Source organism: Nonomuraea sp. NPDC003804, assembly GCF_040610675.1.
Lineage (GTDB): Bacteria > Actinomycetota > Actinomycetes > Streptosporangiales > Streptosporangiaceae > Nonomuraea.
Map to the genome: position 1 here is coordinate 1 of NZ_JBEXMT010000010.1, position 50,645 is coordinate 50,645.

Genomic DNA, 50,645 nt, shown 5'->3' on the forward strand with positions numbered 1-50,645 from the left:
TGGATGGGCGCGGCGCTGGCCGTCGCGGCCGTGATCGGCGTCGCGGGGGCCGGGACCCTGATCGCCAGAGGCGTCTTCACCAGCGGGGGCGAAGGCGGCGTGGCGTCACCTGTCTCGGGAAGCCCCGGCGAGGCCGTGGCGAGCGTCGAAGCACCTCCGCGAGACGTCAGGACCGCGGCGCCGGCGCCGGGCGGCGGGATCGAGGACGTCTGGCCGAAGGCGTTCTTCACGATGCCCGCGAAGAACGCCGAAGGCTGGCGATACCGCCCCATCACCGGCATCAGCCCCACCGAGGTGCTGCTCAACGCGGAGTCGTCGTTCGAGAAGGCCGGCCGGATCGAGGCCTACGACAGCGAGACCGGAACGTTCCGCACGGTCGCGGACGTGCCGGCCACGCCGGGGCTGAAGCGGTACTTCCCGCAGAGCGCGGCCGTCGACGGGCAGAGCGTCGTCTGGTGGGCGGTGGCAGGGCAGGTGCGCGAGATCTGGACGGCCCCGCTGGCAGGCGGCGAGGCGCGCATGGTCGCCACCTTCACCGGCGAGCACCTGGACATCGAGGCGATCGCGGTCAAGGGCGAGCACATCTACTGGTCCGAGCAGAATGGCACGGTCTGGCGCCTGCTCCGGACCGGCGGCGACCCCGAGAAGATCGCGGACGGCCTGCACCTGATCAGCTGGCCCTGGGCGAGCGACGTGGGCGAGCGCGACCTCGGGAAGAACCAGACCAAGGTGGTCAACCTGGAGACGGGAGAGACCCGCCAGGTCACAGCCGCGCCGAACGCCAAGGAACTGCGCTGCGGCCCCGTCTGGTGCCTCGGCGCCGGCCTCGGCCAGCGGCTGGACGGCTCCGACGTCAGGACGTTCGACGGGTTCGTCGCCGGCCTGTCGCGGTACCCGATCCTCGACAGGTACGCGTTCCTCGACCACTCGGTCCTCGACCTGGAGGCCGGCACCATCCTCGACCTGCCGGACAACCCCGACAACTGGAGCGGCGTCGGCACCTCCTCGGCACCCAGCACGATCAAGTACTGGGGAGCCGCCAAGGGAGACAAGCCGGACGCGTTCCGAATGGTCAACCTCGCGGCCGCGCACTAGGGTTCGACCCATGCGGAGCTTTGCGAACGTGCAGGAGTTGAAGGCGGCTGCCGGCGAGACGATCGGCCCGACCGAGTGGCGCACCGTCACTCAGGAGCAGGTCAACCTGTTCGCCGACGCCACCGACGACCACCAGTGGATCCACGTCGACCCCGAGCGGGCCAAGGAGACCCCCTTCGGCGGGACCATCGCCCACGGATTCCTGACGCTGTCGCTGCTCCCCTCCTTCCTGACCGAGCTGATGACCGTCGGCCAGATCGAGATGGCCGTCAACTTCGGCCTCAACAAGGTCCGCTTCCCCAAGCCCGTGCCCGTCGGATCGCGGGTGCGGGCCAGCGGCGAACTGCTCGACATCAAGAACAGCCCGGCCGGCCAGCTCGCCACCATCAAGGTGTCGGTCGAGCTGGAAGGCGAGCGTCGCCCCGTCTGCGTCGCGGAAGCGCTCCTGCTCTACGTCCCCGCCGCCGCCCAGTAACCCCCGGGCCGCCGTCAGCTCCCCTCGGAGTAGTAGATGGCGGCCTGGACACGGCTCCTCAGCCCCAGCTTGCCGAGGACCCTGCTGACGTGCGTCTTGGTCGTCGCCTCCGCCATGCCGAGCTCCTTGGCGATCTCCGCGTTGGACAGGCCCCTCGCCACGCAGGCGAGCACCTGACGCTCCCGTGGCGTGAGCAGGTCGCCGGGCGGCTCCCGCCGTACCGGCTGCTCGGCGAAGGCGGCGATCAACCGGCGGGTCACCGCCGGAGAGATCAGCCCGTCACCCCTCGCCACCAGGCGCACCGCGTCGACCAGCGCCTCCGCGTCGGTGTTCTTCAGCAGGAACCCCGCCGCTCCGGCGCGCAGCGCGCCGAAGACGTACTCGTCGACGTCGAACGTCGTCAGGATCAGCACGTCGGCCACGCCCGCCAGCTCCCTGGTGGCCGTGATGCCGTCCTTCTTCGGCATCCTGACGTCCATCAGCACGACGTCCGGCCGCTTCTCGCGCGCCATGGCGACGGCCTCCTCGCCGTCGCCCGCCTCGCCCACCACCTCGACGTCGCCGGCGCCGCCGAGGATCAGCACGATCCCCGCCCTGACCGCCGCGTGGTCGTCGGCGACCAGCACCCTGATCGTCACGGCTCCTCCTCCGTCGGCAGCGCCGCCCGCATCCTGATCGCCAAGGCTCACGGCTCCTCCAGGGTCGGCAGCGTCACCGGCACCTTGATCGTCACGATTCCTCCTGGGTCAGCAATGTCGCGCGCACCTTGATCGTCACAGCACCCCAGGGTCGGCAGCGTCGCGCGCATCCTGATCGTCACGGCTCCCCCTGCGTCGGCAGCGTCGCGCGCACCCGCCAGTGCTTGTCGTCGTACGGCCCGGCCTCGAACCGGCCGCCCACCAGCCCCGCCCGCTCCCGCATCCCGACCAGCCCGGCGCCCGACCCCGGCAGCGCCGACCCGCCGCCGGCCAGCGGATTGTCGACCACCACGCTGACGTGATCGGGCGCGAAGGTGATCGTGACCGTCGCCCGGTCGTCGCCGTGTTTCATCGCGTTCGTCAGCGCCTCCTGCACGATCCGGTACCCGGCGAGATCCACCGACACCGGCAGCTCCCTCGGAGTGCCCTCCACCGTCATGCCGGCGTCGACCCCCGCCTGCCGCGCCCGCTCCACCAGGTCGGCGACGTCCTGGAGCCGCGGCCTGGTCGACGCGTCGGTGTCTTCGCCGTCCTGGCGCAGCAACCCGATCATGGTGCGCATCTCGGCCAGGCCCTGCACGCTGTTCTCCCTGATCGACGCCATGATCTGCTGGACGGCTCCCGCGTCGAGATCCTTGCGCGACAGCACGGCCGTGGACTGGATCGCGATCGCGCTGAAGTGATTGGCGATGATGTCGTGCAGCTCCCTGGCCATCCTGGTGCGCTCGGCGACGATCACGGCGTTGCGGTCGAGCTCGGCCAGATGCGCCACCTGCTCGGCCCTGGCCCGCTCCGCCGCCGCCTGGTCGCGGTGCTGCCGCAGCACCATCGCCGTCGTGACCGGCACCACGAGCACCAGCCCCGCCTGCACACCGAAAACCGAGACCTTCAACAGGTCCCGCTCGACGAAACCGAACACGCAACCGATGATCACCGCGCCGGCCCCCGTGACGCCGAGCAGCCACCTGCTCAACCTCGGTGGGCCGTACAGGGCGGCGGCGTAGAGGTTGTCGGTGAAGATGATGATGGTCGGCAGCGAAGGGCCGGCGAAGGCGATGTCGAGACCCACCCCCGACACGCCGAGCGCGAGAGCCGCCAGCGGAGCGCTCCGCCGTACGGCGACACCCGAGCAGGTGAGCGCCAACGGGACGACCGGCAGCCACACGGGCACGCCGGCCCGGGGGTAGAAGGAACCGGCCGCCAGCAGGACGAGACCCACGGCGAAGGTCGCTACAGCGCCCAGGAGGTCTCGTCTCATCCCCCCATCTCACCATCAGTCGCAGGGGTGTCGATGGCACCTGGGGCTGGGCTGTGGATACGCCGAAGGTTGTACACAGGGTCATCGGAGCGGACCAGGCGGCGAATTGGTTCGAGGCATGGCTCCGGGTCCGCTATGCTTGCTTACGCAGCGAGCGGCCGTAGCTCAATGGATAGAGCATCTGACTACGGATCAGAAGGTTAGGGGTTCGAGTCCTCTCGGCCGCGCATTATGGCCCCCGTCAGCGGAAACGCTGGCGGGGGTTCTTCTTTTCTGCCTACCATGGCGCTCCCTAAGCATCTGATTCTTCAGAAGCCCTCGCCCCCTCGGCCCGCCTGGGAGTTCCTGTGGCCACCTCGCCCATCCGGTTAGAGCCCCGCCTCACCAACCAGAACAACCTTCTTCTCTGGCGTGACTTCTACCGCGAGCTCCGCCTCCTCGACCGGAGTGACCGCACCATCCAGGGCTACCTCGAAGCTGTGGAGCAGCTCGAGGACTTCTGTGACGGCGCCGACCTCGAAGAGCTGACCAAGACCGAGATCGGCGACTACCTGCTCCACGTGAAGGACACCCACTCCGTCACGACGGCCGGCAACCGGTTCCGCTCCCTGCGTCGCTTCTACAACTGGATGGTCGACGAGGAGACCCTCGAGCAGTCCCCCATGCGGACGCTCAAGGAGCCCAAGCCCGAGAGCAAGCCGATCCCCATCCCGCCCATCGACGACGTGCGCAAGCTCCTGGCCACCTGCAACACCAAGGACCACGACGGCTACCGTGACGAGGCGATCATCCGGCTGTTCTGTGAGCCCGGCGCCCCTCGCGTCGCTGAGATGGCGGGCATCGAGCCCGACCGCATCGACTTCACACAGGACGTCGTCGCCATCCTCGGCAAGGGCCGCAAGTGGAGGGCCGTCCCCTTCGGCGCCAAGACCGGCAAGGCCTTGACCCGGTACATGCGCGCCCGAGGCAAGCACCCGCTTGCCGGGTCGAAAAACCCTCCCAGGGAGATGTGGCTCGGCGCGCGAGGTAAGGCGCTCACCCCGTCGGGGATATATCAGATGATCGAGCGGCGCTGCGACCTGGCCGGTATCGATCGCATCCACCCTCACCAGCTCCGGCACTTCGCTGCCGACGCCTGGTTCGCGGCCGGCGGATCCGACCAGGACGGCATGCGTCTGTTCGGCTGGTCGAGCCTGGAGATGCCTCGCCGCTATGGCGCGGCGAATGCCGAGCAGCGGGCAATCCAGGCTCACCAGCGGATGGCGCTAGGGGATCAGCTTTAGCTGAGGAGACAGACGTTCAGGAGCGGGTCGAGGTCGACCTCGATCACGCCGTCGCAGGAGTTCGCGGCGGCGATGATGGGCGGTGAGGGGACCGGGGGTGGGCTTGCGGTGGGCGTATCAGGCTCTTGCGTGGGCGGCTCGGATGCGGGGAGCGTGTCCGTTGGCGGGCTTGGCTGCGGGAGCGTCGGCAGCGCTTCTGCGGCGGGACTGTCGGCCGGCGGCTCCTGCATGCGAGGAGGGTTCGTTGGGGTGGTCGGCTCCCTCGGCGTCGGCCGCGGTGGTGGCGGCGTTGCGCGCCTGGTCACCTCAGGCCGCGGGGGAGTCGTCGGAAGGGCGATGGCAGGCGGTTGGGTCCAGGTCGAGGTCGAGCCTGCGGTAGGGCGTGCGGTCGTCGTGACGGTGATGGCCGGGCCCGGGGCAAGAGTCACCGTCGCCTGAGCCACCACCGGCGGCTTCACCGGTCCGCCCTCATCGCGGTGGATGTCGTTGACGATCGTGGTCGCCATGGTGGCGACGGCTGCTGTCCCCGCCATGGCGAGCAGTGTTCGATGGGCCTTGCTTGCCTGCCGGGCCCGTTCGACCAGGCCGCCCACGGCGATACCTACGAGGATGATCACCTTCTTGATCGCGCCCTTCGCAGTGGGATCGTCGATGTTGACGACCAACGTCGGGTTCTCATCCTCGGACGTCTCCACTGACATGGCGGCGATCTCGGGTTCCAGCCGCTGACGTCGGTACGGCTGGATATTGCTTAACGGCTCGTCGCTCACTGCCGCTCCTCCCGAATCTTGACGGCGGTGTCGCGGAGGCAGCGCCAGACTGCGGCTTCGCGCGCTGGGTCGCGTCTGCCGGTCGGGTGGAGTCGCGCTTTGATCAACATCCCGCCGTGGTAGATGGCTACAAGTTGGTCGGCGCCCTTGGGCGCGCGCAAGGCCTCGGTGATCTCGCGAGGGGTGTCCTCTCCTGGATCGTCGAGGCTTTTCTGCATCAGGACTTCGTCGCGGTACACACGGAAGTCGGCTACGCCTTGCGCGATGGCGCGCTCTCGCGCGCTTCGCCGTTTGGTGAGGCCTAGCGCTTTCTGGACGAGGTTGTCGAAGAGGGGGTCGTGGTCGTTCGTGGGGGACGTCAAAGCCGCCCGCACCTCCCCTGGTGTGCAGATGGTCTGGTGTCCCTCGCCGGTTTGAGCTGTCGGGACCCTTATGCGACGCCTGGGGTCGGTGGGATGTCTATGCCCTTTAGCCAGTTGTGGTCAATCCGTAACAATGGGCTACTGAATTGTCCATCTATGTACGATTCGGCCTGGGCCGTTAAGCGCCCTTCTGGTCGCGGGCATCCTGTTCGCGTTCAGCTGTCAGCGCGTCCACCTTCTCGTGCAGACGGCGCAACTCCTGGCGCAACTCTTCCTGCATCGAGGCGAGATAGTCCATCATCGCGGCCTCCAGAGGGGTGGGGTTCTTGAGGTCGGCCAGATTCGGCGGGATCACTGCGAGCTGGGGGCGTGGCGTCTCGGCCGGCGAGTCGCCAACTGATCCCGCTGCGGTCGCCTGCATGGGCGGCAGAGACGCGGCCATGTCACCTTGAACCGGATAGACGGAGGCGATCAGTTCGTCTGGCGCGACACTCAAGTTCGGGTACCGGAGGCGGAGAGCTTCCCCTAGGTCCTTGATGGTGTCGAAGCGGGGGCGGGCTGAGCCGTTGGTCCAGCGACTGATCTGGGATGGGTTGATCCCTACCAGTCCTGCGAGCTGTGCTTTGTTGAGGCCAGTCTCGTCAAGGATGCGGTCGATGAGCGCCTTGAATCGGTCGGCTGGCCAGTCGGGCGTCTTGACCATACGCATGACGATAGAGCCTTGCGCAAGCCCTGTCCAGCTTGCGTGACACACAACACCCCTGGTCAATGCACCTTAATTCACGTCTCAACTATCCCTTAAGTCCCTTACAGCCCCTTGACTGTACCCATCTTTCCTCTCGGGTATTGCGCAAGCTGCATGCGCGTGCTTAAGTAGCAACACGCAAACGAGAGGAGGGCAAGTGGAAGCCCCCGCCATCCGCATCCGCGAAGGCGTAGACGAGCTGCTCAAGCAGCGATTCGAGTGCTCGACGTCGCGCGGAGTGGCCGAGCGCATCGGCGTTCACGAGGCCACGTGGAGCCGAGCAGTCAGGGGAGTTTCGGCCCCGGGCAAGAAGTTGGCCGCGCTCCTGCTTCAGATCGACGGCCTGCGCTTCGACGACATCTTCGAGGTCCACACCGGCGAGGAGTCGGCATGAGCCTTACCCCCGCCGAGCGCGCCCTGCGCGGGCGCATGGGAGCCCATCTGTCATGGGCGAACACCCAGGACCCGGCCGAGCGCACCAAGCCCGGACGTGACGCCTTCCTGGCTCGTTTCGAGCGCCAGGTGGACCCGGACGGAACCCTGCCAGCCGAAGAGCGCCAGCGGCGGGCCGAGCACCTCCGCAAGGCCTACATGCAGGAGCTCGCCGCCAAGAGCGTGGCGACGCGTCGCCAGAACCGCGCGGCCAAGAAGTCGGGGCGTGCGGCATGAGCGAGATCAGCCTTCCGAGCGGCTCCCCGTTCGACGCGATCAAGCGCGTGGACGAGCAGGGCGAGTACTGGTCGGCACGTGAACTGATGCCTCTGCTGGGCTACCGGAAGTGGGACAAGTTCGAGGACTCCATCGAGCGCGCCCGCGTTTCCATCGAGACGATGGGCATGGACCCCGACGCGGAAGCTTCCCGGCACCGGGAAGCTTCCGGACGGACCAGGCAGGTTGGCGCGAACTACCGGCTGACCCGCCACGGCGCCTACATCACCGCGATGAACGGCGATGTCCGCAAGCCGGAGATCGCAGCGGCGCAGGCGTACTTCGCGGTCAAGGCCCGTGAGGCCGAGTCGGGCCGCCAGGTCGCGCCGAAGCTGTCGAACCGCGAGCTGGCCGCCATGGTCATCGAGGAAGCCGACCGGGCGGACCGTGCCGAGCTGAGGGCCGACGTCGCCGAGGGCAAGTTCCGTGCGATCGAGGCTGGTGACGGGCTGACCTTGACGGCGTTCCACAAGAAGTACCTGTCCGAGGTGACCGAGCGGACGTTCTTCGAGCACCTGTACTCGCGCGGCTACCTGATCGACCAGCGCGGCAAGGGCAGCCAGCGCGAGGACGGCACGTACCGGGATGGCGCCGAGCACCGGCACCCGACGTTCAAGGGCAAGCAGTACTTCTACCTGCACGGCAGCGGCGTGCACGGCAACAAGCGGCGCGAGAACACGCGCGTCCGCCCGGGAGATCCCGAGCTGCTGCTGAAGGCGGCGCTCATCAAGGACGGGCTGCGGGCCAACCAGCACACGGTCGGCCACCTGTTCGCGATCGAGGGCGGCGCATCGTGACCGCTGCCGAGCGGGACTACCGCATCAAGGTGATCGCCGAATGGCGCATCCAGTGCATCGAGCGCGCCGACCAGGACAAGGCCGCCGAGCAGGCGACCGCCTCCTAGACGCGAGCGGCCCCCATCCGAGCCACCGGACGAGGGCCGAGATCCCACTTCAGCAAGCCAACCAGACCGAAAGGAGTAGGACCGATGACCATCATCGCACCTGTGGCGCCTCACGAGGCCCTGGATGAGTCGCCTGTCGGGCGCCTCCTGGGCACGCTCGCCGCCTACGTCGCCGACAACGCAGTGGCCGAGGGAGGCGGAAGGCTCACGACTGGCCTGCTGGCCGGCCTGCTCGCCTACCGCCACAACGTCCCCAGCATGGTCGCTATCGACCTGGCCTGTAACGACGCGTTCGACGAGCGCGTGAAGGAAGCCAGCATCGAGTTGCAGGCGCTGCTGGAGCAGGCGCACGCCGCGCAGCTGGCCGAGGAGTACGGGCTGGTCGCGTCATGACCGCCGAGCTCGCCACGTCGCCGCTGATCGTTGACGCATTCCCCGAGGGCGCCGAGGTCGCGATCATCGCGGTGCCGGCCGGTGGTGTGGTCCGCGTCCACTACGAGTCCGGCGCTGTCGTCACCTTCGCGCCGCTGCTCAGTGACGAGCCCGCCATCGCGGTCGTCCCCGGCGACAAGGACAAGCTCCGCTGGGGCTGCGTCCCCGGCTGGTACACGGCGCCGAAGTGGGTCGGCAACGACCAGCACCAGCAGGACAAGCCCGTATGGAAGGCCGCCATGAGCGCCCTGTGTCGCGGCGCTGAGGTCGCCTACGTGAAGCACGAGCTGCAGACCTACTACTCGGGGGAGCGGTGGGCCGCGGTCTCCTTCCGTGCCGGTGACGAGCCCGCTGCCGGCGACGAGCAGACGGGAGCGGCGGCGTGACCGAGTTCAGTGGCGCCCACATGGGCGACAAGATCCGCCTCGCCGACAACGAGGACGGATGGCTCCCCCCGGTCCTGCTCATCTCAGAGCCGCAGGAGTGCGAGCACGGCTCCTGCCTGTCCTGCCGCGGGGTCACCCCGACCGGCGTGAAGATCCCGGTCCACGCGGCTGCTTCTCGCCAGATCGAGGTCCTGGAGCAGGGGCCTGTCAGCAAGTCCGTTTCGGAGTTCGCCGGCCAGCAGGCCGATCGCGTAGCCGAGGACGCGGACCGCAGGCCATCCCACCGCGGAGGACCGCCGATCGGCGACGACTTCGAGGACGAGTTCGACCGCAGCAAGCGGGACTACGACGACACCCCCAACGACGAGGGAGACGACAACTGATGGCGATCAGGACCCGCAAGCCCACGGGCGCGGTGCCGTGGCCTCTCATCCTGCTGGAGGGAGGTGAGAAGGCGGGCAAGAGCTGGGCGTGCGCCGAGCTGTCCGCGTCAGAGCGGGTCGGCCAGACGTACTGGATCGACCTGGGGGAGGGAGCCGCCGACGAGTACGGCGCCATCCCGGGAGCCCGCTATCTGGTGGTCGAGCACGACGGCACGTGGGCGTCGATCCTCGGCCAGGTCGTGGAGATCCGCGCCGAGGCTGCCCGCGCCAAGGAGGCGGGGGAGCCGCCCGTGGTGCTGGTCATCGACTCGATGACTGCGGAGTGGGACCTGCTCAAGGACTGGGCCACCAACCGGGCCAAGGGCTCGAACTCGAACAAGGCGCGGCTCCAGCGTGATCCGAACGCCGAGATCAACATCTCGATGAACTACTGGAACGACGCCAACACCCGCCACCGGCGCCTGATGACGATCCTGATGACGTTCCCCGGGATCGTCGTCATGACCGCCCGCGGCAAGGACGTGGCCGCTCTGGACGCGTCCGGTAAGCCGATCGAGGGCAGCAAGGACTACAAGGTCGAGGGCCACAAGAACCTCGCCTACGACGCGTCCGTCTGGGTGCGCCTGTCGCGCGAGCAGCCGCCCATCGTGGTCGGCGCCCGCTCCGTGCACGCCGGCATCAAGCCGGGCGTGGACAAGCCGCAGCCGATGCACGACTTCACCCTGGAACGGCTCATCTTCGACGCCCTCAAGTGCGACCCGGCCGCCGCGCACGTCCGCGACATGACCGAGGTCAAGGCCGGCAGCGAGTCTCCCGACCTGGACAACCTGTCCGACGCGGCCAAGCGCCTGCTGTCGGAGGCGGAGGACGCGGCCAACATCGAGGCCCTGCGCCTCGTCTGGGGCGCCATTAACCCGCTGCTCAAGTCGGGCGAGATCACCCCTGCTGAGGCCGAGTTCGTCAACCAGCGAATCCAGCAACTCAGCCAGCAGTTGGCCACCGAGCCGAACGGGGAGGCGGCGTGATCTCCAACGATGTGGCGCTGGCCGAGGTCGTGCTCAAGGTCATGACCGAGCGGCTGAAGCAGGCCAAGGCCAACGCTGACGCGGAAGTCCGCGCGACCGCACTACCCGGTGACCGCACCAGCGCGGCCCTGCCTGATGGCACCGTCGCCGGGACGCTGAGCCAGGCCAAAGGTCGCACCACCGCCAGGGTGACCGACCGGGAGAAGTTCACCGCCTGGGTGGCCATGACGTACCCGGGCGAGGTCGAGCAGGTGACCGCCGTCCGGCCGGCGTACGAGAAGGCTGTCCTCGACATGTGCAAGCGGCAGGGCCACCCGGTGGACGCCAACGGCGTCGAGGTGCCTGGTGTCGAGGTTGGCCAGGGCGACCCGTACACGATCACCAAGGTCGCGGACGGGGCGGAGGAGGCTATCGCAGCCGCCTACCAGTCTGGCCAGCTCGTCGAGGTGATGGAGCGGTTCACCCGCCCGGCCATCAAGGCGGGTGAGCAGGCGTGAACGAGGCCTTCCACCGCGCCGAGAGCGGCGGCATCGTCCTGACGAATCCCGACGTTCCGCTCACCCTGGCGCAGACGGAAGCTCTGCTTGAGCACCTCACCAACGAGCTGGAAGTAGCTAACGATGCTGCCAAGGAGGCTCGGATCAAGCTCGCTGAGGCCCAGGTAGCTCACAAGAAGGCCGAGAACCGGCTGCTCCTGTCCGAGGAGTGCCCGAAGGTCGGGCGGGGTCTCGGCATGGTCACCGCGGCTGAGCGTGACGCGTGGGTGTTCATGAAGGCCATCGCCGAGTGGGAGGCGGTGCACTTCGCCGAGGTGCACCTGGCCAACGCCACTAGCTACGCGTGGAAGCTCCGCGAGCAGAACAGCCTGGCGCAGTCGCTCAATAACAACGCCAAAGCCGTGTACGGCGGTGGTGGCCGGTGACTGTCACCCAAAAGGTTCGCGACCTGGTGAAGGACCGCGACGGTCACGCCTGTGTTGCGTGCGGCAAGTCCATCATCGGCCGCCCTCACAGCCTCCAGCACCGCCGCGCGAGGAAGGCGGGCGGAGCACGGCTGCCGTGGATCGACCAGCCGCAGAACCTCGTCACCGTGTGCGGGTCGGCCACCTCGCCGGACGGCTGCCACTACCAGGTGATGGAGTCGCGCGACCCGTCGAGGGACGCGGACACGCTCGGCTACGTCATCTCCGAGTGGCCGGAGCTCGACCCGAAGTTCATCCCGGTCCACGTGGTTACCGAGTTCGGCACGGCGAAGGTGTGGCTGACCCCTGAGGGAGGTTTGGCCGACCATCCGCCGGCGGATGAGGCGACCTGGCAGGACCTGCTGTTCTGCGGCTCGTGCCGCTCGGTACGGCTGCACCACTTCGACGGCGACACCGCGGCCTGCATCAGGTGCGGGGGAGTCACCGACACCAACCCTGACCTGATCGTCCCGGTGATCGACCTCAGGTACTGCCACTGGTGCCACAAGACCCTCCCGGTCGGACACGAGTGCAAGCCGGACGAGACGCCCTGCCAGCGGAAGACGGGCCTGTGGCCGTGCGGGATGTGCGAGGTCTGTACCGCCGCGCAGATGCGCACCGTCGCCCAGTGGGAGGCGTCGTGACCGAGCTCGAATGCCCCGGCATCTACGAGGACGGCGGCTTCTGCGGCGCGTGCGCGTACTGCGTCGCCGCCCGGTACGGCTCGCCCTCCGACATCGACACCCCCTAACCCCCGAAGGAGCCTGACATGGGCTACAACAGCTCTCTTGAGGGTGAGATCACCTTCACCCCGCCCATCCCGTGGAGCGAGCTCCAGGGCAGCGCGTTCGTCCGCACGCCGGAGCGGCGCGAGTATGAGCGGCTGGTCTGGCTGCGCATGGTCGAGGAGACCGTCGAGACCGACGAGGGCACCCTGACCCGCAAGCACGCGGTCGCCATCCGTCCCTCCGAAGGAGACGAACTGCGGGCAGGGAAGCTCGCGCATGAGGTCCAGGAGATCGTCTCCAAGCACGGCGCGGGCCGCACATTCGAGGGCTTCATCCTCGTGCGCGGCGAGGAGTCGCCAGACCTGTGGCGCGTGACCGTCGAGGCCGGCAAGGCCATCGAGGTCATCCCTCGCATCGTCTGGCCGGACGGCACCGAAGAGACGCCCTACCGCTAACCCCTGATCTTCCGCTGCTGGCCCCGTCTATCGGGGGTCGGGGCCGGCGGCGGCCATTCCAGACCACATCAGACCCAGGAGTTCCGATGAGCAACACCAGCGTGTTCGACCAGCCCAGCATCACAGCCTCCCTGCTGCCTTTGACGGACCGCTCCGCCAATTACATGCGCGACACCATCGCCCATGTCGAGACGGAGATCGCCCGCATGGCGGAGGCGGAGAAGCACTACCAGAAGGAGGCCGCCGCCGCCCGCGCCATCCGCGAGCTGCTGACGGCGACCCGCGACCGGTACATGCGCGAACTGGGCGATCACGCCGCCCCGGTCGTGGAGCAGCAGGTGTGGCCGGTCGACCCGAGCCAGGTCAGCGACAGGGTCGGGGTGTGCCCTACGTGCACCCAGGAGATGGCGTGGACGGAAAAGCATGGATTCGTCCACGAGATCGACGGCGGATGGGTCGCCGCTGGCGAGTTGTGCAGCCAGGCCGCCACGCAGCACGTGGGCGAGGGCTCGTGAGCCTGTTCCGTTCCCGCCGTCCTGGCCGCCACCGCAGGCCCGCACCGCCCAAGCCGAAGCCCAGCCGCGCCTCCTCCTACACCGGATGGTCCCGCATGCCGGCCCCGCTCACGCCTCCGATCCGCCGCAGGCCCGCCCTGATCCACCCGTACGAGAGGACTCCCCGATGAGCGAGATCACCCCCGAGAAGGTCGCCTCCGCCCTCACGGACGGCAGCGGCGAATGGTGGGACAGCCTGGAGAGTTCGGTGTCCCTGGCCGCCAAGGACAACGTCCTGAGCGTGGAGCTCACGAGGTGGGACGAGGATGGCGAAGAGGACACCGAGAACGTCATGCACTTCCGGGCGGTCGTCGTCGAGGCCGCGCCGCGCTCGCGGGTGCACGTGGAGATGGACGGCCTGTGTCCGGGCCTGTGCTGTGAGTCCTGCGGCGTGTTCACGTACATCGACGATGGCGAGGACTTCGACAGCGTGATCGCCAGTCGGGACGCGCACAGGTGCCCTCCCTCCGCTGAGGCCGCTCAGGCAGAGCAGTCGGGGGGTGCCGAGTGAGCAGCCTCCACGACATCGCCCCCTTCCCGAGTGTCCATGACGCCACCGCGAAGAGCATAGGCGCCCACTACGCCGCGCTCGCGCTGCTGCACCACACGCTGGCGATGGACCACCTCGACCCGCGCAAGGACCGGGACGCCTACCACCGGTCGGCGAACATGGCGATCCTCGCCTACGGCGTCGCGCACCTCCTGCACGCGTTCGCCGAGATCCCCGGTAGAGGCGATGAGGCAGCGCTGGAGCTGTGGCAGGACACGATGAACCCTCCGGCGTTCGGGCCGCAGCTGTGGGAGTGGCTGGCCGGTGCGGGCGTGAACCCGGCAGAGGTCGTCAAGGCCGCGGCTGAGGCCGCTCAGGCAGAGCAGTCGGGCGGCCAGTCGTGAGGCACCCGCTGTGGGCGTCCTCTGTCGCCCTGTCGACCGCGCTGTGCCTCGTGATCGGCACTGGCGGCCTGATCGGTTCCCGCTTCGGCCTTGCGGCCGGGGCGGGGGCCTCCCTCCTCGCCGCGACCGTGGCCGTTGCAACCGGACTCGCGGCGGTCCTGCTGACGCGCGCCGCTCTCAATCCCGTCGACGTCCACGACGTGTTCCCCGAGGAGGAGCGTTGAAGCCGCGCATCGGCAGCCTCTGCTCTGGTTACGGGGGCCTGGACATGGCGGCCATGGAGGTCCTTGGCGGCTCGATGGCGTGGCACTGCCAGTACGACCCCGACGACAGGCACCAGTACGCCGCTCGCATCCTCGGCCACCACTGGCCCGACGTCCCCAACCACGGCGACATCACCGCCATCGACTGGACCCAGGTCGAGCCCGTGGACGTGCTCACCGCCGGGTTCCCGTGCCAGGACCTCAGCTACGCCGGCCGCGGCGCCGGGATCAAGGAAGGGACCCGAAGTGGCCTCTGGTACGTCGTCGCCGACGCCATCCGTGCGCTACGACCCCGCCTCGTCGTCCTGGAAAACGTGCGGGCCATCGTTAGTCGGAGACCTGGACTTGACGTCGTCCTCGCTTCGCTTGCCGACCTGGGGTTCGATGCGGTCTGGTGCTGTGTCCGAGCTTCCGATATCGGAGGCCCCCATCAGCGCGAGCGATGGTTCTGCCTCGCCTGGCCTGCCGACTCCGCGGGCCCGGGACTCGAAGGGGCGCGGCTACGGGGACGCTCTTCCGAACGTAGTGGAGCTGCTTCCTACGCCAACCGTCTCGGAGACCAAGGGTGCGGGTCCGCCGGACGGCCCGCGAAACGACACACTCCGGGCGCGGGTTGCGATGCTGCCGACGCCGAGGGCTACGGATGGAACGAATGGAGGCCCGAATCAGCGGGGCTCGTCAGGAGATCTGATGCTTCCCTCGGCGGTCCAGCGGCTCTTGCCGACGCCAACGGTCATGGACTCGAGGGGCGCCAGGAACGCGACCTCAGGACGGAAGCCAGGCTCACAGCACCACTCTGGGACGACGTTGAGCGATGTGTTCTGGACTGGAGACAGTACGGGCCGGCCGTCTCCCGCTGGGAGCACCTCCTTGGACGTCCCGCTCCCAGGCCAGCTGACGATCGAGGACGCCTTAGCCCCGGATTCGTCGAGTGGATGATGGGCCTCCCTGAGGGCCACGTCTGCGACGTTCCTGCCCCTGACGGGATGACCTCCGCAGGACTGCGCAACGCCCGCCTGAAGGCTCTCGGCAACGGCGTGGTCCCCGGGCAGGCCGCCCACGCGCTGCGCCTGCTCCTGGACCGGATGGGAACGGAGGCCGCAGCGTGACCCTGCCCAACCTAGACGTGGACGTGTTCGAGGAGACGCCGCTGGGCGTGCGCCTGGTCCACCACATCGAGGCTCACCGGGACCACATCCGGGACCAGGCGCTGGCCGACCTGGCGACGAGGTTGGGGGAGCGCGCCGGCTGGTTGCGCTCCGCCCCTCTCGCCCTGGACGACTCCCTCTCCCAGGCGCTCGCCCAGGGCTGCCACACCACCGCGGGCCTGATCAGCGCACCCGTGTCTCATGTGGCCGCGGTCGCCTACGAGTGGTTGGCCAAGGCGCTGCTCGCCGGACAGCTGTCGGACGAGTCCGGACAGTCCCGGACGGAGGACACCCATGACTGAGTGGCGCTGGCGTGCCGCATGCCGCGAGATCGGGTTCGACATGTTCTTCCCCGACGAAAGCGACATCGTCGGAGCTGAGGCGGCCAAGCAGGTGTGCTCCGGGTGCCGTGTTCGCCGGCAGTGCCTCGACTGGGCGCTCGCCACCGGGGAGAAGCATGGCGTTTGGGGTGGCAAGACTGCTCACGAGCGCGGCAACTACCAGCGGGCTCTGCGGCGGGCGGCCAACAAGGAGCCTGTCGAGCTGACGGAGAAGCGCTGCCGTCTGTGCGCGGAGCTGCGGCCGATCAAGGAGTTCGGCCGCAACAACGAGAACAGCGATGGCTACAACTCGGCGTGCAAGCCCTGCTTGAGTCACGTCGCTCAGATGCGGCGGCAGGCGAAGAAGGCGGCGGCGTTGTGACTGTCGACTGGCGGCAGCGTGCCGCGTGCAAGGACGTCGACCCGGATCTGTTCTTCCAGGAGACCGGCCGCCCGTCCGACCGTCTGAAGGCCATCTGTGCGGGCTGCAAGGTGCTGATCCCGTGCTGGTTCGACGCGATCCGCCGCGGCGACTCCGGCTACCAGGCCGGCATGTCGAAGGCAGAGCGAGAGCAAATCCGGCGCTGGGACAGGCGTCAGCGGCGCCTACCGGTGCGGGGCCGTCTGCGGAAGGTGGCGTCGTGACGGAGATCGCAGCCCGCATGTGCGGCAACAAGCACCGCCACCCGTCCCGCCGTCAAGCCCGCGCTCACCTGCGGAGCCTGGTCGGTGCTGGTCAGCGCCGCGAGCTTCTGAACGTCTACAAGTGCTGGTTCTGTGACGCCTGGCATGTGGGTCACCGGCCAGCCGCGGCGCTGCAGCGGTCCGGGAAGACGTCGTGAACACGTTTAGGGCCGCCCGGTGGATGGGCGGCCCCTTCAACCACAAGACACAAGGGAGCACCTCATGTCAGCAACAACCGTAGCGTTCATCCAGCCGGACGAGGACCCGGCTGGCGCGCCGCTCGACCTGGTCCGCGCCGTGACGGGCAAGCACAACCCGCGCTCGTTCACATCCCCGGACGGGGTCACCTACGAGCTGGTGTACGTCACGCCTGACATGGCGCAGCGCTGGCTGTACCGCAACAACGGCAACCGGCCGCTGCGCAAGGACGTCGTCGCCAAGCTGGCCCGCGACCTACAGGCGGGACGGTTCATGGAGAACGGCGACGCGATCCGCGTCTCCGCCGACGGTGACCTCGCGGACGGGCAGCACCGGCTCAACGCAATCGTCGAGTCCGGCGTGGGCGCGTGGATGTTGGTGGTGTCCAACCTGCCGGCCGCGGCGCGCGACACCGTGGACGACGGCGTGAAACGCACCATGGCCGACCGGCTCAGCTTCCACGGCGAGGCATCCCCCAAGACGCTCGCTGCGGTTGTGAGGCGGGCGTTGATGTGGGAGCGCCGCACGTACGCCAACGCCACCTACCAGCCGTCGGCGCTGGAGGCGTTCGAGTTCCTCGACCAGAACCCCGACCTGCGCGACGCGGCTGCGGCGGCCGACCACCACCGCAAGGCCCGCCAACTGTCGGCCTCCACGATCGGGCTGTGCTGGTGGCTGTTCGCCCGCCTCAACGCCGACCAGTGCACCGAGTTCTTCGACCGGCTCTCTGACGGCGCGATGCTGGCCGGCGGCCACCCGATCTTGACGCTGCGCAACAGGCTCAGCGTCCTGAACGCTCAGCCTGGCCGCGTCCCTGCGTCGCACGTCACCGCGTTGACGATCAAAGCGTGGAACTACTTCCGGGACGGCGCTGACCTGCGGACGATCCGGCACGCCGATAACGAGAAGTTCCCGACACCGAAGTAGCTCATCTGAGGGGTGAGCTGCTCAGGCTCACCCCTCCTCAACGCAGAGAGGGGGAGGCGTCGTGAAGAGGTCAGGAGCCAGCGCCCTTGGCGTCCTCGTTGACGCGCTTCACGATGGCCCGGATGGTCTCGCGGGACCATCCGGTGACCTCGGCCACGTCCACGATCTGCCATTCGCCGGACGTCACGGCGCGCGCGATCTCCTGGTCCAGCTCGTATCGGGCCAGGTCAAGGCGCTCTTGAGCGGCCTTGTGGGCTCGAATCTTCGCAACCAGAGTTCCCGTCGCCATACGCACATCGTCGCACGTCAAAGTCATGCAAGTCAGTTTGCCATATCGAATGCAAAGTTACTTGGCATATACTGGTGACAAGTTGCTTTCCGAATCGGGGGAGTGAAGTGGACAACGGTCGAAGACAGGGCCCGCTCCGGTCCTGATCGAACTACTCATCAATGGAGCAAGGCACGTGGCACGAGACGAGGCGCGTATCTTTGCGGCGATCTGGCAGGACGACCACTTCCTGTCCCTGTCGCCCACTCAGCAGCGCCTCTACCTGTTCCTCCTCTCGCAGCCGGACCTGTCCTACTGCGGAGTGATCGCCCTGCGTGAGCGGCGATGGTCGAAGAAGGCTCGCGGCCTGACTGTGGAGCAGATCTGCGAGGACCTGGAAGCGCTCGCTCTTGACCCTTCCGGGAACCCTTCGGCTAACCCTTCCGGGAACCCTCTTTCGGGTCCTCTGCTGGTGGTCGACGAAGACGCCGAGGAAGTGTTCGTCCGCTCCCTGATCCGGCTCGACGGGATCTGGAAGCAGCCCAACCTGCTGAAGGCGGCTCGTGAGGCCGCGCGGCTTGTCCAGTCCCGCCGCATCCGTGCTGCCCTCGTCACCGAGCTTCGCCGAATCCCGGTCCAGAAATCGGAGTCGCAGCACGTCAAGAAGGTGATGGGGGAGTTCATCGAAGAGTTCGATGAAGCTGACGGCAACCCTTTCGAGGAGTCCCCGAGACTCCCCGAGAACCCTTCGCCTAACCCTTCCCGGAACCCTTCGCCCGACCCTTCACAGGGGAAAGGGGGTAGTAACGGTGGTAAGCCACAGGATTCCCCTATCCCCGGAATCCCTCACCCCGTTCCGCCTTCGGCGGCCGAGCCTGCGGCCCGGAGCGACGAAACGCAGGGCCAGCGCGTCAACAGGCTGGCAAGGGTCTACACCGACCGGGTCAAGCCATCGAACTTCAATGCCGTCGCCGGGATCGTCCGCAAGGCGGTGAACGCTGATTGCTCCGATGAGCTCATCACCAAGGGTCTGAACGAGCTCGCCGACGAGGGCAGGTCCTGCACCGCAGACTCGCTGCGCATCGCCATGTACGGCAGGCCGCGAGCGGCTCCCACCGAATCCCGCAACTCCCAGATCCTGAGCGCTGCCATGCAGCGGGCCCAAGAGGCCGAGATGCGCATGAACGCGACACATCCGAGAGGAGAGATCCCCGCATGACCCCCGTCGAAGCCGTCAAGTTCGTGCAGTACGTCAGCGCGCTCTGGCCTCAGCAGCGGCTCGAAGACGCCACCCCCGACGCCTGGTACGCCGCCGGCCTCAAAGACGTCGATGCTGCTGACGCCAGAGACGCCGCTAACAAGCTGGTCGTCGACAAGGTGTTCATCTCGCTCGCCGAGCTCCTGACCGAGGTGAAGGCGATACGGGCGGGGCGCATCGCTTTGGCGCCTGTGCCTGCCCCGCCCGCGGAGTTGGCTGACGAGCCGGTCGCCTACAGGGAAGCTTTCCATGCCTCGCTGAGGCAGATGGCTCGTGGCTTTGCGTTGCCCAAGCAGATCACCTCGGGGGCGGAGCCGAACGAGGCGTACACCGCGGCGCGTGGCGGTGACCGTGACCCGCTGCGGGTCGAGGCGATTCGGGTTCCGTGCCCGTGGCCGCCGTGCCGCGCTGTGGTCGGCGCCGGGTGCGTAGACGGTCAGGGGCATCGGCTGCCCGCCCCGGCTCATGAGGCGCGGCTGCGCGCGGCCGGCCTGCTCGAAGAGGGCGCGTCGTCGTGACCGCCCGCCTGGACGATCTGGCCGAGCAGATGCTGGGCCCCGCTAGCCGCCTGATCCGTGCGGTCCGCGAACGTGACGTGGCCGAGGCTCACGACGTGCTGGGCGCACTCGATGTCCTCGAGCTTCGGGCGCTCGCGGTGAGGCTCGCCGACATCGCGCCTGTTGCGGGTGTCGACAGGTTCCAGCGGGTGACCGAGGTTCGGCACCTGTGCAGGACGGGTGAGGCGGCGAAGCTCCGCCACCGGGCGCAGGCATCCCGCGGTGAACTCGCTGCGCTCGTGGGTGTCACGGAGACCGCGATCTCCGACTGGGAGACCGGCAAGTTCCTGCCCCGCGGCGATAACGCGATCCGCTACGGCGCCGCCCTCGACTCGCTGCGTGCCGGGCTGGGCGAGTCCGGATGACCGCCCGTCCCCACCCTGTGCGCCCGCCTGTGGACCGCGGCGCACCCCCCGTTCATCTCGACGACCTTGAGGAGACCCCGTGAACGGCCGCGCGATGGTGTTACGCGGTGACGCCCGCAACCTGCCACTGCCGGACGAGAGCGTCGACCTGATCGTGACCTCGCCGCCGTACTGGGCGCTGCGGGACTACCGCGACGGCGACGCAAGCCTCGACGGACAGATCGGCAACGAGTCCTCGCCGGGCGAGTACCTGGAGTCGCTGTGGGAGTGCACCCGCGAGTGGATGCGGGTCCTCAAGCCGGAGGGCTCGATCTTCGTCGTGTTGGGCGACAAGTACTCCGACCGGGCCGACGGAGGCCTCGCGTCGGCGCAGTCGTGGCGCGAGGATCGGGCGCACTGCCTGCCGCCCGGCCGTTCGTCCACCGCGATGGCGCCACGCAAGTCCCGGCTGATGCTGCCAGAGAGGTACAGGATCGGTTGCCTGGATCTCGGGCTGCTGGTGCGGGCGGTCATCATCTGGTCCAAGCCGTCAGCGATGCCAGAGAGCGTGACCGACCGGGTGCGGGTCGCGCACGAGGACATCGTTCACCTGACCAAGAGGCCTCAGTACTACGCTGCGGTGGACGAGATTCGGGAACCGGCGAGCGACTACTCACGTGCTCCCGGTGCGCGCAGGGCGACACCTCCGGGACAGCGCCGCCGGGCTATGGCCGACACGGTGAACCCGCTCGGCGCCTTGCCGGGCAGCGTGTGGGAGATCGCATTCCAGCCGCTCCTCGTACCCGAGCACTTGCAGACGGACCACTTCGCGGCATTCCCGTTGGAAATCCCGCGGCGGATCATCCGCGGCTGGTCGCCGTCCGGTATCTGCACCGAGTGTGGCGAAGGGCGTCGTCCAGTCGCCGTCCGAGACCGCATCGCTGACCGGCCAGGCCGTGTCCAGGGTCGTGCTGTGGATGCGCTGCTCGGTGGTCACGGCGCCGATGGTCGCGCAGGATCGCGGTTCGCCACGGTTGCAGAGGTCGTCGGCTACGCCTGTGCCTGCCCCGACCTGACCGCGCCCACCCGCCCGGCGGTCGTGCTCGACCCGTTCGGCGGGACAGGCACCACGGCTCTCGTCGCCTCCGTCCTCGGCCGCCGCGGCGTGAGCATCGACCGGTCCGCGGGCTACTGCCGGCTGGCCCAGTGGCGCACCACGGACCCAGGGGAGCGGGCCCGAGCGCTCGGACTCCCCAAGCCTCCCCCTGTCGATCCTGGCCAGGAGCGCCTGTTCGAGGAGATCGCATGACGCCCGCATCCTCCGTTCACCCCCGAGACAAGGAGACCCGGTGACCGCCGAGACCACAGCGCACCCCACGCTGATCGCGCGCCTCGCCGAGATCCGCCATGAGGTCGCCACACTGCTCGGTGACATTGACACCCGGGTCCGGCCCAAGCCCGACCGCATGTCACCCCACGACGAGCGCGGGATGCCGGGCCCGGTGTGGGAGCCAGCCGAGAAGTGGCGGCTCCTGGTCGTCGACCCGGACGAGACGCCCGCCGCGGTGTTCGTCAGCCACGAGCAGCTGTGGGACGACGACCTGATCCCGTTCGACCCGACGACGGCCCGCCGTATCGGCATGGCGTTCCTGGCGGCTGCTGACTGGGCGGACAAGGTCCGTGCCCGCGAGATCGCCGCTTCCCCGACACCCGAGGAGACCCCCACCAATGGCTGACACGAAGATCACGAACCCGGCCTTACTCGCTCAGGCGCTGCTCGACGACCTCGAAGACGGCAACCTGCCCGGCTCCCCGATCCGCCACCGCGGCGAGGAGGTGTGGCTGCACACGACCGGCCAGGTCGAGGGCTGGCTGCGTACCCACCTGGAGGCGGCCGGCCTGATCGAGCCGGTCGAGGACGTGTGGGAGCCACTGCCCGCGTCCGAGCACGCTGCGAAGGAGACCCCCAATGGCTGACAAGGCGCAGACGTTCTGCGGCAACGACGATCACGGCCGACCCGTCAACGCGATCGCCCGTCTCTCCTGGCCGGACCTCCGCTACAAGCCGACCACAGCCTGCATCGGCGACATGCAGTGGTCAGTCCGCAACTCCCTCGACGAGGGCCACCCCGTCCTGGTGGAGCCCGCCAGCGAGCCCGAGACGCATGTCGCTAAGGCCATGAAGGAAGTCGCCGTCCTCCACTACCGCGCCTACAGCAGCCCCGTCAGGGCGATCCTCCTCGAGGCGCCCGACATGCCCTGCTACGACGAGCTCCCAGAGACGCTGGAGGAGCGGCGCAAGCTGCCCGCCCGATTCCACATCCCGAGGTGGGACGGCGACGGCCAGCCGAACATGTGGCTGTGCGCCGTCTGCTGGGAGGAAGGCGTCGTCTACTCGTGGCCGTGCGAGGTCGCGGCGGCGAACGGCGGCGAGGTGTTCGCGCGATGAGCCTGCCGACCTTCGAGGAAGCCAACACGAGAGCCCGTGAAGGGTCGCCGTTCTCGAACGGCACCGAGGGCGAGTGCTGGATGGCGAACAACTGCCACAGGTGCGTGCACGACGCTCCGACCAGGCGGGACGAGTGGGACAAGGGCTGCCAGCTGATCCTGGTGGCGTTGCTCGGCAAGACGCCGGCCGAGTGGCTGGAGCGCAAGCCGTACGGACTGTCGGACCGGTACACGTGCATCTACTTCCGCGACGAGAACGACCCGGGCCCGGGGGGAGCCGACGCCGATCCCGGACCCTCCCGGACAGCTCACCCTGTGCCCGCGAGACGAGTTCGAGCGTCCGGCCCGCTTGTTTGCTGACACGAAGCCTGTGGAGGTGGACGCATGATCCACGCCTTCGTCTACCAGGCTGCCCGTGACCGCCTGTCCCGCTGGTGGGCTGGCGTCCCAGCAGTGCAGGAGCCGCCCGAGGCCGACTGCTTCGCCGAACTCGCCGACCTGGACCAGCTGGAGGAGCCTGAGCCGCCGCACGTGACGGCTTGGGAGCCGACCGCGGACGAGATCGGCAACTCGCCGGAGTGGGGCGTGCTCGACGACCTGGCGGCCCTGTCTGAGGAGTGCAGTCCGTGGGAGGCGGCCCGCCTCATGTTCGCACCGGGCGAGTCCGGCAGCGGGGCGTTGGGGGCGGGGGACGGCGCGGGCGGGGATGCCGCCACACGGGCCTCAGAGGCCCCACAGAGCGTTTCGGGGCGCTCTTCGGTCCGCCGGTAAGGCTCGGGCTTCCGCTGAGAGTTCCTGCGGGCTCTCAGCGGCCTCCGATCGGAACGGTAGTACGCAAAGCGATCAAGAAAACGAACACCAGCGCGCAACAGAAGGGACGAAACGCCCATGGATCTGCCCGAGTGGGAAGCCGTCTACGAGCCGGGCAACGTGTCCGACTACCTGATCGGCTACCTCAACGACGAAGCGCCCGCCAAAGCCGCAGCGGAAGCGTGGCTGCGGACCCAGAAGGAAGGCATCGGCAGGCTGGAATGGGGCTACCTCGCCACCTCGGGCGAGTACGACGAATGGTGGGACCTGGCCGAGATCGACGACGAGGACGGCGCCATCACCGACACGGGGATCATCGTCCGCCGTCGCACAGCCCAGCAGGCGGGGGAGTCCGGGTGACCCGCCGCCTGAAGATCGCTGCGGCTGTCTGCATCGTGGCCAGCTACTCGGGCGCCTACATCGCGCTGGCGATGGGCCAGTGGCGGGCGCTGCTGGCCGCGCTCGGCTACGTGCTGCTGCTGCTCGCGGTCCTGCTGGTCGTCCTGCGCAGGCGGTCGAGGTGAACGGCTACTCGCCGGCGGGCTTGGCCTCTCGCCCCACAGTGGGGGGCCGTAGCCGCTCTACGCCCTCAGCGCGGGCGATGCGGCGGAACAGTTCGTCGGTCAGCCCGGTCAGCTTGGCGAGCTGGCTGACGGTGGCGCCCTCCCTGAGGGCTTGGGCCGCAGCTTCCTTGACCTCGGGCAGGAGCGTCTTCTCCGTCTCTCGGGCGCGCTTGTAGCGGGCGAAGAGTGAGGCGGTGTCCGCGGCGGGCGTGTAGTCGCTCTTGCTCATGGCCCCATGTTCGCACAGGTCGTAGGCCACTGGAAAGGCCACCATGTTGGCCAGCCAAAAGAATCTTGAAGCACAACAGGTTGGCCTATTGACTGGCCAACATGTTGGCCTATAGGTTTGAGTCATCGCAAGGGAGACCAGGGAGGCAGAAATGATCGACATCAGCTACGGCGACACGGCAGCCGACATCGAGCGCAAGCTGTTCGCCTCCTGGGCCGCCAAGGGCACCCAGCCCGCCGCCCCGGTCCCCGCCGCGCCGGCCAACCTGGAGGGCCGCATCCGCGCCGCCTACGCCAAGCTCCGCAACCACTGCGAGTGGGTCTCCCTCGCCGCCATCCGCGCCGAGATCGCCGACGTGGCCCGCGCCGACCAGGACGCCGCCCTCCGCCGCCTCGCCGGCGCGGTCGACGCCGACCTGATCCCCGAGAACAACCAGAAGGCGCTCACCGCTGAGGACCGCGCGGCGGCCCTGCGCGTGGGCGACCAGCCCAAGCACTACCTCGCGATCGGCCTCCGCTAGCAGCCCCGGCCCGGGGGAGACTTCCGGCCCCGCCCCCAGACACCGACCAGACCCAGCGCCAGATCAAAACCCTTCGACCGAGGAGGCTCAATGACCATCACCCTCGCCCCGACCACCTCCCACCGCTCCAACCGAATCAACCTGCTCGACCGCCTGTACGCCTCGCCCGGCTGGCAGCACACCCTCACCCTCGGCCTGTACACCGACCACCCCGTGACGACCTTCCGCCGCGTTGAGGGTCCGTTCGCCGGCTACAGCCTGGCCGTCTTCGGCGACGACCCCGACGCGGCCCGGATCGTCGACGGCATCAACGCTGGCCACATGCCAGCCTGCGGCCTCGACATCGACGTCATCGTCAAGGCGATCGACGCCATCGGCGCGATCCTCGCCGAGGGCCGCTCCGGGACGGCGACGCTGGCCGAGGTGGTCGCCCTGCGCGCGGCGGCCGAGCCCTGGTACGTCGCCGACCCCGACACCCGGCAGACGCTCCGAGCCGTGTGCAACGGCCGTCCGCTGCAGGTGCTGTCGGACGAGTCGGTGACCCGGCTGCAGCAGCTCACCGTGACCCTGGCCAGGCTCGCCATGGCTGTCGCCGTGGACGGCTTCGCCTGACACCTCCCGGGCCCCGCGAGGGGCCCAACCCCCTCTCCCTGAAGATCCCCGCCCCCGAATCCCAGGCCAGCCGAACGGAGAACCGAGATGAGCACCTTCCTGGCACAGAAGCCGATCTACAGAGTCAAGTGCGACAACAAGATCGGACAGCCCTGCGAAGCCACCTTCGAGGCGGACAACGACTTCGACCGGGGCAGCGACAGGATGACCCGCCAGGCAGCCCGTGGCGCTGGCTGGGATGTGCCGCCGCCGCGCGGTGAGGGCTCTCGCTCGCCTTTCGACTTCTGCCCAGAACACAAGCGCCGCTGACCTCTCGGCCCTCTTCCCCGGTCCTGCCGGGCCACCCCAACCCCCTAAACGGAGAACCGACATGACCCTGCCGACCTTCGACGAGATGCGCCGTAACGCTCACCGGCTCCTCGGCGACGCCCAGGACGAGCTCCGCTCCGACTGGACCGGACCCGGCCCGAGCGATGAGCAGGCCGAGGCGATGGCGGAGGCCGTGCGCTTCATCGCTCAGGCCAAAGCGGCGCTCGACCGGGCAGCCCGCTGACTCCAGCCCTCCTCCCCGGTCCTGCCGGGACTCCGCACTCGGGATGCGGGGAGGGCACTCAACCAACCCGACGATCTTGAAAGAGGTGGAGATGCCGAAGAACACCCGACTGTCCGGCCACACGCTGCGCTCCGAGGGCAAGCCGTTCCAATGGAGCACTGAGAGCCGCCGGTACGTCCGCACCAACACCCTGTACGGCGCCAATACCGGGGACGGCGTCGCCCTCTGCTCGTGCGGCACCAGGTCACCGATGCTGCACTCCAACGCCGAGCGCAAGCGCTGGCACGCCCTCCACAAGGATGATGTCCGCGCCCAGCTCGCGGACTCCTCCCTCAACGACGAGAGCTATGACCCCGAAGCGGACTTCGCGGCGACCGGGACCGTGCTGTGCGCTGACTGCGGTACCCGTGTTCGTCCGAGGACGCTGGAGTCTCTGCCTGAACACCGCTGCGCTGAACGGCAGCAGGCCCGCGCGGACTCCTCCCAGGGAGAGGAGAGCTGACCCGATGAGCCGAGAAGTGAAGCGCGTCGCCCTCGACTTCGACTGGCCTCTCAGCACCGTCTGGGAGGGCTACCTGATGCCCGACCGCCTGCGGGAAACGAAGTGCTCCGACTGCGACGGGAGCGGCTGGTCACCGCGCGGACAGTACCTGCACAGCCTGTGGTACGGGTACGTGCCGTTCGACCCCGCCTCCAACGGGTCAACGCCTCTCACGCCGGACTCCGCCGCGGTGCGCGCGTTCGCCGAGCGCAACATCAGCCGCGCACCGGACTACTACGGGAAAGGCGGGGTGGCAATCGTCTTAGAGGCGACCCGGCTGGCCGACTTGTGGAACGGGCAGTGGAGCCACCACCTCAACGACGATGACGTGACCGCGCTCGTGGAGGCAGGCCGGCTCAAGGACTTCACCCACCGCTGGACCAAGGAGGAGGGCTGGCAGAAGATCGACCCGCCAGTCATCCCATCCGCTGAGCAGGTCAACGAGTGGTCCCTGCGCGGATTCGGCCACGACAGCATCAACGCGCACATCGCGATCGAGGCCCGGTGCAAACGAGAGAGCGTGGACCCGATCTGCCCGACATGCGGCGGGTACGGCAGCGTCGAGGCCTACCCTGGGCAGCGAGCTGAGGCCGAAGCCTGGGAACGAACCGAGCCGCCGGCAGGGCAGGGCTGGCAGTTCTGGGAAACCGTCAGCGAGGGCTCTCCGCTGTCGCCGGTGTTCGCCACCTCCGACGAGTTGGTGACGTGGCTGATGAACGAGCAGGGCTATCGGCTGTCGGCCGCACAGCAGGTCGTAGCCGACGGCGGCACCGTCGGCACCTTCCTGGGCACATCGATGGATGGGCATCCCGTCCTGCTTGACACCGCCCGAGACGCCGACATCATCGACTCCCTGGCCAGCTCGCCCGCCTCCCAGACCGAGGAGGGCTGACCTGTGGCCAAGCCGTACCGCGTCCTCATCACGGGTAGTCGATCTTGGAACGACGAGCAAGCCATCCGTGACGCTCTCGCCCCCATCTCCTTCATTTACGGTTCCGAGAACGTCGTCGTGGTCCACGGCCACTGCCCGCGCGGCGCTGACGCCCTCGCCGACCAGATCGCCTCCGACTGGGGCATGACCATAGAACGCCACCCCGCAGACTGGGCAGCTCCATGCGGACCGGTCTGCCGAACCCCTCACCGCAAACGCCGGCCGGACGGCACCACCTACTGCCCTTGGGCTGGCTGGACCCGCAACCAGGCGATGGTGGACCTCGGAGCCGATGTGTGTCTGGCGTTCATCCGCAACAACTCCCGTGGGACCGCCGACTGCATCCGCCGCGCCGAGAAGGCTGGCATCCCTGTCCGCCGCTACGAGAGGACCACGCGTGTCTGAGATCAACTACCACGAGGCGCACGAGCCCTACCTCAAGGCCGTCGTCATCGCCCTGGACGCGGCCGGCCTCACCGTTGGGGACTGGTTCGCTGACGCCAACGACCCGCGAGACGGCTGCATCACCCTCGCCGAGCCGGATGAGGACGGCGACGAACGCAACGTCGCCTGGGACGAAGAGAAGGGCTGGTTCTACGGCACCAGCCCAGAGGACGGGCACGGCGAGATCCACGGCATCTGGTGGATCTGCGACGACGTGCTGCCCGAGCCCTCCGACGTCGTGACGGCCATACAGCAGTGCGTCGCCGGCGACCACTCGCAGGCGACCCTCGATCACGGCTACTACCGGGACTTCGAGGACGACGAGGACGGGTTCGAGGAGCGGCTGCGCGCCTACGCAGGAGGCGACGATGCCTGACATCTCTCAGGAAGCCGTACAAGCCGCCGCGCTGGCGATAGGCAGGGAGTACGCGAGCCTGCGCGAGTGGGACCGCGAGGCGTTCGCCCGAGCCGCCCTGGAGGCTGCTACTCCTGTCCTCGCCGCCCAAGCCCGGGCACAGGCGCGACAAGAGGTAGCCGAGGAGATCGCTGCCGAGATCGACGCGGCTGGCGAGAAGGACGAAGAGTTCCACTACAGGGCTGGCATGAGCCGCGCCGCCTACATCGCCCGCCAGATCGGAGAAGCCCGTGACGACTCCTGAGGTCCTCGAACCGGCCGTGGCGGGAGCGCGGCAGGCACAGGCCGGCGCGGTCGAGCAGTGGAACAAGACCGTTCCCGTAGGCACTCCGGTCCGCTACTGGACCGGCTACCGCGAAGGCGACGGCAAGCAGAGCCGTACACGCACCGACGCCCAGATGCTCGGCGGCCACACCGCAGTCGTGTGGATGGATGGCGAGCCGTCCTGCGTCGCGCTCACTCACGTCGAGCCGCTGCTGTCCGATGAGATCGGAGAAGCCCGTGACTGACCTCCGCCAGCGGTACGCCGAAGCGACCATGACCCAACCAACAAGGGGAGACTTTCAGTGACCACCATCGGGGACCGGCATGAGATCGCGACGTTGCGACCCGAACTCCACGCTCGGCTGGTGACGCGGTTCAATCAGACCCAGAGGGAGATGTCGGCTACTGAGTGGGCCGATCTGGTACTGGACACCGTCGCAGGCTGGCAGGTCGAAGAGTTCTTTAAGCGAGTCGAGAAGACGGAAGGCTGCTGGATCTGGACAGCGGGCGTAAGCGGGACCAACCACGGCAGATTCTGGACCGGCGAACGTCACGTCCCTGCGCATCGGTTCTCCTACGAGTACGCGCGGGGCCCTGTGCCTGCGGAGCTGTACATGGATCATCTCTGCAGGAATCCGAGGTGCGTAAATCCCGATCACCTCGAGCCAGTAACGCCAAGAACGAACGTCTTACGTGGAACTTCCATGGTGGCGGGTAACGCTGGCAAGACCCACTGCAAGCGGGGGCACGAGTACACGCCAGAGAACACCCATCGGGACAAGCGAGGTAGGCGTAGCTGCAAAGAGTGCCATCGACTCTTGGCCGCAAGTCGACGCGCCGCCAAGCGACAGGAGGATGGCGATGGAGCGCCGTGACGAGGAACTGGAGCAGCTGCGCCGTGAGTTGATCGTCCAGCGGGCGTCTGCTCGTGGTTTGCGTGACGCGCGTGACAGGTCAGCTCGGTATGCCGCCGAGCAAAGGGCCCGTGCCGAGAAGGCCGAAGCCGCCGTCGCCCGAGCTCGCGCCGTCTGCCACAAGGCGATGGCCGAGAAGGACGCTCCCGGCATGTGGCTGGTGGCTCAGCAGGTCCTCGCCGCTATCGACAACACCCAGACAGCCGTACCCGAGGAGGAGCGTTGAGAGTCGGCGCCATGCTGTTGATCGTCGGGCTCGGTGTCATGGCCGCCGAAGTGTGGCTGGCGACAACCGCGCCTCCAGAGCTGCTCGGCGTCCCGATCAGCCTCTTCGTGATGACGGCCGTCACGGAATACGTCGTGTTCACCGAATGGTGGGAGGAGGTGCGGTGTGCTTCTCGACTTCGGCGAGCCCGCCGTCCGTGACCACGTAGTCCGTTGCGGGTCCTGCAGACGTCTCCTGCGGGACCCCGCGTCCCAGGCTCTTGGGCTGGGCCAGGACTGCGCCGAGAAACTGGGCGTAGCACCTCGAAAGCCCATCCGGATCACCGGCGTCCCGCAAGGATGGGACTGCGACGGACAGATGGATCTCCTGGAGGGCGCGACGTGAATGCAGCCACGATCACAACGGTTCTCACGTCTGCCGTGGTCTCAGCATTCGTAGCACTAGCAATCGAGTGGGCTGCGAAGCCTCGACTCGAGGCGCGCAAGGAACGGATCCTGGCTGTCCAGCGTGCCCGGTTCGCAGCCATCGATGCCTGTCGTGAGATCCTTATGCGCCTAGGCGGCATCACTACGCGCAATCCGTTCGCTCGCTCTCCTGAGCGGGAGAAATTCATCGCGGAGATGACCCGCATGCGGTCTGAGATCGTCGACCTGTCCCGCACCCTGCAAGACCACCTGGTCGTCTCGGGCATACACCAATCCGCCCTCGGCCGCGAGCTCTACGGGCGGCTGGTCGGCCGCGTGCGCGGCGCCGCCATATCGGAGAAGACCAATGACCAGGTCGTCGAAGAGCTCACTGGTCCCGTGCTACTGCTCGCCCATCTCCTCGAGACACAACGGGGAAAGCCCATCGGGCGCTGGGTGGCCAAGCGCAACGCCCGTGCCTGGCTCGCCGAGCAAGCATCAGCAGACACCCGTCCTGCGCTAGAGGAAGACGCGGTTACAACCTAAGGGTTGCCCTGCTTTCGACGATCGAATAGCGGCATCCGGGAACACACGGGACGGCGGGAGCGCTTACACGCGAAAGCGGCTCCCCGCGCCCACGGGAAGCCGCCTCGACCCCACAACAACCTCGCCAGCCCACCAGCCTCACCAGTGGTCTCCCGTACAGCGTAGCGACACCTACGGGGGACACGTTGGCCATCGCCTGCCCGGTCGCCATCTGCGACCGCATCATGCCCGGCTCGCTCAAGATCTGCGGCGCCTGCTCGTCAGAACTCCGCCGCGAACTCGCCGCCGTCCCAGGACTCTTCGAGGACCTGGACCTCGCCATCAGCCGGCAGACCCGCCTCACCGGCGGCAGCGTCGGCGGGCGCAGCACTGAGAAGCCGCTCCCGTGGAACGAGCGCGCATCCGATGCCGCCGAGCATCTGTCAGTGCTCCTGCTCGGCTGGGCGCGCGTCCTGGTCGCCTCCGTCCAGGTCCTGCAAGGCCCCACCTGCGGCACATGCACCCACCCGTCCTGCCTGTACGCCGAGCTCGGCCGCGAACCCCACCACCACCCCGCCCACGTCGCACCCTGGCTCCACCGGCACGCCGGCGCTCTCATCGCCCACCCCGCCGGCCCGGACGCCGTCGAGGAGATCCTCACCGCTGTGCGTAACGCCCGCCGCGCCACTGACACGCCGCCGCGGGACCTCGTCTACGCCGGCCCCTGCGACGGCTGCGACGGCGGACTGTACGCCAAGCCTGGCGCCGCAACCACGACCTGCCGCTGGTGCGTTGACGACGAGGACAAGCCTCTGCGCTACGAGGTGGCAGCCCGCCGCAAGTGGATGCTCAACTCCATGAACGACCTCGAACTTCCCGCACCGGTGATCGCCCGCGCTCTTACCAGCCTGGTGCGGCCTATCAAGCCCGCGCTCATCCACACGTGGGTGTCAAGGAAGCGGCTCACCCCGGCCGGTCTCGACCGCCACGATCGGATGCTGTTCCGCGTCGGCGACGTCGTCGACCTGATGACCGTTCCGACACGGCAAGCAGGGTAGTTGCGCACGCAACGATGATCTGACATGATCAGCCTTGCTAGCTTCGGCGAGAGCCGTCGAGAAGCCCTCCACCACCGGGGGGCTTCTCGCATTTTCGGGGCCCTATACGCCCCTAGACATCCCCAGACACGCAGCCGTCTCGCGGCAGGCTGCGTAGCTCCACAGCCCTTCCCCGTGCTGTGTAGAGCCCCCGATGCCGGCCTGGCTCTCTTGGATTGAGCAGTCCACGAGAGAGGGCCAGGCCGACATCACCCCTTGAACGTGCGGCCCGTCCTCTCCGGGGGGTCAGGACTGGGCCGCACCTCGACCCCCTAAGACCCCCTTGGAGCAGCGATGCGCATCCAGATCCTCCCTCTCCCTACAGTCGCCATCGGGGGCGTCGTCAAGGAGCCCTACGCCCTGGTGGTCGACCAGGTCGAAGGCGTCCCAGACGAGCAGGCATTGGAGCTGTGGCAGCGGTTTGGAGCCGAGTGTGGTGCCCGTACCGTTCTGGTCGTGCCAGACACGGTCGAGATCGTCGACCGGTGCGCAGGTCCGCCCGTGACCGTCAACATGACGGACGCGGTCATCCAAGATGCCGACCCGACCGCAGGATGGCCCAGGCTAGACAAGAGCCAGGCCAAGCCCTTCCGAGCGTGCACCGAATGCGGCTTCGTCTACGAGACCGAAGACCACTGGAAGCTCGAGTACAACAAGGCCGCTCCGCGCATGGTGATGCCGTGGCCGCTGAGCAAGTTCCAAGCGGCGGACGCGTGCCCTCGCTGTCTCCACAACTTCTAGTCAGGGTCCCGGTAGCGCTCGATCCGCTCCAGATAGTCGCCATCGACAGCCTTCACGTACCACCAGCCGACCGGCGGCACCTGATGCACGAGCACGTTCAGGTAGTCGGGCAGCCCATACTTCTCGCCGTCCAGATCAACGAGGTAGGCGCGCATCTCGAACCTGCGCCGCACCGGCCGGCCCCGCTCGTCTATCGCACCTGCGGGCACCTCGGGCGCTGTATATCGGGCGTGCACGCGCGAGACGACCCAGCGCGCCATCAGCTGCCCCTCAGGTACGACCCATCCGCCGGGCCCGCGGTCGTGTGGCCAGTTCTGCAGCTCAACCCGAGTCGTCTCCACCCAGGCATTCTCGAACACGTGAACGGTTGATCGCCACCCACCCCACCGCTAGACCAGGGAGGCTCCACATGGACGTCCTACTCCTGCTCGCCATCATCGCGTTCGCCGCCGGCGGGATCGTCGCCGCCATCCAAAAGGCGTGGGTCCTCGTGCTGGTGTGTGCCGGCCTGTGCCTGCTCACGCTCGCTCAGACCGGGCTGATCGACAGCTAACCCCATCCAAGATCCTGCGGCTCGCTACCGCAGGTAGACGGCCCCGAGACCCTCCCGGACTCGGGGCCGTCGCCATACCGGGAGAACAAATGCTCGCAACCGCAACGGAAGTATTCCTGGTCATCGCCATGATCCTCGGCTTCGGCGGAGTCCTCGGCCTCGGCAACGCGATCCTCGCGTTCGCCACAGGCTGTGAAGCGCGCTGGTACTGGCATATAGCCATCTGGCTCGCCTGCTTCGTCCTCCTCGTGACCGACGCCTACCTCGGCGCCGAGGCGGGCATGTGGTGCCTGTCCAGCGACGCCGTCGCCCCCAACCTGCGATGCCGATGAACGCCCACGCCATCGACGTCGTCCCAGGACGCGAGGACAGGCCATGAACGACAACCAAAACGGCACTGGCCATGGCGGTGCCCGCTGCGGCGGGACGAACCGGGGCGGCCAGACGTGTGGTCATCCTGCTGGCTGGGGCACCGACCACCCCGGAATCGGGAAGTGCAAGCACCACGGCGGGAGCACGCCAACCCACAAGGCCGCTGCTAAGGCAGAGATGGCACGGCGAGCGGTCGCCACGTACGGCCTGCCTCGCGAGGTGGACCCTGCTTCGGCTCTCCTCGAGGAGGTGCATCGTAGTGCTGGCCACGTGGCGTGGCTGGAGCAGAAGGTGCGCGACCTCGACGAGGATGAGCTGGTGTGGGGCGTTGTCGAGGAGGTAGACAAAGGCTATGGCGAGTTCACTGGAACGGACACGACGTCGGCGGCTAAGCCGAACGTGTGGCTGGAGCTGTACCAAAAAGAGCGCAAGCACCTAACGGACGTGAGCAAGGCGGCGCTGGCTGCGGGTATCGCTGAGCGGCAGGTGCGCCTGGCTGAGCAGCAGGGGGCGCTGATCGCTTCGGTGATTGGGCGCATCTTGGACGACCTTGAGTTGTCGGATGAGCAGCGGCAGATGGTCGGCACAGTGGTGCCCCGGCATCTCCGGGCGATTGCGTAACGCAGCGTGATCCTGGGTGCGGGAGTGCCGGTATCCGGTCGGTGAGACGGGCATAGATTGATCATGGGATTGCCTGATCAGCAAGCATGTCACTCTCTGTAGGGGGCGGCATGACTTTGACCGCCTGGGAAGCTGCCGCCCGCCTCTTCGAGCCACCTCGCCGCCGCTGGGCCAGCCCTGGTGACCTCGCCCGGCATCTCGACCCGAAGACGCGGCAGACGCTAATGCTCGACCTCCTCGACGACGAGCTCGTGCGACTGCTGGACACCCCGGACGGGCGTCTCGTGATCTCGGTCGCCCCGCAGGAGGGAAAGAGCCAGCGAACGTCTCGGCGGTTCCCGCTGTGGGCGCTGACGCAGAAGCCTGACACGCGGATCGCCATCGCCTCCTACGAGCACGGTGTTGCTCGCCGGTGGGGCAGGGCCATCCGTGACGACATCATCGTCCACGGCGGCGAGCTTGGCCTGTCCGTCCGGGACGACCTGTCAGCCCAACACGAATGGCAGCTGGTCGGCCATGAGGGCGGCGTCTACGCGGCCGGCATCGGCGGAGCCCTCACAGGCCGGCCAGTAGACCTGCTCGTCATCGATGATCCGATCAAGGACCGGGCCCAAGCCGACTCCGCGGTGTTCCGCGAGCGGGCATGGGACTGGTGGACCGACGTCGCAGCGACCCGCCTCGCACCGGGTGCGCCCGTGGTGTTGATCCTCACCCGCTGGCATGAGGACGACCTCGCCGGCCGCCTGCTCGCCGCGGAGGACGGGCATCTGTGGCGGGTCGTCAACATCCCCGCGCAGGCGGACCACGACCCGAACAAGGGCGAGGTCGACCCGCTCGGCCGTGAGCCGGGCGAGTTCATGGAGTCGGCCCGTGGCCGAACCCGAGCACAGTGGGAAGCCATCAAGGTCCGCTCAGGCTCCCGCACATGGGCCAGCCTCTACCAGGGCCGACCCGCGCCCGCCGCCGGCGACATCTTCCAGCGCGAATGGTGGCGCGAGTACACCTCGCCACGGTGGATCGAACGCCCCGACGGCTCATGCTGGGCCCCTGGCGCGGACGAAGTCTGCATGTCGTGGGACATGACGTTCAAGAACACCGACGGCTCCGACTACGTCGTAGGCCAGGTCTGGGCAAGATACGGCCTCGAGCTGTTCCTCCTCGACCAGGTCCACGACCGGCTCAGCTTCACCGAGACGTGCGCTGAACTGCGGCGGATGGCGGCGAAGTGGCCCCAGGCCACGTTGAAGCTGGTGGAGGACAAGGCCAACGGGACCGCGGTTATCAACTCGCTGTCCCGGCAGGTGCCCGGCCTCGTCCCCGTTGAGCCCGACGGATCCAAAGAGGCCAGGGCCCGCGCCGTCACCCCGTTCATCGAGGCCGGCCAAGTCTGGATTCCCGCCCCTGAGCTGTGCCCCTGGGTCGGCGGGTTCGTCCAGGAGCACAACGGCTTCCCCAACGCCGCCCACGATGACCAGGTAGACGCCTGCACCCAGGCGATCAACCGGATGCTGCTCGCGCCCATCCTCGCCGGAGACCTGATCATCGACGCGACCGAGCTGGACGACGAACTCGACAGCTACGCCATAAGCCCGTACTGAGCCGAGGGAGGCCGCTGTGGGTTTCGCCTCCCGCCTGCAAGAGACGTTCTACCGAGTCACCGGACGCACGGAACTGGCCGAAGTGGTGAGGGCCGAACGGCAGATGGTCGAGCATCTGCGCGAGTCGATGGCTGACCTCGAAGCCCGCATGCACGAGCCGGGCTGGCAGCGCCTCACCGCGTACGCCGAGCAGGAGTTCAGCCGTGAAGGGCTGCAGCAGATCACCGCGGTCTGCCGCATCATGACGATCAAGTCGCCGCTTCTCCGCCGCGGCCTGTCCCTGCGGACGGGCTACGTGTGGGGGCAGGGCATCCAGATCAGCGCTCGCGCGACAGGGGAGCAGGGGCAGGACGTCAACGCGGTGGTGCAAAAGTTCCTCGACGACGCCGGCAACCGGCGCACGTTCACCGGCGACCAGGCGCATGAGGAGCTCGAGCGGGCCCTGTACTCCGACGGCAACGTGTTCCTCGCCCTGTTCACCCGGCCCTCAACCGGCCGAGTCCAGGTGCGGACCCTGCCGTGGGACGAGATCACCGACGTCATCTGCAACCCCGAAGACCGCAGCGAGCCTTGGTTCTACCGCCGCGAATGGTGGCAGGACCGCCGCACCGAATCCGGCGTGGTGCAGGAGCGGATGGTCGCCTACTATCCGGCGCTCGGCTACAACCCGCCCATCAAGCCGCGGCGCCTGTCGTTCCCCATGTACGGCGACGCCGGCCTGGCCGAGGTGTACTGGGACGCGCCCGTCTACCACGTCAAGGTCAACAGCCAGCTCGGCTGGAAGTGGGGCGTTCCCGACTCGTACGCGGCGATCGACTGGGCGCAGGCGTACAAGGAGTTCCTCACCGACTGGGCCCGGCTCATCAAGAGCTTGAGCCGGTTCGCGTGGAAGCTGACCAGCAAGGGCAGCAAGCAGGCCGCCGCCCGCGCCAGGATCGCCGCAGGCCCAGGAACCGACCGCTACTCGGGCGAACCTCAGCACGCCGGCGCCACCGCCTTGATGACGCCCGACATGGCACTCGAAGCCGTACCCAAGAGCGGTGCGACGATCGACTCCGAGTCCGGCCGACCGCTCGCGGCCATGGTGGCCGCAGCCCTGGACGTGCCGGTGACGATGCTGCTCGGCGATCCCGGCACCACCGGAGCTCGCGCCACAGCGGAAACTCTGGACACGCCGACCGAGCGCAGCATGGAGCTCCGCAGGTCGGTGTGGGGAGAGGCATACCGGCAGATCCTCGACTACGTCATCGACCAAGCCGTCAAGGCGCCCCAGGGCGCGCTGAAGGGCAAGGTCACCCGCGACGAGGACGGCAACGAAGCCATCGAGCTGGCGAACAACACCGATCGCACGCTCGACCTGTCCTGGCCGGACATCGACGACCTCGACCCTGCGGTCATTGTCGACTCCATCGTCAAGGCCGACGCGACCGGCTACCTGCCGCCCCTCGTCGTCGTACGTCTCCTGCTGGAGGCACTCGGCGTGCGAGACATCGACTCCATCATCGAGAGCCTGACGGGGGAGGACGGCGAATTCCGGCCTCCCGAGGGCGCAGCAGGCGCGGCAGGGCAGGCAGCAGTGGACGCGTTCCGCCGCGGCGACGACCCCGCGAAGCTGCTGGCAGGCCGCCGCCAAGACGAGCCAGACGAGCAGCCCGAGCAGGATCCGGAGCCTGACGAGGAAGACCAGGACGAGGAACCCGACGACGAGGACAAATAGCTCGGGGGTGATCCATGGCGATCACCCCCGAGACGCTACGCCTGGTAGAGCAGATGAGGCGCGCCGTCGGGTCCATCCTCGACACGATCACCCGGACGCTTGTGGCTGCCTGGGTGCGCGCCTGGGACGACATCGCTTTCGAGGTCGCGAGCGGTATCACGGAGATCCTTCAAGCCGGTGACGGGAAATGGCCGTCCCGCCGTGTGATCGAGCAAACGGCGCGAGCCATGTCAGCTCTGGACGTGATCGCCGCGGCGCTTACTCGCCTCGCTGAGCTGACGCGGTCGCAGACCCTCGCTGGCGTCTCTGAGGCCGCCAGGATCGCCCTGGACGGGCAGGGCGACCTTGTCGCCTCGCAGCTGCCGTACGGGTCCACGCTCGCCTTGCAGGCCCGCTACAGGCGCCACCGGCCCGACACCGTGGACGCGATCGTCCGCCGTACAGCCGAGCAGATCCACGCCAAGCATTGGCCGCTCGCAGAAGAGGCCACAGCGGCGATGAAGCGCGAGCTGATCCGCGGCGTGGTCGTGGGGGACAACCCGCGCACCGCGGCGGCACGGATGATGCGCAACCTCGAGGGCGAGTTCAACGGCGGCTTGGCGCGAGCGCTGAACCTCGCCAGGACCGAGACCCTCGACGCTCATCGGCAGGCAGCAGAGATCGGCCAGGAGCAGCACGAGGACGTCTTGGACGGCTGGGTGTGGATGGCCGAACTCAACTCCAGCCGAGGCCGCACCTGCCCGTCATGCTTCGCCATGCACGGCACCGTGCATCCGATGTCCGAGCCCGGCCCTATCGACCACCAGCAAGGCCGATGCAGCAGGACACCAAAGACCAAGTCGTGGGCGGACCTCGGGTTCGACATCCCTGAGCCGCCCGACGCCGTGCAGGACGCCCGCGAGGTGTTCGACGCACTTCCGCAGGATGAGCGGCTGGCCATCATGGGCCGCCGCCGTCTCGAACTCCTCGACTCCGGCCAGATCGCCTGGTCCGACCTGTCGCAGCGCCGCACAACCACCGGCTGGCGCGACTCGTACGGCGTCCGCCCTGTGAAGGACTTGGAGCGCATCGCGCGAGGGGGGAGCAGATCATGACCGCCCTTCTCGACGAAGGCCGTCACTCGTGGGACCCCAGCGAGCACCCGCGCGACGGCGACGGTCAGTTCGCCTCCACGGGAGGCGGCGGCAGGCACTCCAAGCCCTCCACCGGCGGGTCTGGCAGGGGCGCTGCTGGCGGCCGGCTCGGCATGCCAGACACGATCGCCTCCTCCCAGGTGACCCTGTCCAAGGGCGGCACCGCGTCCATCTCCCGTACCGCCGGCGGCGAGACGAGCATCAGCAACGGCTCCAACTCGAAGAAGCTGAGCAAGCAGCAGGCCAAGTCGCTGTTCGACACGCTCGCCGTATCCACCGACTGGGACGACGGCGACAGCGAAACCCTGCCCGGCATCGGCAAGATCACCCGGCAGCGCGGCGGCGTCAACCTCGCCCTCGACGACGGCCCCACCATGGATCTCGCCGACCGGGACATCACCCGCATGGAACGCGCTCACGAGCAGACCGGCCTGTCGTCCCGCGTGGATACCGGCAACGGCGCTGCTGACGTGTTCGTGGACGGCAAGAAGATCGGCATCCGCACGCCGGGCGGAGAGGTCACCTTCAACCGCTCCTCATTCGCCAAGATCGACAAGGCGATTGATGCCCTCATCGACGACATGGACGACCCCGACACCCCCGCCCGCGACACCTACAGCAAGACCGTGTCGACCAACGCCGGCAAGGTCTCCGTCGAGATCACGGGCGACTGGGGCAGCGAAGACAGCCGCATGGAGATCCGGCCCGCAGACGGCGGCGACTGGGGGATCACCATCGACGGCCCTCACCACAGCGCCTGGGGAGACGCCATGTCACAAGCTCTCGACGAAGCGGAGAGACCCATGCAGCACGCGCTGAGCGAGCACGTCTCGCTCGCCGAGGCAGCCGGCGGGCAGGCGCCGAAGGGGCGTAAGTTCCGGGCCCGCATCATCGCAGGGGACGTGCAGGGCTCCAGCGGCTACTACCCGGCCGCGATGCTGAAGCGCGACGCCGGCGTCTTCAGGGAGGGCCTGCCGGTCTTCCTCGACCACCCGGGCGCCACCGAGTCCTACGACCGGCCCGAACGCTCCGTCAGAGACCTCGCCGGACGGCTCGCCTCCACCGCCGTCTACGAGCGAGACGGGCTATACGCCGATGTCGAGGTGTACCCGCACTGGGCGCCCGTCATCGAAGCCATGGCCAGCGACATCGGGATGAGCATCCGGGCCTCCGGCACCGTCGAAGCATCCCAGCAGGAAGGCGTCCGCGGACCCATCGTCACCGGCCTCACAGAAGCCGCGTCGGTGGACTTCGTTACTGCGGCAGGAGCGGGAGGCAAGATCGTGGCGCTGCTCGAATCAGCCCGCGCACAGTCGGGCGACCTGCTGCGCAAGGCCGTCGACACCAGGGCCAAGCCCAAGGGGGAAGCCGAGGTAGAGGACGAGCGGCTCACAGAGGCCCGGAACGTCGGCCACTGGATCGAGTCACGCATCCACAGGTCCTTCACCGAGATGTGCGACGACATGTTCGGCGAAGGCCGCCTCACCCGAGACGAGCGCATCAGCCTGTCCAACGCCATCGGCGAAGGACTCGGCGCCTTCAATCGGGTCGTCGCCGAGAAGGTCCCGCACCTGTACGAGCGAGACCTGTGGGACGACATCACGCCGTCCGAATCGGCCGCCATGAGCGAAACGCTCCACGACGAGCCAACTACTACAGACCCCGCGCCCTCCGAGGTGGCGGAATCCCAGAACGAGCCGGGCAGCTCGCCCGCCGTCGAGAACGAAAGGGAGGGCGAGATGCCCGAACTGAACGAGGACCAGGCGCGCGAGCTGGAAGAGGCGCGCAAGAACCTCGAGGCCGAGAAGGCTCAGGCGCTGCAGGAGGCTGCCGCAGCCAAGGCCGAGGCCGAGAAGGCGCTGAAGGAGGCGGCTCGCCTGCGCGCCGCCGAGTCCGCCCGCCCCATCGCCGTGCAGATGGTCACCCAGGCCGACATGCCGGCCGCCGCCCGCGTCCGCGTCCTGGACGAGGCGCTCAAGCAGGTGCCGCTGACCGAGGACAACAAGCTGGACGAGGCCGGTTTCAAGGCCCGCGTCGACCAGCTCGTCACCGCCGAGGCGTCCTACCTCGCCTCGCTGGCCGAGGCGGCCGGCGTGGGTCAGGTCCGGGGCCTGGGCGAGTCCACCACGTCCGTCGCTGCCGAGCAGGAGCGTGGCAACGCCTCCCTCATTGCCTCTCAGCTTGAGGAGGCGTACAAGAGGCGCGGCATGTCCGATGAGGCCGCCAAGCTCGCGGCTGCTGGTCGCCCGTAACGAAGCGAGAGGAACACATCACGATGGCTACGAACATCGTTTACGAAGAGGGCGACCAGATCCGTCTCGTCTGCTCCCAGCCTGCCACCCCCGTCTCCGGCGACCCGGTCCTGGTCGGTCAGATCCCCGGCGTCGCCCTCACCAAGGAGGACGGTGACGGCTTCACCACCGTCAAGTTCGACGGCGTCGCCAACCTGTCGGTGAAGGGCGAGAACCAGTCCGGCAACTCCGCGGTCGCAGTCGGAGACATCCTCTACTACGAGGCCGGCCAGACCCCGCCCGTCAACAAGGACGCCACCAACGGTGTTCGCTTCGGCTACGCGCTCGGCACCGTCGGCGCTGGCGCTACCGCCACCATCCCCGTGAAGATCGGTTACTAGGGAGATCCACGTGACCAACAGCAACCTGTTCGAGGCCACGGTCGAGCGGATCGACCTCGAAACCGCCTCCATCGGCGCCATGTTCGGCAGCGAGCGCAAGAGCTTCGGCCAGCGCTCCCAGGACCCGCGCTACATGGCGAAGTTCGCCGAGGCCGTGAAGTTCATGGACGAGATCTACACGGGTCGCCGTCCCCTGCACCACTTCGCCGAGGCCATGACGACCTCGGACTTCCCCAAGCTGTTTGCTGACAGCCTGGACCGGCAGCTGTACGGCGCCTACGAGGCGACCTCGCCGACGTGGATGAACTACACCCGTAGCTCAACCGTCAACGACTTCCGCGAGGTCAAGCGGTTCGCCACCTCGGGTGTGCGCGGCCTGCTCGGCAAGGTCGGCGAGCTCGGCGAGTACAAGCGGCGCGGCCAGGCCGAGGCCGAGTACAAGTACAAGGTCGAGAAGTACGGTGCCGCGTTCGGCCTGTCCTTCGAAGCGATGATCAACGACGACCTCGACGCGTTCATGCGGCTCCCGCAGGACCTCGCCGACTCGGCTAGGGACTCGGAGGAGGAGTTCGTCACGCGCCTGTTCTGCGGCGCGTCTGGCCCGCTCACCTCGGTCTACACGGTCGGCAACGACAACTTCCTCGACGGCGTCCCCGAGGCCGCGCTGACCCGCGACAACCTTCAGGCCGCCATCACGAAGCTGCTCAAGCGCAAGGACGACAACGGCAACCCGATCCGGGTCACTGCGGTCGAGCTTGTGACCGGCCCCGGCCTGGCGCTGGAGGCGGAGGAGATCCTCAACACCACCCAGTACCGGGTCGTGGACGCCTCCGGCAATGTGCAGATCATCTCCGGCAACGGCGTGTCGGCGAACCTGCGCCACAGCCTCAACTACTGGATCCCGTCGGTCGCCACCACGGCGAACGCTGACTCCTCGTGGTGGCTGTTCGCGAACCCGAACGGTCCTCGCCCTGCGATGGAGTTCGGCCGGCTGCGCGGCTATGAGGCTCCCGCCCTGTTCGAGAAGATCCCTGACGCCCGCCGGATCGGCGGCGGCGAGGAGATGTTCGACTTCGAGACGGACGGGTCGGCGAAGAAGATCCGGCACATCTTCGGCGGCGTGTTCGTCGACCCGAAGATGACCATCGCCTCGACGGGCGACACCACGCCGTGACCGACCTGCCGAAGGCGATCACCCGCGACCAGGTGTTCTGGGCTGCCATCGCCGCACGGCAGGACCAGACCAACCAGATGCTCGCGCAGATCCTCGACCGTCTCCCCGAACGGCCCGCTGTGGTCGACGCCGAGACGGTTGAGCTGCGCGAGCCCGCGGCGCAGCCCGAAGCGGCTGAACCACAGGAGCCGGACACGCCCCTTGAAGCGCCAGCCCGCCCTGTACGCCGCACACGAAAGCCCAAAACGGTGAAGGAGACCAGCTGATGGCTACCAAGGCCGCCTACTACGGAACCAAGCCGCAGGCAGCGCACGTCGCCACAGCTGCCGCGCTGACCTCGGCGACAGCCACGGGTGGCGACGCACCGACCGAGGCTGAGTACAACGCACTGCGCACGGATGTGTCGAACCTGCGGGCCACGGTGGTGGCGCTTCAGACGGCTCTCCGGAACGCAGGCATGCAGGCGTCCTCCTAGCCGTGGCGATCGACTACACCACGGACGCCGGCAAGGTACGCCTGCTGGTGTCCGATGTCGACGAGGCGAACCTGCTGCTGACTGATGAGCAGATCGCAGCCCTTCTGACCCTGGAGGGTGGCAGCGTCAAGCTTGCCGCCGCTCAGGCGCTGGACACCATCGCCTCGTCGGAGGCGCTGGTCAGTAAGGTCATCACCACCCAGGATCTGAGCACCGACGGCGCCAAGGTCGCGGCCGAGCTCCGAGCGCGAGCCGCGGCCCTACGCCAGCAGGTAGACGACGGTACTGGGGACGACACGGTCGGCTTCGACATCGTCGACTTCGACCCACACCTCGGATACCTGGGTTACGAGCCCTGCTAGGGGGGTGGCATCCATGCCTCTCGCAGGGCACGGCCCGGTCCCGGCCCGCTGGTCTGAGCATCACCGTCCTGTCGCGTCAGGCACGCACACCGCGACCTGCGCGATCCGACGGCAGACCGGCGAGGGCGGCATCGACGATGACGGGGTGTGGCATCCGCCCACCTTCACCGTCGTCTACACAGGCCCTTGCCGGATCATCCCGCAGCCGACAGACGCCCGCATCGTCGTCTCCGGCGAGCAGCAGGTGTCCCTCCGCAGCTACGACGTGGCCATCGAATGGGACGCCGCCAACGTGTTCGAGGGCGACCACCTCACGGTCACCTCAGGCCAGGACCCGCGCATCGCGGGACTCGAACTGCTGGTCACCGATGTGCGGCTCTCTGGGGAGACGTGGGAACGAGTCCTCGCCTGCCAGGCCAACCTCACCGAGGAGGCGTGATGGGCTGGGACACCTCCGACCTGGATGGGCTCATACGCGACCTCGGCAAGGCACCTGCCAAAGCCGAGGCGCTGACCAAGGCTGTGGTCGCTAAGACCGGGTTCGACGCTGTCGCCGCCGCCCAGGCGGTGACGCCTGTCGACACTGGCAACCTGAAGAGCTCGATCGGCGTGGACATCGACGAGGACGGCATGGGCTTCGAGGCCGGACCCACCGCCAACTACGGGCATTACGTCCACTGGGGAACGAGCCGCATGAGCCCACGGCCGTACCTGACGAGGCCGTTCGAGCAGGTCATCGAGCCGCTGCCAGAGGTGTTCGGCCAGGTGGGGGAGAAGGCACTCGAATGACCATCCCGATCGCCCCGGCCGCACCCCACACCGCCGCTGTCGTAGGCGAGATCGCCGCGATCCCCATGCTTGTCGGCCGCGCCACCAAACCGGCCGGCGCAGGCTGGCAGGGCGCTCCCGGCAGCTCCAACTACGTCCGGTACGCCGTCGTCTACCCGTCGCCGGGAGTACCCGACGGCAACGAAGCCGAACCGCTGGAGTACCTCGACTACTCCTGCCAGATCAACGTGTTCGGCGCCAGCGAAGCGCAGGCCGAGTCCGCCGCCGACGACATTCGCACTGCGCTGATCGGCAAGCGGCTCACCGTCGTAGGCCGTACCACCTACCGCGTCCAGACGCCCGGCGGCCCTCCCGCGTTCCGCGATGACTCGGTGAACCCGCCCGTGTACATGGCGGTCGTGGAGATCGAATTCCGGTCCCAAGCCGCCTAACCATTCCGTATTCGTAGCCCGACACCCCAAGTGCGCGGGCTCTTTCGCATGCCCGAAAGGAGCCCGAAGTGGCTACCCGCACAGCTCAGGCGGTCACGGCGGCCGGCGTCACGCCGACCTACCACCCCGCGACCGCCACCACCGGCGACAAGGTCCTTGCCGACTCGCGCACGTGGATCCACCTAAAGAACGGCTCTGGCGGCGCCATCACCTGCACCGTGTCCGGCGTCGGCCAGACGTCGTACGGCGTCGACATGCCGGACAAGGTCTACAACCTGACGACCGGTGCCGAGCAGTGGATCCCAATGCTGCCCGAGTACGGCGACCTGAACGACGGGCGCCTGGTGACGTTCGTGTGTTCCTCGGTTACGAGCGTGACTTTCGCGGTGGGGCGTATCTGATGGCCCGCCCGAAGATCCGCGTCCGATCCAAGACGAACGGGCTCGTCACGGAGATCGCCCCCGAGGCGCTCCGCCACTTCCCCGACTACGAGCCGATCGACGCCGCCCCCGACGCGGTGTTCGTCGAACCTGCTCTCCCGCCCGCCGAGACGGCCGAGACCCCGAAGACTACGCGCCGCAGCACGGCGGCCAAGACCGAAGAGGAGTAACCCATGGCTGCCGACCTCCTGGGCGACGGCAACGTCAAGGCGACGTTCTGCCTGACGATCGCCAACATCAGCGCGCCCACCGCTGCCGAGCTGAACGCCGGCGTGGACCTGCAGGAGTACATCACCAAGGACGGGCTCGGCATCTCGCCCGAGCAGGCCTCCGTCGATAACACGGCGCTGGCTTCGCGCGACGAGACCGAGGACGCCGGGAGCGTGAAGTACAGCATCGAGCTGACCGTGAAGCGGAAGGAAGTCGCCGCCGAGGACATCGGCTGGAACACCCTGACCGACCGTCAGCTCGGCTACCTCGTAGTGCGCCGCAACCTCGCCCACGAGACCGCCTACGCCGCCGGCCAGCGCGTCGAGGTCTACCCCGTCCGCTGCGGCAGGCCCAACATGCAGCCGCCCGAGCTGAACGCCGCTCAGCGGTTCGTGAGCAAGCTCTTCAACCACTCCTCGGCCGACGCGGACGCGGTGGTGGCGGCCTGATGCAGTCGATCGACGACATCCTCGGGCAGATCCGTCTGCCCGAGCGTGTCTACCCCCTATGCGTCCGCGCAGATCTCTGCGCCGAATGGGAGCAAGCCGAGCAGGCGCTTGCCCGCGCCGAAGCGGAGTCGCGTGACTCGCTCGCCGGCACAAGCGCGGCCGGGGTGGCTGCTGCTCGGCGGGTGCAGGAGCTCGAGGCGGAGATGGCTGATCACACCATCTCGATCAGGCTGCGCGCCCTGCCTCACAAGCGGTTCTCTGACCTGCAGGCTGAGCACCCGGGCCGCGAGGGCAAGGAGGAGGCGTGGAACCCTGCAACGTTCGGGGTTGCGCTGCTCGCAGAGTGCGCTGTGGAACCGGCCATGAACGTGGGGCAGGCGGGCCAGCTCGTCGACCGGCTCACGCATGGCCAGTGGGATGACCTTTTCACGACGCTCTGGGCGATGAACAGGTCGAAGGTTGAAGTCCCAAAATCCAGGAAGGTCTCCGCAGCTCTCCGGAACTCGACGAAGAAGTAGCACTCTCCGCTGCCTACGGGATTCCGCGGTCGGTCTTCCTCGGCAGGCAGCGGAAGTCCGTCACAGAGTACGAGTACGACGACGACGGGCGCCTTGTCCGCTCGGTCACCACGCACGACGCCGAGTGGGATGAGGAAGACCGCGGCTATGCCAAGGCGCGCCGACGTAACGACCTCGACAAATGCCCAGGATGCGGGCTGCCGCTGTCAGAGACGACGGATCCGGAAAATGAGGGGGCTTACGAGGCGCCGCCCCCGACGCGGTGTCACGCATGCACACCTCTCGAACACCGGAAGGGCGAGTACACCGAGAGTCCTCCCGGCCTGCTGTTCGGCGTCTACCTGAAGGTGAAGAAGGCGCTGACGCGGAGAGGTTAGGGGCTAGCTGGCGGGCACCCAGAAAGAGCACTTCTTGCTGGAGAACCCGCCATCGGTCGGCTGGATCGTCACCTCAACGTGGCCGGCGGCGTAGGTGACGAACTGGTTGTCGAGCCTGTCGCCGTTCTTGGCAGTCCGCTCCCAGTAGCAGCTCTTCAGCCCCTTGTCCAAGGTCCTGTAGCGGCCCGGCTTGATGTCCTTGCCTACCTTGTGGTCGCCGTCCTGGAATCCCGCCATCGCCTGCTTCCACACCTTCGTGTACTTCGGGCATAGGTGGACGACTGCGAGCTTCTCCAACTCGCCGAGTTGGCTCTTGTAGGTGGCGATCCCTTCCACCCTGGGAGGGTTGCCACCGAAGTCGGTGTAAGGGTTGTCGTCCTTGGCGCCTATGCCGCAGAAGTCTCGCCCGTACTGGACCAGGGTGGCGTCGGAGTCGTCGCCGTATTTGTCGGACGCTGTACGCACGGCGGACGCGAACCGCTGCTGTGCTGCCGTAAGGCGTGGCGACGTCGTGTCGGAAGGCAGCGAGATCGTGGGCAGCGGCGCCGCCTTTTCGGAGGTGCCCCCGATTGAGCAGCCGGCAGCGAGCACGAGAACCGAGAGAACACTTAACCGGCGCATGGGCGGACTCCTCGAACTCGTGAGGCCACTGGGGAGATAGACGCGCCCGCGAGCATCCCACGACGTCCACGCGCATGCATGCATTCACGTCAATTTGTGACCTGACCGGCTGGGGGTGACCTCCATGGCGGACAGGACTGTGACCGTAAGGCTCAACGCCGATATCAAGCCTTTCGCGGCGGAGATGGCCAAGGCCGAGGCTGCGGCCAAGCGGTTCCGCGACGGCCTCGGTGATGTGCGGATCGACGTGCGGGCGGACACCGCCTCAGCGGTTGCGCAGTTGGCGTCGCTCCAGCGGGAGGTCGACCGCCTCAGCGGCAAGACCGCCAGGATCGACGTGGACGCCGACACCGGCCGTGCACAGTCCCAGCTGGCGTCAGTCGGTTCGTCGGTGTCACGCCTGGAGGGGCGGCGCGCCCGCGTCAAGGTCGACGCGGACGTGGGCGGCGCTCTGGCGTCGATCGCCATGGTCGGCGCGGCTCTGGCGGCGCTGCCGTCCGCGGTTTCGATTGGCGTCGGCGTTGCTGGGCTGGGTGCCGCGTTTGCCGCCGCCGGCGCGGGAGCGGCCGGGTTCGCCGCGGTCGCTGTCCCATCGCTGGGGCGGATCAACGAAGCACTAAACCAGCAAGCGTCCGCCGCTGGCGGCGCTGGCGGCGCAACCAAGTCGGCCGCCCAGACGGCGGCTGAGGCGGCGTCTCGCGCACTCCAATTGGAGCAGGCAGAGCGCCGGGTGACCGATGCACAGAAGGCCGTCAAGCAGGCGCAGGAAGACCTCACACGCGCCCGGAGGGATGCCAAACGCGCGATCGAGGACTACGCGCTGTCGGTCAAGGACGCCGCCCTCGCTGAAGAGGACGCAGCCCTGTCGGTTCGGGAGGCGCAGCAGCGTCTCGCCGAAGTGCAGGCCGACCCCGAAGCGTCCGACCTGGAAAGGGAAAGGGCCGAACTCAACTACCGGCAGGCTATCCAGCGACTGGACGAGCAGCAGGTCCGTACGAAGCGGCTGCATGAGGATAAGAAGGCCGCCGACAAGGCGGGCGTCGAAGGGTCCGAGCAGGTTAAGTCCGCTCAGGACCGGCTGCTGCAGTCGCAGCAGGACCTGATCGAGGCGCAGAAGCAACTGGCACTCACGCAGCTGCAGCAGAAGGCTGCCATGGAGCAGGCTGGCGGCGCTGCCGGCGGAGCTGCCTCCAAGATGGCTGAGCTGTCGAAGGCTGAGCGCGCCCTCGCTAAGGACATCAAGGCTTTCCAGGACCAGTACGTCGCCTGGCAGAGGTCTCTGCAGCCCGACGTGTTCCCCGCCATAGAAGCCGGGCTGGACGTCCTGCGGGTCGGCATGGACCGGGCTACGCCGCTCGTGAAGGGCGGCGCGAAGGGCCTGGAGCTGTTCGCCAAGGCGTCGAAGGAAGCGCTGGAGTCTCGGCAGTGGACGACCTTCTTCGACGACCTGGGGGAGAAAGCGCCACGCGCTATTGAGGGCCTGGGTAACGCGGCCCTCAACGTGGCGGGCGGATTGTCCGGGATTGTGTCGGCGTTCCTGCCCTACACCGACGACATTTCTTCCTGGCTGGAGGATGTCACCCAGGACTTTGAGGACTGGGGACAGTCGCTGAAGGGATCGGCGGAATTTGAGCAGTTCCTCGCCTACGCGCGGGAGAACGGCCCGAAGGTCGCGGAGATCTTCGGCAACATCGCCACCTTCGCTGGCAAGCTCGCGGAAGTCGGAGCGAATCTCGGGCCCGGCGTTCTCGACTTTCTCGTCACCCTCTCCGACAGGCTCGCCGATTTGGACCCGGCCCAGGTCGAAGCTATCGCCAAGAGTGTCGGCCTGATCTTCGCCGCTGCCAAGCTCGGCGCCTCATTGAAGCTCGGCGCGTTCGTCCTGCTGGCTGAAATGCTCGCCAAGATGAGCCCGGGCCAGATCGAAGCGCTGGCCATCGCCCTGGCCGCCACCGTCGCCGCGGTGAAGGGCTACCAGGCCATCTCTGGGGCGGTCGGCTGGTGGCAGTCGCTAGGCGGGAGCCTCGACAAGGCAGGCAAGTCGGCGGACGGCGCCGCCAGCAAGTTCGCCAATCTGGGCGGCGTCCTGAAGGGCGGCGCAGTTGCCGCCGCCTTGTCATTGGGCGTTGCCGCCGCTGACGGGTTCAGCGACTCTGTCCAGGGACTTAACCCAGAGATCGACAAGCTTTCCAAGGCGATGGCCGACTTCGTCACCTCCGGCAAGGTCGCTCCAGAGCTGCTCGACCAGATGAAGACCAAGTCGACCGGCATCAACGTCGCTGGAGTCGTCGATCTGGCCTCCGGATTCGAGGACTTCGCCGACACTGCAGCTCGGTTGGCCTCTGATGACCCGTTCACGAAGATCCAGAACGGTGTGTTGTCTGTCGTGGACAGCTTCGACATCGTCACCCTGGACAACGGCGCACAGGCCATCGACAACCTGGATGAGGGCCTCACGAACCTCGTGGGCAACGGGCAGGGCCAGCAGGCAGCCCAAATGTTCAATCGGCTCGCCATTCAAATGCTCGCCGCGGGCACACCCGTCGAGGAACTCAGGGACTTGTTCCCTCAGTACACGGCCTCCCTCGAGGGCGCAGTTCCAAAGACGGGCGACATGACCGTTGCTATGACTCTGCTGGGCCAAGCAGTAGATCCGACTGCCGTGGCGATGGAGAACTTCAACAGCAGCATGGGGGTTTTCAACGCCACGACTGACGCGGCGCAGCGGACGTTGGAGTTGAAGGACGCTTTCAACGAGGCCACGCAGGCGATCGGAGACGCCGGCGGGAAGCTCGACTTCACCGCCCAGATGACGGACAAGCAGAAGCGGGCCGTCATCGAGGCGCGTGACCAGTTCGGCGGCTACATCGAGAAGGTGGTCGCAGCAGCGAAGGCCGCTGGCGAGATGGCCGGCAAGACCGGCGAAGCGGCGTTGAAGTCGGACGAGGCTCGAGAGGCGTTCATCCGCCAGTTGCCGCAGTTGTTCGACTTGGCCGGCAAGTCCTCCGCCGCGAGAGAGCAGATCTACAAGCTCGCCGAAGGGTTCGGCGTCAACCGGACGCAGGCCGACCGAGCCAAGGAGGGTGTGAAGGGCGCCCAAGAGGTCATCAACAACCTCAAGGGCAAGAAGGTCGACGTCGGCGCCGACACCAAGCAGGCACACGAGGCTCTCAACCGGCTGAAGCTCGCGATCCTGCAGATGGCCGCGGCGAACGTCATGGTCACGCTGCAGGCTGTCCAGAAGAAGGAAGCCGGCGGGATCGTCGCCTACGAGCAGGGCGGTATCGAAGCCTACGCGTCGGGCGGCGTCCGCAGCCCCCACATCGCGACCCGGCCGACCGTGCTGTACGGCGAAGGCAGGGACAAGGAAGCCTTCATCCCGTACGACACCTCCTACCGGTCGCGGGCTATCGGGCTGCTTGGCCAGGTCGCAGATGACTTCGGCCTTGCCCTGTACAACAAGGCAGCATCGGGTCAGATCAGCACCCTGACAGGGGCGCTGGACACCGCCGAGTCGGCTATCTCCGCCAGCCTGTCTGAGGCGACGTCAACCTTGGACGCCACGCTGGGCTCGGCTGGCTCGCTCACCTCGACCTTGGTCAACGTGAGCGCAGCCGGGCAGGACCTCGCCGCGGGCTGGGTCGAGGGTTCGGCCGCGTTGGGCGACTCCGTGACGGGGATGGGCGAGACGATCACCACGTCCCTTGGGGATCTGTCGTCGTCGGTGACGGGCCTAGCCGAGGTGATCGGCGAGGCCGCCTCGTGGTCTGCCAGCCAGGGCTCGAACGGCAAGACCGGCACCGGCAAGACGACCTCGCCGAAGGGCAAGGGCAAGCCGGGGCCGGTGCAGACC

At 67.9% G+C, this 50,645-nt stretch carries 82 protein-coding genes, 1 tRNA gene and 1 pseudogene (1 of these 84 running past the window's edge); 74 read left to right on the plus strand and 10 right to left on the minus strand.

Annotated features, from left to right (window positions below):
• Window positions 1-1,095: hypothetical protein (locus ABZX22_RS15400; protein ID WP_354908897.1), on the plus strand; the 1,095-nt coding region annotated here is incomplete at its 5' end.
• 10 nt (window positions 1,096-1,105) lie between these two features.
• Window positions 1,106-1,570 carry a MaoC family dehydratase gene (locus ABZX22_RS15405; RefSeq protein ID WP_354908899.1) on the plus strand — a complete coding sequence of 155 codons (465 nt, stop codon included), beginning with the start codon at window positions 1,106-1,108 and terminating at the stop codon, window positions 1,568-1,570.
• Between the two features lie 14 nt (window positions 1,571-1,584).
• On the opposite strand, the gene ABZX22_RS15410 is transcribed toward ABZX22_RS15405, so the two are convergent.
• Genes ABZX22_RS15410 through ABZX22_RS15420 form a run of 3 tightly spaced genes read right to left on the minus strand, consistent with a single transcriptional unit; the run spans window position 1,585 to window position 3,526 of the window.
• The gene (locus ABZX22_RS15410; RefSeq protein WP_354908901.1) at window positions 1,585-2,208 is read right to left on the minus strand and encodes a response regulator transcription factor; all 624 of its coding nucleotides are present in this window, start codon (window positions 2,206-2,208) and stop codon (window positions 1,585-1,587) included.
• Window positions 2,209-2,255: 47 nt separating this feature from the next.
• Entirely contained in the window at window positions 2,256-2,390 is a 135-nt protein-coding gene (locus tag ABZX22_RS15415) for a hypothetical protein (RefSeq protein ID WP_354908903.1), read from the minus strand.
• Entirely contained in the window at window positions 2,387-3,526 is a 1,140-nt protein-coding gene (locus ABZX22_RS15420) for a histidine kinase (protein ID WP_354908905.1), read from the minus strand. Before ABZX22_RS15420 ends, ABZX22_RS15415 begins: the two co-directional genes overlap by 4 nt.
• A 154-nt stretch (window positions 3,527-3,680) precedes the next feature.
• Between ABZX22_RS15420 and ABZX22_RS15425 the strand changes: the two genes are divergently transcribed.
• Both ABZX22_RS15425 and ABZX22_RS15430 read left to right on the plus strand, forming a co-directional pair.
• Window positions 3,681-3,753: transfer RNA gene (locus tag ABZX22_RS15425), tRNA-Arg, on the plus strand.
• A 120-nt stretch (window positions 3,754-3,873) separates the two neighbouring features.
• Window positions 3,874-4,809 (plus strand): tyrosine-type recombinase/integrase, encoded by a 936-nt coding sequence (locus ABZX22_RS15430; protein WP_354908907.1) that lies wholly within the window; start codon window positions 3,874-3,876, stop codon window positions 4,807-4,809.
• Here ABZX22_RS15430 and ABZX22_RS15435 read toward each other — a convergent pair.
• From ABZX22_RS15435 to ABZX22_RS15445, 3 genes are all read right to left on the minus strand, one after another.
• The gene (locus ABZX22_RS15435; protein WP_354908909.1) at window positions 4,806-5,579 is read right to left on the minus strand and encodes a hypothetical protein; all 774 of its coding nucleotides are present in this window, start codon (window positions 5,577-5,579) and stop codon (window positions 4,806-4,808) included. The two genes, ABZX22_RS15430 and ABZX22_RS15435, sit on opposite strands and share 4 nt — an antisense overlap.
• Window positions 5,576-5,941 carry a hypothetical protein gene (locus ABZX22_RS15440; RefSeq protein WP_354908911.1) on the minus strand — a complete coding sequence of 122 codons (366 nt, stop codon included), beginning with the start codon at window positions 5,939-5,941 and terminating at the stop codon, window positions 5,576-5,578. Before ABZX22_RS15440 ends, ABZX22_RS15435 begins: the two co-directional genes overlap by 4 nt.
• 178 nt (window positions 5,942-6,119) lie before the next feature.
• Window positions 6,120-6,644 carry a helix-turn-helix transcriptional regulator gene (locus ABZX22_RS15445; RefSeq protein WP_354908913.1) on the minus strand — a complete coding sequence of 175 codons (525 nt, stop codon included), beginning with the start codon at window positions 6,642-6,644 and terminating at the stop codon, window positions 6,120-6,122.
• 199 nt (window positions 6,645-6,843) lie between these two features.
• Here ABZX22_RS15445 and ABZX22_RS15450 point away from each other — a divergent pair, with 199 nt between their 5' ends.
• The 22 genes and pseudogenes from ABZX22_RS15450 to ABZX22_RS15555 all read left to right on the plus strand — a co-directional run bounded on the left by ABZX22_RS15450 (window position 6,844) and on the right by ABZX22_RS15555 (window position 17,656).
• Entirely contained in the window at window positions 6,844-7,080 is a 237-nt protein-coding gene (locus ABZX22_RS15450; RefSeq protein ID WP_354908915.1) for a hypothetical protein, read from the plus strand.
• Complete coding sequence (locus tag ABZX22_RS15455) at window positions 7,077-7,355, plus strand: hypothetical protein (protein ID WP_354908917.1); 279 nt, start codon at window positions 7,077-7,079, stop codon at window positions 7,353-7,355. Before ABZX22_RS15450 ends, ABZX22_RS15455 begins: the two co-directional genes overlap by 4 nt.
• Complete coding sequence (locus ABZX22_RS15460) at window positions 7,352-8,191, plus strand: BRO family protein (RefSeq protein ID WP_354908920.1); 840 nt, start codon at window positions 7,352-7,354, stop codon at window positions 8,189-8,191. Before ABZX22_RS15455 ends, ABZX22_RS15460 begins: the two co-directional genes overlap by 4 nt.
• Before the next feature lie 191 nt (window positions 8,192-8,382).
• Window positions 8,383-8,691: a hypothetical protein gene (locus ABZX22_RS15465; protein ID WP_354908922.1), complete on the plus strand. Its 309-nt coding sequence runs from the start codon at window positions 8,383-8,385 to the stop codon at window positions 8,689-8,691.
• Window positions 8,688-9,116 (plus strand): hypothetical protein, encoded by a 429-nt coding sequence (locus ABZX22_RS15470; protein ID WP_354908925.1) that lies wholly within the window; start codon window positions 8,688-8,690, stop codon window positions 9,114-9,116. The genes ABZX22_RS15465 and ABZX22_RS15470 overlap by 4 nt, the downstream gene beginning before the upstream one ends.
• Window positions 9,113-9,499: a hypothetical protein gene (locus ABZX22_RS15475; RefSeq protein ID WP_354908928.1), complete on the plus strand. Its 387-nt coding sequence runs from the start codon at window positions 9,113-9,115 to the stop codon at window positions 9,497-9,499. The genes ABZX22_RS15470 and ABZX22_RS15475 overlap by 4 nt, the downstream gene beginning before the upstream one ends.
• Complete coding sequence (locus ABZX22_RS15480) at window positions 9,499-10,524, plus strand: AAA family ATPase (protein ID WP_354908931.1); 1,026 nt, start codon at window positions 9,499-9,501, stop codon at window positions 10,522-10,524. The genes ABZX22_RS15475 and ABZX22_RS15480 overlap by 1 nt, the downstream gene beginning before the upstream one ends.
• Window positions 10,521-11,021 carry a hypothetical protein gene (locus ABZX22_RS15485; protein WP_354908934.1) on the plus strand — a complete coding sequence of 167 codons (501 nt, stop codon included), beginning with the start codon at window positions 10,521-10,523 and terminating at the stop codon, window positions 11,019-11,021. The genes ABZX22_RS15480 and ABZX22_RS15485 overlap by 4 nt, the downstream gene beginning before the upstream one ends.
• Window positions 11,018-11,446, plus strand: coding sequence for a hypothetical protein (locus ABZX22_RS15490; RefSeq protein ID WP_354908937.1), 429 nt, complete (start codon window positions 11,018-11,020; stop codon window positions 11,444-11,446). The genes ABZX22_RS15485 and ABZX22_RS15490 overlap by 4 nt, the downstream gene beginning before the upstream one ends.
• Window positions 11,443-12,129, plus strand: a complete 687-nt coding sequence (locus ABZX22_RS15495) for a hypothetical protein (protein WP_354908938.1) — start codon at window positions 11,443-11,445, stop codon at window positions 12,127-12,129. The genes ABZX22_RS15490 and ABZX22_RS15495 overlap by 4 nt, the downstream gene beginning before the upstream one ends.
• Window positions 12,130-12,254: 125 nt before the next feature.
• Window positions 12,255-12,668: a DUF6205 family protein gene (locus ABZX22_RS15500; RefSeq protein WP_354908941.1), complete on the plus strand. Its 414-nt coding sequence runs from the start codon at window positions 12,255-12,257 to the stop codon at window positions 12,666-12,668.
• A gap of 86 nt (window positions 12,669-12,754) precedes the next feature.
• The gene (locus ABZX22_RS15505; protein ID WP_354908943.1) at window positions 12,755-13,183 is read left to right on the plus strand and encodes a hypothetical protein; all 429 of its coding nucleotides are present in this window, start codon (window positions 12,755-12,757) and stop codon (window positions 13,181-13,183) included.
• 166 nt (window positions 13,184-13,349) lie between these two features.
• Window positions 13,350-13,733: a hypothetical protein gene (locus tag ABZX22_RS15510; protein WP_354908946.1), complete on the plus strand. Its 384-nt coding sequence runs from the start codon at window positions 13,350-13,352 to the stop codon at window positions 13,731-13,733.
• Complete coding sequence (locus ABZX22_RS15515; protein WP_354908948.1) at window positions 13,730-14,116, plus strand: hypothetical protein; 387 nt, start codon at window positions 13,730-13,732, stop codon at window positions 14,114-14,116. Before ABZX22_RS15510 ends, ABZX22_RS15515 begins: the two co-directional genes overlap by 4 nt.
• Window positions 14,113-14,340 carry a hypothetical protein gene (locus ABZX22_RS15520; RefSeq protein ID WP_354908951.1) on the plus strand — a complete coding sequence of 76 codons (228 nt, stop codon included), beginning with the start codon at window positions 14,113-14,115 and terminating at the stop codon, window positions 14,338-14,340. The genes ABZX22_RS15515 and ABZX22_RS15520 overlap by 4 nt, the downstream gene beginning before the upstream one ends.
• A pseudogene (locus tag ABZX22_RS15525) lies at window positions 14,337-14,831 on the plus strand (DNA cytosine methyltransferase); the annotation flags it as partial. The gene ABZX22_RS15520 and the pseudogene ABZX22_RS15525, both read left to right, overlap by 4 nt.
• A gap of 534 nt (window positions 14,832-15,365) precedes the next feature.
• A complete protein-coding gene (locus ABZX22_RS15530; RefSeq protein ID WP_354909532.1) occupies window positions 15,366-15,488 on the plus strand; it encodes a hypothetical protein in 123 nt (40 codons plus the stop codon).
• A complete protein-coding gene (locus ABZX22_RS15535; protein ID WP_354908954.1) occupies window positions 15,485-15,829 on the plus strand; it encodes a hypothetical protein in 345 nt (114 codons plus the stop codon). The genes ABZX22_RS15530 and ABZX22_RS15535 overlap by 4 nt, the downstream gene beginning before the upstream one ends.
• Window positions 15,822-16,229 carry a WhiB family transcriptional regulator gene (locus ABZX22_RS15540; RefSeq protein WP_354908956.1) on the plus strand — a complete coding sequence of 136 codons (408 nt, stop codon included), beginning with the start codon at window positions 15,822-15,824 and terminating at the stop codon, window positions 16,227-16,229. The genes ABZX22_RS15535 and ABZX22_RS15540 overlap by 8 nt, the downstream gene beginning before the upstream one ends.
• Complete coding sequence (locus ABZX22_RS15545) at window positions 16,226-16,492, plus strand: WhiB family transcriptional regulator (RefSeq protein ID WP_354908959.1); 267 nt, start codon at window positions 16,226-16,228, stop codon at window positions 16,490-16,492. The genes ABZX22_RS15540 and ABZX22_RS15545 overlap by 4 nt, the downstream gene beginning before the upstream one ends.
• Window positions 16,489-16,689: a hypothetical protein gene (locus ABZX22_RS15550; RefSeq protein ID WP_354908961.1), complete on the plus strand. Its 201-nt coding sequence runs from the start codon at window positions 16,489-16,491 to the stop codon at window positions 16,687-16,689. The genes ABZX22_RS15545 and ABZX22_RS15550 overlap by 4 nt, the downstream gene beginning before the upstream one ends.
• A 64-nt stretch (window positions 16,690-16,753) precedes the next feature.
• Window positions 16,754-17,656, plus strand: a complete 903-nt coding sequence (locus tag ABZX22_RS15555) for a hypothetical protein (RefSeq protein WP_354908964.1) — start codon at window positions 16,754-16,756, stop codon at window positions 17,654-17,656.
• Between the two features lie 70 nt (window positions 17,657-17,726).
• Here the strand turns inward: ABZX22_RS15555 and ABZX22_RS15560 are convergent, their stop codons facing one another.
• Window positions 17,727-17,945, minus strand: coding sequence for a hypothetical protein (locus ABZX22_RS15560; protein ID WP_354908965.1), 219 nt, complete (start codon window positions 17,943-17,945; stop codon window positions 17,727-17,729).
• 175 nt (window positions 17,946-18,120) lie between these two features.
• On the opposite strand from ABZX22_RS15560, the gene ABZX22_RS15565 reads away from it, so the two are divergent.
• The 11 genes from ABZX22_RS15565 to ABZX22_RS15615 all read left to right on the plus strand — a co-directional run bounded on the left by ABZX22_RS15565 (window position 18,121) and on the right by ABZX22_RS15615 (window position 23,865).
• Window positions 18,121-19,143, plus strand: coding sequence for a hypothetical protein (locus ABZX22_RS15565; protein WP_354908967.1), 1,023 nt, complete (start codon window positions 18,121-18,123; stop codon window positions 19,141-19,143).
• A complete protein-coding gene (locus ABZX22_RS15570; protein WP_354908969.1) occupies window positions 19,140-19,700 on the plus strand; it encodes a hypothetical protein in 561 nt (186 codons plus the stop codon). Before ABZX22_RS15565 ends, ABZX22_RS15570 begins: the two co-directional genes overlap by 4 nt.
• Window positions 19,697-20,104, plus strand: a complete 408-nt coding sequence (locus tag ABZX22_RS15575; protein WP_354908971.1) for a helix-turn-helix transcriptional regulator — start codon at window positions 19,697-19,699, stop codon at window positions 20,102-20,104. Before ABZX22_RS15570 ends, ABZX22_RS15575 begins: the two co-directional genes overlap by 4 nt.
• A 79-nt stretch (window positions 20,105-20,183) precedes the next feature.
• Entirely contained in the window at window positions 20,184-21,392 is a 1,209-nt protein-coding gene (locus ABZX22_RS15580; RefSeq protein ID WP_354908973.1) for a site-specific DNA-methyltransferase, read from the plus strand.
• Window positions 21,393-21,432: 40 nt separating this feature from the next.
• The gene (locus ABZX22_RS15585) at window positions 21,433-21,819 is read left to right on the plus strand and encodes a hypothetical protein (RefSeq protein WP_354908976.1); all 387 of its coding nucleotides are present in this window, start codon (window positions 21,433-21,435) and stop codon (window positions 21,817-21,819) included.
• Window positions 21,812-22,060 (plus strand): hypothetical protein, encoded by a 249-nt coding sequence (locus tag ABZX22_RS15590; protein WP_354908979.1) that lies wholly within the window; start codon window positions 21,812-21,814, stop codon window positions 22,058-22,060. Before ABZX22_RS15585 ends, ABZX22_RS15590 begins: the two co-directional genes overlap by 8 nt.
• Complete coding sequence (locus ABZX22_RS15595) at window positions 22,053-22,532, plus strand: hypothetical protein (protein WP_354908982.1); 480 nt, start codon at window positions 22,053-22,055, stop codon at window positions 22,530-22,532. The genes ABZX22_RS15590 and ABZX22_RS15595 overlap by 8 nt, the downstream gene beginning before the upstream one ends.
• Window positions 22,529-22,891 carry a hypothetical protein gene (locus ABZX22_RS15600; protein WP_354908985.1) on the plus strand — a complete coding sequence of 121 codons (363 nt, stop codon included), beginning with the start codon at window positions 22,529-22,531 and terminating at the stop codon, window positions 22,889-22,891. Before ABZX22_RS15595 ends, ABZX22_RS15600 begins: the two co-directional genes overlap by 4 nt.
• 24 nt (window positions 22,892-22,915) lie before the next feature.
• Complete coding sequence (locus tag ABZX22_RS15605) at window positions 22,916-23,302, plus strand: hypothetical protein (protein ID WP_354908987.1); 387 nt, start codon at window positions 22,916-22,918, stop codon at window positions 23,300-23,302.
• A 117-nt stretch (window positions 23,303-23,419) separates the two neighbouring features.
• Window positions 23,420-23,701, plus strand: coding sequence for a hypothetical protein (locus ABZX22_RS15610; RefSeq protein ID WP_354908990.1), 282 nt, complete (start codon window positions 23,420-23,422; stop codon window positions 23,699-23,701).
• Window positions 23,698-23,865: a hypothetical protein gene (locus ABZX22_RS15615; protein WP_354908992.1), complete on the plus strand. Its 168-nt coding sequence runs from the start codon at window positions 23,698-23,700 to the stop codon at window positions 23,863-23,865. The genes ABZX22_RS15610 and ABZX22_RS15615 overlap by 4 nt, the downstream gene beginning before the upstream one ends.
• A gap of 4 nt (window positions 23,866-23,869) precedes the next feature.
• Here the strand turns inward: ABZX22_RS15615 and ABZX22_RS15620 are convergent, their stop codons facing one another.
• Window positions 23,870-24,133, minus strand: coding sequence for a hypothetical protein (locus ABZX22_RS15620; RefSeq protein WP_354908995.1), 264 nt, complete (start codon window positions 24,131-24,133; stop codon window positions 23,870-23,872).
• 151 nt (window positions 24,134-24,284) lie between these two features.
• On the opposite strand from ABZX22_RS15620, the gene ABZX22_RS15625 reads away from it, so the two are divergent.
• The 17 genes from ABZX22_RS15625 (at window position 24,285) to ABZX22_RS15705 (ending at window position 32,320) form a co-directional block, all read left to right on the plus strand.
• Window positions 24,285-24,653, plus strand: coding sequence for a hypothetical protein (locus ABZX22_RS15625; protein ID WP_354908998.1), 369 nt, complete (start codon window positions 24,285-24,287; stop codon window positions 24,651-24,653).
• Window positions 24,654-24,743: 90 nt separating this feature from the next.
• Complete coding sequence (locus ABZX22_RS15630) at window positions 24,744-25,265, plus strand: hypothetical protein (protein WP_354909000.1); 522 nt, start codon at window positions 24,744-24,746, stop codon at window positions 25,263-25,265.
• Between the two features lie 87 nt (window positions 25,266-25,352).
• Window positions 25,353-25,574 (plus strand): hypothetical protein, encoded by a 222-nt coding sequence (locus ABZX22_RS15635; protein WP_354909003.1) that lies wholly within the window; start codon window positions 25,353-25,355, stop codon window positions 25,572-25,574.
• 61 nt (window positions 25,575-25,635) lie between these two features.
• Window positions 25,636-25,818 carry a hypothetical protein gene (locus ABZX22_RS15640; RefSeq protein WP_354909005.1) on the plus strand — a complete coding sequence of 61 codons (183 nt, stop codon included), beginning with the start codon at window positions 25,636-25,638 and terminating at the stop codon, window positions 25,816-25,818.
• A 91-nt stretch (window positions 25,819-25,909) separates the two neighbouring features.
• A complete protein-coding gene (locus ABZX22_RS15645) occupies window positions 25,910-26,320 on the plus strand; it encodes a hypothetical protein (protein ID WP_354909007.1) in 411 nt (136 codons plus the stop codon).
• Between the two features lie 4 nt (window positions 26,321-26,324).
• Complete coding sequence (locus tag ABZX22_RS15650; RefSeq protein ID WP_354909009.1) at window positions 26,325-27,251, plus strand: hypothetical protein; 927 nt, start codon at window positions 26,325-26,327, stop codon at window positions 27,249-27,251.
• A 3-nt stretch (window positions 27,252-27,254) separates the two neighbouring features.
• On the plus strand, window positions 27,255-27,695 hold the full coding sequence (locus tag ABZX22_RS15655; protein WP_354909011.1) for an SLOG family protein: 441 nt from the start codon (window positions 27,255-27,257) through the stop codon (window positions 27,693-27,695).
• Complete coding sequence (locus ABZX22_RS15660; RefSeq protein WP_354909013.1) at window positions 27,688-28,110, plus strand: DUF6292 family protein; 423 nt, start codon at window positions 27,688-27,690, stop codon at window positions 28,108-28,110. Before ABZX22_RS15655 ends, ABZX22_RS15660 begins: the two co-directional genes overlap by 8 nt.
• Window positions 28,103-28,393 carry a hypothetical protein gene (locus ABZX22_RS15665; RefSeq protein ID WP_354909015.1) on the plus strand — a complete coding sequence of 97 codons (291 nt, stop codon included), beginning with the start codon at window positions 28,103-28,105 and terminating at the stop codon, window positions 28,391-28,393. Before ABZX22_RS15660 ends, ABZX22_RS15665 begins: the two co-directional genes overlap by 8 nt.
• The gene (locus tag ABZX22_RS15670) at window positions 28,380-28,658 is read left to right on the plus strand and encodes a hypothetical protein (RefSeq protein WP_354909018.1); all 279 of its coding nucleotides are present in this window, start codon (window positions 28,380-28,382) and stop codon (window positions 28,656-28,658) included. The genes ABZX22_RS15665 and ABZX22_RS15670 overlap by 14 nt, the downstream gene beginning before the upstream one ends.
• A 150-nt stretch (window positions 28,659-28,808) precedes the next feature.
• Window positions 28,809-29,288 (plus strand): HNH endonuclease signature motif containing protein, encoded by a 480-nt coding sequence (locus ABZX22_RS15675; protein WP_354909513.1) that lies wholly within the window; start codon window positions 28,809-28,811, stop codon window positions 29,286-29,288.
• The gene (locus tag ABZX22_RS15680; protein WP_354909021.1) at window positions 29,275-29,553 is read left to right on the plus strand and encodes a hypothetical protein; all 279 of its coding nucleotides are present in this window, start codon (window positions 29,275-29,277) and stop codon (window positions 29,551-29,553) included. Before ABZX22_RS15675 ends, ABZX22_RS15680 begins: the two co-directional genes overlap by 14 nt.
• Before the next feature lie 11 nt (window positions 29,554-29,564).
• A complete protein-coding gene (locus tag ABZX22_RS15685) occupies window positions 29,565-29,753 on the plus strand; it encodes a hypothetical protein (protein WP_354909023.1) in 189 nt (62 codons plus the stop codon).
• Window positions 29,719-29,937, plus strand: coding sequence for a DUF6011 domain-containing protein (locus ABZX22_RS15690; protein WP_354909025.1), 219 nt, complete (start codon window positions 29,719-29,721; stop codon window positions 29,935-29,937). The genes ABZX22_RS15685 and ABZX22_RS15690 overlap by 35 nt, the downstream gene beginning before the upstream one ends.
• Window positions 29,934-30,503, plus strand: a complete 570-nt coding sequence (locus tag ABZX22_RS15695) for a hypothetical protein (RefSeq protein ID WP_354909028.1) — start codon at window positions 29,934-29,936, stop codon at window positions 30,501-30,503. The genes ABZX22_RS15690 and ABZX22_RS15695 overlap by 4 nt, the downstream gene beginning before the upstream one ends.
• A 185-nt stretch (window positions 30,504-30,688) precedes the next feature.
• Complete coding sequence (locus ABZX22_RS15700; protein WP_354909030.1) at window positions 30,689-31,540, plus strand: hypothetical protein; 852 nt, start codon at window positions 30,689-30,691, stop codon at window positions 31,538-31,540.
• A 333-nt stretch (window positions 31,541-31,873) separates the two neighbouring features.
• Window positions 31,874-32,320, plus strand: a complete 447-nt coding sequence (locus tag ABZX22_RS15705; protein ID WP_354909032.1) for a hypothetical protein — start codon at window positions 31,874-31,876, stop codon at window positions 32,318-32,320.
• Here the strand turns inward: ABZX22_RS15705 and ABZX22_RS15710 are convergent.
• The gene (locus ABZX22_RS15710; protein WP_354909034.1) at window positions 32,317-32,661 is read right to left on the minus strand and encodes a hypothetical protein; all 345 of its coding nucleotides are present in this window, start codon (window positions 32,659-32,661) and stop codon (window positions 32,317-32,319) included. The two genes, ABZX22_RS15705 and ABZX22_RS15710, sit on opposite strands and share 4 nt — an antisense overlap.
• A gap of 68 nt (window positions 32,662-32,729) precedes the next feature.
• Between ABZX22_RS15710 and ABZX22_RS15715 the strand changes: the two genes are divergently transcribed.
• From ABZX22_RS15715 to ABZX22_RS15805, 19 genes are all read left to right on the plus strand, one after another.
• Window positions 32,730-32,873, plus strand: coding sequence for a hypothetical protein (locus ABZX22_RS15715; protein ID WP_354909037.1), 144 nt, complete (start codon window positions 32,730-32,732; stop codon window positions 32,871-32,873).
• A gap of 89 nt (window positions 32,874-32,962) precedes the next feature.
• Window positions 32,963-33,205 (plus strand): hypothetical protein, encoded by a 243-nt coding sequence (locus tag ABZX22_RS15720; RefSeq protein ID WP_354909039.1) that lies wholly within the window; start codon window positions 32,963-32,965, stop codon window positions 33,203-33,205.
• A gap of 43 nt (window positions 33,206-33,248) precedes the next feature.
• Window positions 33,249-33,866: a hypothetical protein gene (locus ABZX22_RS15725; RefSeq protein WP_354909041.1), complete on the plus strand. Its 618-nt coding sequence runs from the start codon at window positions 33,249-33,251 to the stop codon at window positions 33,864-33,866.
• Between the two features lie 110 nt (window positions 33,867-33,976).
• Window positions 33,977-35,464, plus strand: coding sequence for a phage terminase large subunit (gene terL, locus ABZX22_RS15730; RefSeq protein ID WP_354909043.1), 1,488 nt, complete (start codon window positions 33,977-33,979; stop codon window positions 35,462-35,464).
• A gap of 16 nt (window positions 35,465-35,480) precedes the next feature.
• Window positions 35,481-37,181 (plus strand): hypothetical protein, encoded by a 1,701-nt coding sequence (locus ABZX22_RS15735; protein WP_354909044.1) that lies wholly within the window; start codon window positions 35,481-35,483, stop codon window positions 37,179-37,181.
• A gap of 14 nt (window positions 37,182-37,195) precedes the next feature.
• Window positions 37,196-38,275 carry a hypothetical protein gene (locus ABZX22_RS15740; RefSeq protein ID WP_354909046.1) on the plus strand — a complete coding sequence of 360 codons (1,080 nt, stop codon included), beginning with the start codon at window positions 37,196-37,198 and terminating at the stop codon, window positions 38,273-38,275.
• Window positions 38,272-40,566 carry a hypothetical protein gene (locus ABZX22_RS15745; protein ID WP_354909048.1) on the plus strand — a complete coding sequence of 765 codons (2,295 nt, stop codon included), beginning with the start codon at window positions 38,272-38,274 and terminating at the stop codon, window positions 40,564-40,566. The genes ABZX22_RS15740 and ABZX22_RS15745 overlap by 4 nt, the downstream gene beginning before the upstream one ends.
• A gap of 23 nt (window positions 40,567-40,589) precedes the next feature.
• On the plus strand, window positions 40,590-40,946 hold the full coding sequence (locus tag ABZX22_RS15750; RefSeq protein ID WP_354909050.1) for a DUF2190 family protein: 357 nt from the start codon (window positions 40,590-40,592) through the stop codon (window positions 40,944-40,946).
• A gap of 10 nt (window positions 40,947-40,956) precedes the next feature.
• The gene (locus ABZX22_RS15755) at window positions 40,957-42,120 is read left to right on the plus strand and encodes a Mu-like prophage major head subunit gpT family protein (protein WP_354909053.1); all 1,164 of its coding nucleotides are present in this window, start codon (window positions 40,957-40,959) and stop codon (window positions 42,118-42,120) included.
• Window positions 42,117-42,386, plus strand: a complete 270-nt coding sequence (locus tag ABZX22_RS15760) for a hypothetical protein (protein ID WP_354909055.1) — start codon at window positions 42,117-42,119, stop codon at window positions 42,384-42,386. Before ABZX22_RS15755 ends, ABZX22_RS15760 begins: the two co-directional genes overlap by 4 nt.
• Window positions 42,386-42,595 carry a hypothetical protein gene (locus ABZX22_RS15765; RefSeq protein ID WP_354909057.1) on the plus strand — a complete coding sequence of 70 codons (210 nt, stop codon included), beginning with the start codon at window positions 42,386-42,388 and terminating at the stop codon, window positions 42,593-42,595. The genes ABZX22_RS15760 and ABZX22_RS15765 overlap by 1 nt, the downstream gene beginning before the upstream one ends.
• Before the next feature lie 2 nt (window positions 42,596-42,597).
• Entirely contained in the window at window positions 42,598-42,957 is a 360-nt protein-coding gene (locus tag ABZX22_RS15770; RefSeq protein WP_354909058.1) for a hypothetical protein, read from the plus strand.
• A 13-nt stretch (window positions 42,958-42,970) separates the two neighbouring features.
• On the plus strand, window positions 42,971-43,396 hold the full coding sequence (locus tag ABZX22_RS15775) for a DUF6093 family protein (RefSeq protein ID WP_354909060.1): 426 nt from the start codon (window positions 42,971-42,973) through the stop codon (window positions 43,394-43,396).
• A complete protein-coding gene (locus tag ABZX22_RS15780) occupies window positions 43,396-43,746 on the plus strand; it encodes an HK97-gp10 family putative phage morphogenesis protein (protein WP_354909063.1) in 351 nt (116 codons plus the stop codon). The genes ABZX22_RS15775 and ABZX22_RS15780 overlap by 1 nt, the downstream gene beginning before the upstream one ends.
• Entirely contained in the window at window positions 43,743-44,177 is a 435-nt protein-coding gene (locus ABZX22_RS15785; protein ID WP_354909065.1) for a hypothetical protein, read from the plus strand. Before ABZX22_RS15780 ends, ABZX22_RS15785 begins: the two co-directional genes overlap by 4 nt.
• Before the next feature lie 68 nt (window positions 44,178-44,245).
• The gene (locus ABZX22_RS15790; protein ID WP_354909068.1) at window positions 44,246-44,578 is read left to right on the plus strand and encodes a hypothetical protein; all 333 of its coding nucleotides are present in this window, start codon (window positions 44,246-44,248) and stop codon (window positions 44,576-44,578) included.
• On the plus strand, window positions 44,578-44,787 hold the full coding sequence (locus tag ABZX22_RS15795; protein ID WP_354909070.1) for a hypothetical protein: 210 nt from the start codon (window positions 44,578-44,580) through the stop codon (window positions 44,785-44,787). The genes ABZX22_RS15790 and ABZX22_RS15795 overlap by 1 nt, the downstream gene beginning before the upstream one ends.
• A 3-nt stretch (window positions 44,788-44,790) precedes the next feature.
• The gene (locus ABZX22_RS15800; protein WP_354909072.1) at window positions 44,791-45,276 is read left to right on the plus strand and encodes a hypothetical protein; all 486 of its coding nucleotides are present in this window, start codon (window positions 44,791-44,793) and stop codon (window positions 45,274-45,276) included.
• Entirely contained in the window at window positions 45,276-45,794 is a 519-nt protein-coding gene (locus ABZX22_RS15805; protein WP_354909075.1) for a hypothetical protein, read from the plus strand. The genes ABZX22_RS15800 and ABZX22_RS15805 overlap by 1 nt, the downstream gene beginning before the upstream one ends.
• A gap of 380 nt (window positions 45,795-46,174) precedes the next feature.
• Here ABZX22_RS15805 and ABZX22_RS15810 read toward each other — a convergent pair whose 3' ends face one another.
• Complete coding sequence (locus tag ABZX22_RS15810) at window positions 46,175-46,792, minus strand: hypothetical protein (protein ID WP_354909077.1); 618 nt, start codon at window positions 46,790-46,792, stop codon at window positions 46,175-46,177.
• A gap of 124 nt (window positions 46,793-46,916) precedes the next feature.
• Between ABZX22_RS15810 and ABZX22_RS15815 the strand changes: the two genes are divergently transcribed.
• Window positions 46,917-50,645, plus strand: partial view of a hypothetical protein gene (locus tag ABZX22_RS15815; RefSeq protein ID WP_354909078.1) — the 5' portion only. The gene runs 330 nt beyond the window's last position; 3,729 of the gene's 4,059 nt are visible here — the first part of the coding sequence; its start codon is at window positions 46,917-46,919; the stop codon falls past the right edge of the window.

Bases quoted from the DNA above. Each gene is read 5' to 3' on its own strand.
- ABZX22_RS15405 (WP_354908899.1), top strand. From the start codon at position 1,106: ATGCGGAGCTTTGCGAACGTGCAGGAGTTGAAGGCGGCTGCCGGCGAG.
- ABZX22_RS15420 (WP_354908905.1), bottom strand. From the start codon at position 3,526: ATGAGACGAGACCTCCTGGGCGCTGTAGCGACCTTCGCCGTGGGTCTC.
- ABZX22_RS15445 (WP_354908913.1), bottom strand. From the start codon at position 6,644: ATGGTCAAGACGCCCGACTGGCCAGCCGACCGATTCAAGGCGCTCATC.
- ABZX22_RS15455 (WP_354908917.1), top strand. From the start codon at position 7,077: ATGAGCCTTACCCCCGCCGAGCGCGCCCTGCGCGGGCGCATGGGAGCC.
- ABZX22_RS15460 (WP_354908920.1), top strand. From the start codon at position 7,352: ATGAGCGAGATCAGCCTTCCGAGCGGCTCCCCGTTCGACGCGATCAAG.
- ABZX22_RS15465 (WP_354908922.1), top strand. From the start codon at position 8,383: ATGACCATCATCGCACCTGTGGCGCCTCACGAGGCCCTGGATGAGTCG.
- ABZX22_RS15470 (WP_354908925.1), top strand. From the start codon at position 8,688: ATGACCGCCGAGCTCGCCACGTCGCCGCTGATCGTTGACGCATTCCCC.
- ABZX22_RS15480 (WP_354908931.1), top strand. From the start codon at position 9,499: ATGGCGATCAGGACCCGCAAGCCCACGGGCGCGGTGCCGTGGCCTCTC.
- ABZX22_RS15500 (WP_354908941.1), top strand. From the start codon at position 12,255: ATGGGCTACAACAGCTCTCTTGAGGGTGAGATCACCTTCACCCCGCCC.
- ABZX22_RS15505 (WP_354908943.1), top strand. From the start codon at position 12,755: ATGAGCAACACCAGCGTGTTCGACCAGCCCAGCATCACAGCCTCCCTG.
- ABZX22_RS15510 (WP_354908946.1), top strand. From the start codon at position 13,350: ATGAGCGAGATCACCCCCGAGAAGGTCGCCTCCGCCCTCACGGACGGC.
- ABZX22_RS15530 (WP_354909532.1), top strand. From the start codon at position 15,366: ATGACCTCCGCAGGACTGCGCAACGCCCGCCTGAAGGCTCTCGGCAAC.
- ABZX22_RS15540 (WP_354908956.1), top strand. From the start codon at position 15,822: ATGACTGAGTGGCGCTGGCGTGCCGCATGCCGCGAGATCGGGTTCGAC.
- ABZX22_RS15555 (WP_354908964.1), top strand. From the start codon at position 16,754: ATGTCAGCAACAACCGTAGCGTTCATCCAGCCGGACGAGGACCCGGCT.
- ABZX22_RS15560 (WP_354908965.1), bottom strand. From the start codon at position 17,945: ATGGCGACGGGAACTCTGGTTGCGAAGATTCGAGCCCACAAGGCCGCT.
- ABZX22_RS15570 (WP_354908969.1), top strand. From the start codon at position 19,140: ATGACCCCCGTCGAAGCCGTCAAGTTCGTGCAGTACGTCAGCGCGCTC.
- ABZX22_RS15590 (WP_354908979.1), top strand. From the start codon at position 21,812: ATGGCTGACACGAAGATCACGAACCCGGCCTTACTCGCTCAGGCGCTG.
- ABZX22_RS15595 (WP_354908982.1), top strand. From the start codon at position 22,053: ATGGCTGACAAGGCGCAGACGTTCTGCGGCAACGACGATCACGGCCGA.
- ABZX22_RS15600 (WP_354908985.1), top strand. From the start codon at position 22,529: ATGAGCCTGCCGACCTTCGAGGAAGCCAACACGAGAGCCCGTGAAGGG.
- ABZX22_RS15605 (WP_354908987.1), top strand. From the start codon at position 22,916: ATGATCCACGCCTTCGTCTACCAGGCTGCCCGTGACCGCCTGTCCCGC.
- ABZX22_RS15610 (WP_354908990.1), top strand. From the start codon at position 23,420: ATGGATCTGCCCGAGTGGGAAGCCGTCTACGAGCCGGGCAACGTGTCC.
- ABZX22_RS15620 (WP_354908995.1), bottom strand. From the start codon at position 24,133: ATGAGCAAGAGCGACTACACGCCCGCCGCGGACACCGCCTCACTCTTC.
- ABZX22_RS15625 (WP_354908998.1), top strand. From the start codon at position 24,285: ATGATCGACATCAGCTACGGCGACACGGCAGCCGACATCGAGCGCAAG.
- ABZX22_RS15630 (WP_354909000.1), top strand. From the start codon at position 24,744: ATGACCATCACCCTCGCCCCGACCACCTCCCACCGCTCCAACCGAATC.
- ABZX22_RS15635 (WP_354909003.1), top strand. From the start codon at position 25,353: ATGAGCACCTTCCTGGCACAGAAGCCGATCTACAGAGTCAAGTGCGAC.
- ABZX22_RS15640 (WP_354909005.1), top strand. From the start codon at position 25,636: ATGACCCTGCCGACCTTCGACGAGATGCGCCGTAACGCTCACCGGCTC.
- ABZX22_RS15645 (WP_354909007.1), top strand. From the start codon at position 25,910: ATGCCGAAGAACACCCGACTGTCCGGCCACACGCTGCGCTCCGAGGGC.
- ABZX22_RS15650 (WP_354909009.1), top strand. From the start codon at position 26,325: ATGAGCCGAGAAGTGAAGCGCGTCGCCCTCGACTTCGACTGGCCTCTC.
- ABZX22_RS15665 (WP_354909015.1), top strand. From the start codon at position 28,103: ATGCCTGACATCTCTCAGGAAGCCGTACAAGCCGCCGCGCTGGCGATA.
- ABZX22_RS15675 (WP_354909513.1), top strand. From the start codon at position 28,809: ATGTCGGCTACTGAGTGGGCCGATCTGGTACTGGACACCGTCGCAGGC.
- ABZX22_RS15680 (WP_354909021.1), top strand. From the start codon at position 29,275: ATGGAGCGCCGTGACGAGGAACTGGAGCAGCTGCGCCGTGAGTTGATC.
- ABZX22_RS15685 (WP_354909023.1), top strand. From the start codon at position 29,565: ATGCTGTTGATCGTCGGGCTCGGTGTCATGGCCGCCGAAGTGTGGCTG.
- ABZX22_RS15705 (WP_354909032.1), top strand. From the start codon at position 31,874: ATGCGCATCCAGATCCTCCCTCTCCCTACAGTCGCCATCGGGGGCGTC.
- ABZX22_RS15715 (WP_354909037.1), top strand. From the start codon at position 32,730: ATGGACGTCCTACTCCTGCTCGCCATCATCGCGTTCGCCGCCGGCGGG.
- ABZX22_RS15720 (WP_354909039.1), top strand. From the start codon at position 32,963: ATGCTCGCAACCGCAACGGAAGTATTCCTGGTCATCGCCATGATCCTC.
- ABZX22_RS15725 (WP_354909041.1), top strand. From the start codon at position 33,249: ATGAACGACAACCAAAACGGCACTGGCCATGGCGGTGCCCGCTGCGGC.
- terL (WP_354909043.1), top strand. From the start codon at position 33,977: ATGACTTTGACCGCCTGGGAAGCTGCCGCCCGCCTCTTCGAGCCACCT.
- ABZX22_RS15740 (WP_354909046.1), top strand. From the start codon at position 37,196: ATGGCGATCACCCCCGAGACGCTACGCCTGGTAGAGCAGATGAGGCGC.
- ABZX22_RS15745 (WP_354909048.1), top strand. From the start codon at position 38,272: ATGACCGCCCTTCTCGACGAAGGCCGTCACTCGTGGGACCCCAGCGAG.
- ABZX22_RS15750 (WP_354909050.1), top strand. From the start codon at position 40,590: ATGGCTACGAACATCGTTTACGAAGAGGGCGACCAGATCCGTCTCGTC.
- ABZX22_RS15765 (WP_354909057.1), top strand. From the start codon at position 42,386: ATGGCTACCAAGGCCGCCTACTACGGAACCAAGCCGCAGGCAGCGCAC.
- ABZX22_RS15775 (WP_354909060.1), top strand. From the start codon at position 42,971: ATGCCTCTCGCAGGGCACGGCCCGGTCCCGGCCCGCTGGTCTGAGCAT.
- ABZX22_RS15780 (WP_354909063.1), top strand. From the start codon at position 43,396: ATGGGCTGGGACACCTCCGACCTGGATGGGCTCATACGCGACCTCGGC.
- ABZX22_RS15785 (WP_354909065.1), top strand. From the start codon at position 43,743: ATGACCATCCCGATCGCCCCGGCCGCACCCCACACCGCCGCTGTCGTA.
- ABZX22_RS15795 (WP_354909070.1), top strand. From the start codon at position 44,578: ATGGCCCGCCCGAAGATCCGCGTCCGATCCAAGACGAACGGGCTCGTC.
- ABZX22_RS15800 (WP_354909072.1), top strand. From the start codon at position 44,791: ATGGCTGCCGACCTCCTGGGCGACGGCAACGTCAAGGCGACGTTCTGC.
- ABZX22_RS15805 (WP_354909075.1), top strand. From the start codon at position 45,276: ATGCAGTCGATCGACGACATCCTCGGGCAGATCCGTCTGCCCGAGCGT.
- ABZX22_RS15810 (WP_354909077.1), bottom strand. From the start codon at position 46,792: ATGCGCCGGTTAAGTGTTCTCTCGGTTCTCGTGCTCGCTGCCGGCTGC.